Source organism: Pseudoalteromonas carrageenovora IAM 12662 (genome assembly GCF_900239935.1).
Lineage (GTDB): Bacteria > Pseudomonadota > Gammaproteobacteria > Enterobacterales > Alteromonadaceae > Pseudoalteromonas > Pseudoalteromonas carrageenovora.
The window spans coordinates 115,344-173,014 of the sequence record NZ_LT965929.1 but is presented as its reverse complement, the minus strand read 5'-3'; the positions used below and the strand labels follow the sequence as shown (position 1 = coordinate 173,014).

Annotated in this window: 50 protein-coding genes (1 of these 50 only partly in view); 24 read left to right on the top strand and 26 right to left on the bottom strand. The window is 39.8% G+C overall.

What is annotated here, in order from left to right; translation table 11 throughout:
* The 4 genes from ALFOR1_RS17135 to ALFOR1_RS17120 all read left to right on the top strand — a co-directional run.
* Window positions 1–123: the 3' portion of a CotH kinase family protein gene (locus tag ALFOR1_RS17135; RefSeq protein WP_104643801.1), read on the top strand. Its footprint begins 2,436 nt before the window's first position; the window shows 123 of its 2,559 coding nt (coding positions 2,437–2,559); its start codon lies off the left edge, out of view; the stop codon is at window positions 121–123.
* A 77-nt stretch (window positions 124–200) separates the two neighbouring features.
* Window positions 201–1,115 (top strand): polyphosphate polymerase domain-containing protein, encoded by a 915-nt coding sequence (locus ALFOR1_RS17130; RefSeq protein WP_104643800.1) that lies wholly within the window; start codon window positions 201–203, stop codon window positions 1,113–1,115.
* Between the two features lies 1 nt (window position 1,116).
* Window positions 1,117–1,704 carry a DUF4956 domain-containing protein gene (locus ALFOR1_RS17125; protein WP_039037236.1) on the top strand — a complete coding sequence of 196 codons (588 nt, stop codon included), beginning with the start codon at window positions 1,117–1,119 and terminating at the stop codon, window positions 1,702–1,704.
* Between the two features lies 1 nt (window position 1,705).
* Window positions 1,706–2,797 (top strand): OprO/OprP family phosphate-selective porin, encoded by a 1,092-nt coding sequence (locus ALFOR1_RS17120; protein ID WP_058550499.1) that lies wholly within the window; start codon window positions 1,706–1,708, stop codon window positions 2,795–2,797.
* Window positions 2,798–3,180: 383 nt separating this feature from the next.
* Here ALFOR1_RS17120 and ALFOR1_RS17115 read toward each other — a convergent pair whose 3' ends face one another.
* The 4 genes from ALFOR1_RS17115 to ALFOR1_RS17100 form a co-directional block, all read right to left on the bottom strand.
* Window positions 3,181–4,062 (bottom strand): NAD-dependent epimerase/dehydratase family protein, encoded by an 882-nt coding sequence (locus tag ALFOR1_RS17115; protein WP_104643799.1) that lies wholly within the window; start codon window positions 4,060–4,062, stop codon window positions 3,181–3,183.
* A 126-nt stretch (window positions 4,063–4,188) separates the two neighbouring features.
* Window positions 4,189–4,506: an antibiotic biosynthesis monooxygenase family protein gene (locus ALFOR1_RS17110; protein ID WP_104643798.1), complete on the bottom strand. Its 318-nt coding sequence runs from the start codon at window positions 4,504–4,506 to the stop codon at window positions 4,189–4,191.
* Between the two features lie 1,622 nt (window positions 4,507–6,128).
* Window positions 6,129–6,506, bottom strand: a complete 378-nt coding sequence (locus tag ALFOR1_RS17105) for a hypothetical protein (protein WP_104643795.1) — start codon at window positions 6,504–6,506, stop codon at window positions 6,129–6,131.
* Between the two features lie 142 nt (window positions 6,507–6,648).
* Entirely contained in the window at window positions 6,649–6,924 is a 276-nt protein-coding gene (locus ALFOR1_RS17100; protein ID WP_104643794.1) for a hypothetical protein, read from the bottom strand.
* Between the two features lie 144 nt (window positions 6,925–7,068).
* Here ALFOR1_RS17100 and ALFOR1_RS17095 point away from each other — a divergent pair, with 144 nt between their 5' ends.
* Window positions 7,069–8,223 carry an IS110 family RNA-guided transposase gene (locus tag ALFOR1_RS17095; RefSeq protein ID WP_104642378.1) on the top strand — a complete coding sequence of 385 codons (1,155 nt, stop codon included), beginning with the start codon at window positions 7,069–7,071 and terminating at the stop codon, window positions 8,221–8,223.
* Window positions 8,224–8,655: 432 nt separating this feature from the next.
* On the opposite strand, the gene ALFOR1_RS17090 is transcribed toward ALFOR1_RS17095, so the two are convergent.
* Window positions 8,656–9,021 carry a hypothetical protein gene (locus tag ALFOR1_RS17090; RefSeq protein WP_104643793.1) on the bottom strand — a complete coding sequence of 122 codons (366 nt, stop codon included), beginning with the start codon at window positions 9,019–9,021 and terminating at the stop codon, window positions 8,656–8,658.
* An 81-nt stretch (window positions 9,022–9,102) separates the two neighbouring features.
* On the bottom strand, window positions 9,103–9,456 hold the full coding sequence (locus ALFOR1_RS17085) for a hypothetical protein (RefSeq protein WP_104643792.1): 354 nt from the start codon (window positions 9,454–9,456) through the stop codon (window positions 9,103–9,105).
* A gap of 680 nt (window positions 9,457–10,136) precedes the next feature.
* Here ALFOR1_RS17085 and ALFOR1_RS17080 point away from each other — a divergent pair.
* Window positions 10,137–10,622, top strand: coding sequence for a hypothetical protein (locus tag ALFOR1_RS17080; RefSeq protein ID WP_173827079.1), 486 nt, complete (start codon window positions 10,137–10,139; stop codon window positions 10,620–10,622).
* 27 nt (window positions 10,623–10,649) lie between these two features.
* Here ALFOR1_RS17080 and ALFOR1_RS17075 read toward each other — a convergent pair whose 3' ends face one another.
* On the bottom strand, window positions 10,650–11,855 hold the full coding sequence (locus tag ALFOR1_RS17075; protein WP_104643790.1) for an anhydro-N-acetylmuramic acid kinase: 1,206 nt from the start codon (window positions 11,853–11,855) through the stop codon (window positions 10,650–10,652).
* 147 nt (window positions 11,856–12,002) lie between these two features.
* On the opposite strand from ALFOR1_RS17075, the gene ALFOR1_RS17070 reads away from it, so the two are divergent.
* The 3 genes from ALFOR1_RS17070 to ALFOR1_RS17060 all read left to right on the top strand — a co-directional run bounded on the left by ALFOR1_RS17070 (window position 12,003) and on the right by ALFOR1_RS17060 (window position 14,362).
* The gene (locus ALFOR1_RS17070) at window positions 12,003–12,491 is read left to right on the top strand and encodes a GNAT family N-acetyltransferase (protein WP_104643789.1); all 489 of its coding nucleotides are present in this window, start codon (window positions 12,003–12,005) and stop codon (window positions 12,489–12,491) included.
* Window positions 12,492–12,666: 175 nt separating this feature from the next.
* The gene (locus ALFOR1_RS17065; RefSeq protein WP_104643788.1) at window positions 12,667–13,695 is read left to right on the top strand and encodes an NADP-dependent oxidoreductase; all 1,029 of its coding nucleotides are present in this window, start codon (window positions 12,667–12,669) and stop codon (window positions 13,693–13,695) included.
* A gap of 49 nt (window positions 13,696–13,744) precedes the next feature.
* Window positions 13,745–14,362, top strand: a complete 618-nt coding sequence (locus ALFOR1_RS17060; protein WP_104643787.1) for a glutathione S-transferase family protein — start codon at window positions 13,745–13,747, stop codon at window positions 14,360–14,362.
* A gap of 154 nt (window positions 14,363–14,516) precedes the next feature.
* On the opposite strand, the gene ALFOR1_RS17055 is transcribed toward ALFOR1_RS17060, so the two are convergent.
* Together ALFOR1_RS17055 and ALFOR1_RS17050 are read right to left on the bottom strand one after the other, a co-directional pair.
* Window positions 14,517–15,185, bottom strand: a complete 669-nt coding sequence (locus tag ALFOR1_RS17055) for a response regulator (protein WP_008130878.1) — start codon at window positions 15,183–15,185, stop codon at window positions 14,517–14,519.
* Complete coding sequence (locus ALFOR1_RS17050; RefSeq protein WP_104643786.1) at window positions 15,178–16,503, bottom strand: DUF4118 domain-containing protein; 1,326 nt, start codon at window positions 16,501–16,503, stop codon at window positions 15,178–15,180. The genes ALFOR1_RS17055 and ALFOR1_RS17050 overlap by 8 nt, the downstream gene beginning before the upstream one ends.
* Before the next feature lie 281 nt (window positions 16,504–16,784).
* Between ALFOR1_RS17050 and ALFOR1_RS17045 the strand changes: the two genes are divergently transcribed.
* The gene (locus ALFOR1_RS17045; RefSeq protein WP_104643785.1) at window positions 16,785–17,438 is read left to right on the top strand and encodes a potassium channel family protein; all 654 of its coding nucleotides are present in this window, start codon (window positions 16,785–16,787) and stop codon (window positions 17,436–17,438) included.
* Window positions 17,439–17,440: 2 nt separating this feature from the next.
* Window positions 17,441–18,805: a TrkH family potassium uptake protein gene (locus ALFOR1_RS17040; protein WP_104643784.1), complete on the top strand. Its 1,365-nt coding sequence runs from the start codon at window positions 17,441–17,443 to the stop codon at window positions 18,803–18,805.
* A gap of 36 nt (window positions 18,806–18,841) precedes the next feature.
* Here ALFOR1_RS17040 and ALFOR1_RS17035 read toward each other — a convergent pair whose 3' ends face one another.
* Together ALFOR1_RS17035 and ALFOR1_RS17030 are read right to left on the bottom strand one after the other, a co-directional pair.
* On the bottom strand, window positions 18,842–19,150 hold the full coding sequence (locus ALFOR1_RS17035; RefSeq protein WP_004586962.1) for a YkgJ family cysteine cluster protein: 309 nt from the start codon (window positions 19,148–19,150) through the stop codon (window positions 18,842–18,844).
* Window positions 19,151–19,195: 45 nt separating this feature from the next.
* Window positions 19,196–21,124 carry a RecQ family ATP-dependent DNA helicase gene (locus tag ALFOR1_RS17030; RefSeq protein WP_104643783.1) on the bottom strand — a complete coding sequence of 643 codons (1,929 nt, stop codon included), beginning with the start codon at window positions 21,122–21,124 and terminating at the stop codon, window positions 19,196–19,198.
* Between the two features lie 244 nt (window positions 21,125–21,368).
* Between ALFOR1_RS17030 and ALFOR1_RS17025 the strand changes: the two genes are divergently transcribed.
* Window positions 21,369–22,673: an NAD(P)/FAD-dependent oxidoreductase gene (locus ALFOR1_RS17025; RefSeq protein ID WP_058550489.1), complete on the top strand. Its 1,305-nt coding sequence runs from the start codon at window positions 21,369–21,371 to the stop codon at window positions 22,671–22,673.
* A 99-nt stretch (window positions 22,674–22,772) separates the two neighbouring features.
* Window positions 22,773–24,272 carry a phospholipase effector Tle1 domain-containing protein gene (locus tag ALFOR1_RS17020; protein ID WP_104643782.1) on the top strand — a complete coding sequence of 500 codons (1,500 nt, stop codon included), beginning with the start codon at window positions 22,773–22,775 and terminating at the stop codon, window positions 24,270–24,272.
* Window positions 24,273–24,449: 177 nt separating this feature from the next.
* Here the strand turns inward: ALFOR1_RS17020 and eat are convergent, their stop codons facing one another.
* The 3 genes from eat to ALFOR1_RS17005 are packed head-to-tail and all read right to left on the bottom strand — an operon-like array spanning window position 24,450 to window position 28,149.
* Window positions 24,450–25,853: an ethanolamine permease gene (eat, locus tag ALFOR1_RS17015; RefSeq protein ID WP_104643781.1), complete on the bottom strand. Its 1,404-nt coding sequence runs from the start codon at window positions 25,851–25,853 to the stop codon at window positions 24,450–24,452.
* Window positions 25,854–25,873: 20 nt separating this feature from the next.
* Window positions 25,874–26,746, bottom strand: coding sequence for an ethanolamine ammonia-lyase subunit EutC (eutC, locus tag ALFOR1_RS17010; RefSeq protein ID WP_104643780.1), 873 nt, complete (start codon window positions 26,744–26,746; stop codon window positions 25,874–25,876).
* Entirely contained in the window at window positions 26,746–28,149 is a 1,404-nt protein-coding gene (locus ALFOR1_RS17005) for an ethanolamine ammonia-lyase subunit EutB (protein ID WP_104643779.1), read from the bottom strand. Before ALFOR1_RS17005 ends, eutC begins: the two co-directional genes overlap by 1 nt.
* 219 nt (window positions 28,150–28,368) lie before the next feature.
* On the opposite strand from ALFOR1_RS17005, the gene ALFOR1_RS17000 reads away from it, so the two are divergent.
* Both ALFOR1_RS17000 and ALFOR1_RS16995 read left to right on the top strand, forming a co-directional pair.
* Complete coding sequence (locus ALFOR1_RS17000) at window positions 28,369–29,337, top strand: helix-turn-helix domain-containing protein (RefSeq protein ID WP_104643778.1); 969 nt, start codon at window positions 28,369–28,371, stop codon at window positions 29,335–29,337.
* A gap of 202 nt (window positions 29,338–29,539) precedes the next feature.
* Complete coding sequence (locus ALFOR1_RS16995; protein WP_104643777.1) at window positions 29,540–30,103, top strand: cytochrome b; 564 nt, start codon at window positions 29,540–29,542, stop codon at window positions 30,101–30,103.
* A gap of 31 nt (window positions 30,104–30,134) precedes the next feature.
* On the opposite strand, the gene arfA is transcribed toward ALFOR1_RS16995, so the two are convergent.
* The 3 genes from arfA to ALFOR1_RS16980 all read right to left on the bottom strand — a co-directional run bounded on the left by arfA (window position 30,135) and on the right by ALFOR1_RS16980 (window position 34,305).
* Window positions 30,135–30,335, bottom strand: coding sequence for a ribosome alternative rescue factor ArfA (gene arfA, locus ALFOR1_RS16990; protein ID WP_104643776.1), 201 nt, complete (start codon window positions 30,333–30,335; stop codon window positions 30,135–30,137).
* A 221-nt stretch (window positions 30,336–30,556) separates the two neighbouring features.
* On the bottom strand, window positions 30,557–33,097 hold the full coding sequence (locus ALFOR1_RS16985; RefSeq protein WP_104643775.1) for a TonB-dependent receptor plug domain-containing protein: 2,541 nt from the start codon (window positions 33,095–33,097) through the stop codon (window positions 30,557–30,559).
* A 245-nt stretch (window positions 33,098–33,342) separates the two neighbouring features.
* On the bottom strand, window positions 33,343–34,305 hold the full coding sequence (locus tag ALFOR1_RS16980) for a sensor histidine kinase (protein ID WP_058550480.1): 963 nt from the start codon (window positions 34,303–34,305) through the stop codon (window positions 33,343–33,345).
* 199 nt (window positions 34,306–34,504) lie between these two features.
* On the opposite strand from ALFOR1_RS16980, the gene ALFOR1_RS16975 reads away from it, so the two are divergent.
* On the top strand, window positions 34,505–35,833 hold the full coding sequence (locus ALFOR1_RS16975) for an HD domain-containing phosphohydrolase (protein ID WP_104643774.1): 1,329 nt from the start codon (window positions 34,505–34,507) through the stop codon (window positions 35,831–35,833).
* 101 nt (window positions 35,834–35,934) lie between these two features.
* The gene (gene hemH / locus ALFOR1_RS16970; RefSeq protein ID WP_104643773.1) at window positions 35,935–36,954 is read left to right on the top strand and encodes a ferrochelatase; all 1,020 of its coding nucleotides are present in this window, start codon (window positions 35,935–35,937) and stop codon (window positions 36,952–36,954) included.
* 445 nt (window positions 36,955–37,399) lie between these two features.
* On the opposite strand, the gene ALFOR1_RS16965 is transcribed toward hemH, so the two are convergent.
* Window positions 37,400–38,557, bottom strand: a complete 1,158-nt coding sequence (locus ALFOR1_RS16965) for a benzoate/H(+) symporter BenE family transporter (RefSeq protein ID WP_104644167.1) — start codon at window positions 38,555–38,557, stop codon at window positions 37,400–37,402.
* A gap of 377 nt (window positions 38,558–38,934) precedes the next feature.
* On the opposite strand from ALFOR1_RS16965, the gene ALFOR1_RS16960 reads away from it, so the two are divergent.
* Window positions 38,935–39,648, top strand: coding sequence for a hypothetical protein (locus ALFOR1_RS16960; protein WP_058550477.1), 714 nt, complete (start codon window positions 38,935–38,937; stop codon window positions 39,646–39,648).
* Between the two features lie 29 nt (window positions 39,649–39,677).
* Entirely contained in the window at window positions 39,678–40,421 is a 744-nt protein-coding gene (locus ALFOR1_RS16955; RefSeq protein WP_058550476.1) for a zinc-dependent metalloprotease family protein, read from the top strand.
* Between the two features lie 193 nt (window positions 40,422–40,614).
* Here the strand turns inward: ALFOR1_RS16955 and ALFOR1_RS16950 are convergent, their stop codons facing one another.
* Window positions 40,615–41,838: an alkaline phosphatase family protein gene (locus ALFOR1_RS16950; protein ID WP_104643772.1), complete on the bottom strand. Its 1,224-nt coding sequence runs from the start codon at window positions 41,836–41,838 to the stop codon at window positions 40,615–40,617.
* A gap of 191 nt (window positions 41,839–42,029) precedes the next feature.
* On the opposite strand from ALFOR1_RS16950, the gene dgt reads away from it, so the two are divergent.
* Both dgt and ALFOR1_RS16940 read left to right on the top strand, forming a co-directional pair.
* The gene (gene dgt / locus ALFOR1_RS16945; protein WP_104643771.1) at window positions 42,030–43,496 is read left to right on the top strand and encodes a dGTPase; all 1,467 of its coding nucleotides are present in this window, start codon (window positions 42,030–42,032) and stop codon (window positions 43,494–43,496) included.
* A gap of 73 nt (window positions 43,497–43,569) precedes the next feature.
* Entirely contained in the window at window positions 43,570–45,318 is a 1,749-nt protein-coding gene (locus tag ALFOR1_RS16940) for a cell surface protein (protein ID WP_104643770.1), read from the top strand.
* A 154-nt stretch (window positions 45,319–45,472) separates the two neighbouring features.
* Here the strand turns inward: ALFOR1_RS16940 and ALFOR1_RS16935 are convergent, their stop codons facing one another.
* From ALFOR1_RS16935 to ALFOR1_RS16905, 7 genes are all read right to left on the bottom strand, one after another.
* Window positions 45,473–46,606: a DUF1570 domain-containing protein gene (locus tag ALFOR1_RS16935; RefSeq protein ID WP_104643769.1), complete on the bottom strand. Its 1,134-nt coding sequence runs from the start codon at window positions 46,604–46,606 to the stop codon at window positions 45,473–45,475.
* Between the two features lie 2 nt (window positions 46,607–46,608).
* Entirely contained in the window at window positions 46,609–47,085 is a 477-nt protein-coding gene (locus ALFOR1_RS16930) for a hypothetical protein (RefSeq protein ID WP_104643768.1), read from the bottom strand.
* 280 nt (window positions 47,086–47,365) lie between these two features.
* Window positions 47,366–48,364 (bottom strand): glycosyltransferase family 2 protein, encoded by a 999-nt coding sequence (locus ALFOR1_RS16925; RefSeq protein ID WP_058550471.1) that lies wholly within the window; start codon window positions 48,362–48,364, stop codon window positions 47,366–47,368.
* Between the two features lie 1,072 nt (window positions 48,365–49,436).
* Window positions 49,437–50,534 (bottom strand): Fic family protein, encoded by a 1,098-nt coding sequence (locus ALFOR1_RS16920; protein WP_104643767.1) that lies wholly within the window; start codon window positions 50,532–50,534, stop codon window positions 49,437–49,439.
* Window positions 50,535–50,865: 331 nt separating this feature from the next.
* Window positions 50,866–51,741, bottom strand: coding sequence for a nuclease-related domain-containing protein (locus tag ALFOR1_RS16915; RefSeq protein WP_104643765.1), 876 nt, complete (start codon window positions 51,739–51,741; stop codon window positions 50,866–50,868).
* Window positions 51,742–52,581: 840 nt separating this feature from the next.
* The gene (locus ALFOR1_RS16910) at window positions 52,582–53,787 is read right to left on the bottom strand and encodes a type II toxin-antitoxin system HipA family toxin (protein ID WP_104643764.1); all 1,206 of its coding nucleotides are present in this window, start codon (window positions 53,785–53,787) and stop codon (window positions 52,582–52,584) included.
* Window positions 53,777–54,076, bottom strand: a complete 300-nt coding sequence (locus tag ALFOR1_RS16905; protein ID WP_004589614.1) for a helix-turn-helix domain-containing protein — start codon at window positions 54,074–54,076, stop codon at window positions 53,777–53,779. Before ALFOR1_RS16905 ends, ALFOR1_RS16910 begins: the two co-directional genes overlap by 11 nt.
* Before the next feature lie 419 nt (window positions 54,077–54,495).
* Here ALFOR1_RS16905 and ALFOR1_RS16900 point away from each other — a divergent pair, with 419 nt between their 5' ends.
* The 3 genes from ALFOR1_RS16900 to ALFOR1_RS16890 all read left to right on the top strand — a co-directional run bounded on the left by ALFOR1_RS16900 (window position 54,496) and on the right by ALFOR1_RS16890 (window position 57,073).
* The gene (locus ALFOR1_RS16900) at window positions 54,496–55,500 is read left to right on the top strand and encodes a nuclease-related domain-containing protein (protein ID WP_104643763.1); all 1,005 of its coding nucleotides are present in this window, start codon (window positions 54,496–54,498) and stop codon (window positions 55,498–55,500) included.
* A gap of 211 nt (window positions 55,501–55,711) precedes the next feature.
* Complete coding sequence (locus tag ALFOR1_RS16895; protein ID WP_104643762.1) at window positions 55,712–56,731, top strand: hypothetical protein; 1,020 nt, start codon at window positions 55,712–55,714, stop codon at window positions 56,729–56,731.
* Complete coding sequence (locus ALFOR1_RS16890) at window positions 56,732–57,073, top strand: hypothetical protein (protein WP_104643761.1); 342 nt, start codon at window positions 56,732–56,734, stop codon at window positions 57,071–57,073.
* Window positions 57,074–57,671: the final 598 nt, after the last annotated feature.

Below are 57,671 nucleotides of genomic sequence, written 5' to 3'. Positions count from 1 at the left end.
TCTACAACGGGGCAGTTTTACGGCTTAACGTCTTTTATGCAGTACCGCGTAGCAAATATGGTCGCGCAGATTGATGGCACATTGCCCTCAGCGGGTGATGGCAGCGGATTTTGCGCTAGATAAACAGCCCATCCTTTGCGCAGTGCCAGCACGCTGGCACTGCACTCTGTAACTTTGCAATTTAATAATCTGAGAAAATTATGACAATTCAAGCACGTTTTAAGGATGAACTTTTTGAAAAGGATACTTCAATCTCACCAGTAGCAATTACTGCAATAAACTCTAAAAATAAGCAGGCTCAACCTGAAAAGCCAAATGCTGATGGCTCATTATCAACATTAATTAACGAGTTACTCACCCCATTTGAAGGCTACGGGTTAAACGATCTTAATAACGCTAATTTAATGAACCGTGTAGACAGTAAGTTTATGCTACCACTGTCGTTTTTACCTGAGCTACTTACTCATATACAAGGCCAGTACCGTGTACTTGATATACAAGGTAAGCGTTTATTTTCTTACTATAATCAGTACTTTGATACGCCCGAACTTGATTTATATAAAGCCCACCATAACGGTAAGCTTAATCGCTACAAAGTGCGCCAAAGGCGCTACGTAGATACAGCCACCGAATACCTAGAAGTAAAACTAAAAAACAACCAAAGCCGTACGGTTAAAACACGCATCAAGCTCGAAAAAAACAACGAGCAAGCCCATTGTACTGCGTTTATGAAAGAGCAAATGAAAAACAGCTTTGCACATCTAAACGTAACCCAGCAAAGCGGCTATAACCGCATAGCACTAGCCAACGAAGAAAAAGCCGAGCGCTTAACGCTTGATTTTAACCTGTGGTACAACACCCCAAAAGGCGATAACAAAATAACACTACCGGGCTTTTTTATTGCCGAACTTAAGCAACGTAAAAAAACAAAACACTCGCCATTTTATAAGCTTATGAGCAAACACCACATATTCCCTGCCTCGTTTAGTAAATACTGCATTGGCTGTGCTTTGCTTTACCCCGAGCGCTTAAAAGTAAACCGCTTTAAACCTGTTTTAGCCCGCTTAAAACACCTTAACCGCACTAACCCACTATTACCTTTAGAGAATAATTAAAATGACCAAATTAGATCTTATTTTTCTTTCCCGCTTTTTAGTTAACATCCTATCGCTGGCTGTACTTTGCTATGGCTGTTACTTTCGCATAAGTAAAAATGCAGTGGTGGCAGGCTCGTTTATTTTATTTGGCGTAGGCGTTTTTATTATTACCTTTTTGCTGCACGGCGTTGATATGTCGATGGAATTTGCATTTGGCCTATTTGCCGTATTTACCATGCTAAGGTACCGCACTGAGTCTATTTCGATTAAAGAAATGACTTACTTATTTCTCGTTACTGCCATTGCTTTACTGACCTCTGTAGGGCAAATGAGCTTAATTGAGCTAAGCATTCTTAACGGCATAATTTGCTTAATTGCCTTTTTGATTGACTCTAGCGTATTTGTAAAACGCTACGAAGTACAAAGCGTTTGCTACGAGCGCATAGAAAACATAACCCCGCAAAACCAAGCCACACTCATCCATGATTTAAAACAGCGCACAGGGCTAAACGTAGTTGCTGTAGATATAGAACACATCGACTTTTTAAGAGACGTAGCGCAACTAAAAGTAAGTTACTTAGCCGAAAAACAAACAAAGGCAGCCTAACATGACCTCTAAACAAACGATTACTTATGCGGCACTTTCAGCACTTTGCTTTGTAAGTAACGCAAGCTTTGCCAAAATTAACGACGATATAGACCTAAGCGGCTATATCATGCTCGACTACAACAAGTTTGATACCTCATTATTAGAGGGGCAATACGAAAGCAACGACTCAGAAAGTACCTCTGAAATACGCCGCGCACGCCTAAGTTTTAAATCAGACATCAGCAAAGACTGGAAAAGTAAATTTCAACTTGGCTTTGCCGATGGCGAAACCGAAATAAAAGACGCCTACTTAGAATACTCTGGCTGGAAATATGCCGATTTAACCATAGGCCAACAAAAAGAAGGCTTTGGCCTAGAAAAACTAACCAGCTCTCGTAATTTATTAATGCTCGAACGAAGCATGATAAGCGAAGCGTTTTCGCCAGGCCGTAGCTTAGGTATTAGCCTATCGGGAGACATAGCCTCAGTAAATTGGCAACTAGGTTATTACGAGCCCGATGAAGACGAAGCAACGTCTGCTATTACAGGGCGCGTAGCTTGGGTGCCATGGCAGCAAAACACCAACCTTTTACACCTAGGCGTCGCATTTAGTGAGAGGCAGTACGACGGTAACGAATTTAGAGTGAATGAACCTCTTGAAGTTTATACCGCCGACTCATTAATAGAAGGCGATAAAATTAATGCCGATAGCCTCTCGCAACAAGGCGTAGAGCTACTATGGCTTAAAGATAGATTTACCATGATGGCCGAGTGGCAACAAGCACAAGTAACCAGTATTGAAAATACAACCAATGATTACGAAGGCGGCTATTTGCAATTTGGTTATCAGCTATCGGGCGGATACCGTAAGTATAAAAACGCAAAACTAGGCGCAAGCTCAGAGCCAGGCTGGGAAATTACAGGCCGCTACAGCCTACTTAAGCTCAAGCAAGAAAACCAAGACGCAAAAACCTACGCCCTCGGCGTTAACTACACCGTAAACAAGAATATAAAGTTTATGGCCGACTACATTAAAGCCGATTACTACGAGGCAGGCGGTACTATCACATCGGGCAATGCAATCTCATTAAGGCTGCAGTATTCGTTTTAATACGTTTGGTGTTTCGTAGGTTAGCCTAAACCTGTGTTAAACGTAACGTTTAACACAGGGCTTATTTTAATAGAGCTGTTATAAACTCTCTAAAGGTTACTTATCAGGCTTGTACTTATTCCACTAATTACAGTGAGGGATTTAAGTTTACCTGTTCACTAATTAATATCGTTCAATAAAAATGAACACCAGCATTTAGTGAACAAAAGATGGACAAGGGCTAATACAGGCAGCTATCGAAAAACTAAACTTGCAAACGAGTTTAGGCACAAAGTATGAAACTTTTAAAAAAGAGTGTACTGAGGGCGAACTCGCTTTGCCTGATGTTAAAAGCAATGCATAGTAAAAACGCTGCCCATGCCGAATCACTCTTAATTGCTTTGTTAGCTGCGTTTCAAAATTGGCAATACTTCAGGTATTTCAGTATCTAGCATTTTCAAAACGCTTTTAAAACCATGTATAGGTAACCACCCTAATTTGTCACATGCAGATGATGAATCATATACGCGATCTAAGCTTTGAGGTAGTTGCCAATCTCTTTGTTTAAATGCTAGCGCGATGTCAGGACATTGACGCTCGATGACAGATGCAGCATCAGTATATAGAGCTTCACAATCAGAAAGTTGAAAAGGTGTAGCGCCTGAGATTATAAAACGATTAAAACCACTTAAGCGTTTTTCCACAGAACATAAATGAGCGTTTGCTACATCACGAGCATCTATGCCACGAGTAAGGCGAAATACTGCCATTAAATCCGCAGGTTCAGGAAAACATCTCGACATTTGCAGCACAGTAACTGGAAGCTGAAACAACTTTGAAATTTCTTCTAGCTTAGCTTCAGCCGCAATTTTACTTTTATGATAAATCGACTTGGGTTGAGGTGTGACGTCTTCATTTATCCAACCTGCAATACCTTTAGGTGTTGAAGCATAGCCGTACAATGCAGTAGTGCTGGTAAAAATAAAGTGCTTAATACCTGCTTTTAATCCAGCCAGAGCGAGTTTCTCGGTCGCGTCTACGTTGATAGACTGAAACTCTGAATCAGGTACTAAACCAACATGTGGAGCGTGAAGAGCCGCTGTATGAATGATGACATCAACATTTTTAAGAGCCCGATCAATCAGATCACTATCAAGAATATCACCAATGTAATCGGCTGTTGAGCAAGGCGTTTTATCAATGCCGACCACGTCATGGGTGCGCATTAATTTAATATAGATTGCACGCCCGACTCTACCGGCAGAGCCTGTTACTAAAATTCTCACTATGACACCTTACTAATGATTGACCTCAAAGCAGCTAACGCCCTATTAAGGGGAAATTTATTGTTGGCTAAAATATTGAACGGAGTGAAAATAGCCGACTGTAAATTTTCCATCTTAAACGGCTTGTTATATACCGTAATCACGTTCCACTTTAGATATACGAACCTTAAATGTATCGTACCAAGACTTACGACCAATTTTTTGGGCTTCCAAGTGCTCAGAGTTATCTTTCCAATTTTTAATTGAATCTAAGTCTGCCCAATAAGAAACCGTTATACCTACATCTTCTCTTGCTGATTCCATGCCCAAGAATCCAGACTGCTGCTCTGCAAGCTCAATCATCCTATTTGCCATTTCACCATAACCATTATCACCTTCTGTTCGTATGGAAGTGAAAATAACAGCAAAATATGGAGGTTTCGGTGTATTAGCGATAACTGACATTGATGCTCCTAGGTATATAACGCTTACAATAAGCGGTTTGACGGCGCTTTTCCGGCAAATCCGTCTTGATTGTTTTGTTAGGTAACGCTGTCATGACATCCAATGTAACTCTTTAATTTTGCGCCAAATATATAAGCTAATGACAAGCTAACTATTTGGAAGGGAATTAGTAAAAATCCACCTACTAAGAAAGCTTGTAATAAGTATCCATCCAAAGCACCACTTACTAAAAAGTAACCCAGAAAAAGTGAATTTACGATTAAGACTATTATTGCTTTTGCATTTGGAAATTTCGTTTTAAACAGTAGACCTATTGATACCAGAAATATCAGCGATGTAACCAAGTATGATAAAACGAAAATTTCTGTGCCCATCTCTAGTTACCTAACAATTTAATAGTGCGCTCATCGCGCATATTTCTGCCGACTTAACGCTCACTTATCTACTTTATATAGTTTTAACAAATTACCTAAGGTATTACTATCACTAAGTTTTCTAAAGTTTTTAGGTAAAGTTAAATAATCCAATTTGCGCGCAGCGCTCATTTTCATGAATATATGCACAAAGCGCATTTAACCAATCAATTAACGACGATATTTAGCCAATCTCAATGAGCGGTTATCACTGATAAACGCCTTACTACATTTTTAACATCAGATAGCTTAGCTTTCAGAACATTCTTTTAATACGAGTTTAAACAATAAACGCTATCCATACCGTATTAAATCAAGAAAAATACAGTATGGAATATTAATTTAGGATCTTTATTTGGTGTTTTAATCAGTTTAAGCCTAAAACTAAATTCCAAACCTTATGAGAAAAACCCAAATAAGGAACAGCAATACCATTACTACAAGCTTTGCCACATAGGGCTCTTTATTCCAGACGTGTGACAAACCATTCAAGCTTGGAACAAGGCTTTATATAAGGCGAGGCTTTGATAAGTAAATTTCCAATAGGAATTTGGAATTATTTCCCATTCAATGCTGGAATTAAGCTTATTTCTCAATTAACGTTGGAAGGGATCACCCGTACGTTGCTAGCCACTCAAGTACAGTAAAGGTTTAAGGATATAGTTAACTTGATAGGCGTACTCTGGCAAACTTCGCTAGTGCGACATCAGCAGGCACTGGTAAACCTCTAAGTATAAAGTCAAAATTTGACTCCTTTGACCCAAAAATTGTTGGCTAAAATAGGCGACGTAGGAGCAAAAGCCCACTGTTTTTAGTCCTTGTTGATTTTCTTGTTAGTATTCTTTGCTTTAATAATGAATTTCATAGCGCCTAAATGAAAAAAGGGGAACATAACATATGCGAGCAAAAGAGAATCAAAAAACAGTATCCAATGAAAAACTACAGCCTTCTCTTCGGAATTACAGAGATCGCGAGATAATATCTCAAAGCAAACTCCATCAGGTGAACCTAGAATATAAACTCCGATTACAAAAAGTACTAAAGCGATCAAAACTCTTTTGAACATTTCAGCTTTTAACTTTTTGCTAGCCTTGACTCTCAGCTGAAACCTCCTTGAATACAACACCCTGTTAACAGGCAAAAAATGGTTGGTTAAAATAAGCGACGAGGGAGCAAAACCAACTATTTTTGTCCTTGTTTAATTGTTTGTTAGGTAACATTTACCACGTTAGCCTTACTTTTTGACTGCCATAACCAAATAGAAGAACCAATACAGAAACCTAGAAACAATGTTTGAAGTTGTAAAGCAGAACTATCCGAAAGAACGTTTAATGAATAAAAAGCAACAGAATTAATTGCTACGTCGCTAAGCATTATAACCAGTGTTAACACCAAACCAGCGTTACGCCATTTAACTAACAAGTAAACAGCCACAATATCTATAACAGCCAACGCTGTCCAATAAATATTAACCCATTCAGGAGCAAATTTATAAGGCAAGAATCCATAATATAAATTATCAAATATGTGAGTTGCACCACCTATAAATAGGCTGAAACACAAAACGAAAATTACTACTCTATCCATGAGTCTATACACCTGATTTGTTACCTAACGCCGCATTAAACGGACTAAAATAGTGGGTTAGAATGTGTAGCGAAGTGAAACGTAACCCACTGTTTTAGTTTCGTTTAAATGCCTTTTTATGTATTTCCTGGGCAAAATATAGTTATCGATTTTTAATACTTTCCCATATCTCGGTAGAAGCCTCTTTATGAGTATACCTTTCGTTTGAACGAGCTGAATAATTGCCAACATTCCGGAAGAAATTTATCGTTTCTGATAAAGACTCAGCTCCTTGAGATAGATAATCATTTACTTCTTGCTTCGTTAACTTATAAGTAGCAGTCGTTTCAGAATGCATACTTCCACTCAATTGTTGTATAAAATAATCACTATCGTTTTTACACAAACTCCAAAGACTCCCACCATCAATATAAATCATTAGTTAAACCTTTCTACTTAGAAACAACAGATACATAGACATAATGACTCCCACACGGTGTTAGCCTCCGCTTTTCGTGGGTTAGCTTAATTCAAAGCCAGAGCCATAATTAGTTTGTCAATTAACTAAACAGCAGAGGCTAACATGAACAAACATAGCATACTTTTTATCGGACTTGATACACATAAAGAATTCAATGAAGTCGCCTATATTGAAGAACATAGAGGCTCTCAACCTGTTCACCTTGGTCGATTTTCTTCTTCCAAAGTGGCCGTTCAAAAGCTTGTTCGTCAGTTTGAATCTAAATACCCTGGCGCAACGCTACACTTTGTTTATGAAGCAGGCCCTTGTGGTTATTGGATTTACAGATTAATCACAAGCCTTGGCCATTGCTGTTATGTGGTTGCCCCGTCTCTTATTCCTAAAAAACCAGGCGAGAAGATTAAAACCGATAAACGTGATGCCCTTAAGCTCGCTAAATTACTTAAATCTGAAGATTTAACACCTATCTATGTTCCCGAGCCTGAAGATGAAGCCGTACGCGATTTATCTCGCGCACGCGAAATAGCCATGGAAGATTTAAAAGATGCTAAATATCAATTAAAAGCGTTGATGCTTCGCAATAATATTAATTACAAAGGCACCGCAAATTGGTCACAAAAACATTTACGTTGGCTCACTGAGCTTGTGCTGCCACATCCCGCGCAGCACATTGTCTTACAGGAGTTTTTACAAACAATTACCGAGCGAATAAGCCGACTTGAAAGACTAGACAATGAACTAACACATCACGTCCATCAATGGCGTTATTATCCCGTTGTTAAAGCAATACAAGCAATGCGAGGTGTTCGCTTGTTGGTCGCCACCGGCGTTGTAGCTGAGCTTGGTGATTTATCGCGCTTCGACCATCCCCGTAAATTAATGAGTTATCTCGGTCTTGTACCCAGTGAACACTCGAGTGGTGGCAAACGCCATATTGGCGCTATCACAAAATGCGGAAACGGCCGAGCAAGACGCCTTCTCGTTGAAGGTGCACACACTTATCGGTATGCGGCAAATATATCGACAGATATGCAAAAACGACAAGAAGGTTTACCAAAGGACATTATTGATATTGCGTGGAAAGCACAACTTAGGCTCTGCAAGCGCTATAAAAAAATGATAGCCAAAGGGAAACACTACAACCTTGTTGTCACCGCAATTGCCCGAGAAATGATTGCGTACATATGGGCCATTGCAAAAGAAGTGGTACTTACGCCAGTGAACGCAAAACTTAGATTGGCAAGAGTACCCGCATGATAAACGAATTAGAGTTAATGCATGGGATCAAGCATCGGGTGTGGCACAACCACCGACGGCGTTAGGATGGCAATGCAGCTAACGCTGCATTGAACCACGAACATAGACTGAAGACAGGTGCCACGACGGAATAAGTAAGGTCTGCTCTGTTGCTAGAAATAGTAATAACCAACGAATATCAGCAAGATAACCGACGAAATTACTTGCTTCATCTTATGTATTAACTCGCTCTAATTCGAGCTAAAGTAATTATGACTTAAAAAAGTTAGGCAGGGATCAGTGCGTTTAACTTGACAGTGGGAGTCATACCAACGCCCACAGCAGGCGCATTTATGTAGGTGTTTTTTTATGCCAGCGTAGCGGCCGGCATAAAAAAAGCGCCGGAATAAATGTCGCACTGACTGTGTTTGTTAGGCAATTATTGCGCACGTACTATACCGCTCGAATAAACGGTGTTATTGGAAACCACTCTTCCGGAACTTCAGTTTCTAAACAGCTATAGTATTCTATATGATCCTCGTGCAATTTTGACTCTGTCGAAAGTATATATCTAATCTTTTCCCACACCTCTGGTTTTGGAGTCTCCAGCCCATGATACTCTTCAAAGCTACCCAAAATTAGAGCCATCAATGTGAAGCGTTCATCATCCGTGCTAGCAGAAGTTCTATAACAATTTATAAACTCTTCAATACGCAAGGCATCCGCACATTCAACTTCCCAATCCTGCATGAGCGGATCTTCATGTAGATTCAAAAGCTTATTGAATTTATTAATGGCTTCTCTAGCGGGATGTCTCATAAGTGCCTAACGCCCCAAGCAGGGGATTTTATGAGCGTTGTGCAGCGAGTAAAATTCCCGCTGACTTGGCTTGTTAGGTTGCTATTTACGGTGAAATTTAACAATTTCATCTCTTTTGCCATCATAGTACATAACCCCATTTTTATACGATTCATCAAACACTGCTTTGCTTCTTCGATATGTTGAAATGTGTTTGATATGAAAACGATACAATCCGGTTTTTATATCCAATTTATTCTCAGCTAGATAGTAATTATTCAAATCCTCGTTTTTGCTTTTAAGGTATTCCTTAGCCGCATCAAATGCCTTTTTTTCAAATTCAGCATTGGCATCAAATAATCCAAAATGAGTCAAGCCATCTGGGGGAGGAGTTATTATAGTTTTTGACTCTACTAATCCCGCCCATAAAATTAACAAGAAGACGATATATTTCATTTGCAACCTAACAATTTAATAGTACGCTCGTCGCGCATATTTCTAGCGACTTAGCGCTCATTTATCTACTTTATATAGTTTTAACAAATTACCTAAGGTATTACTAACACTAAGTTTTCTAAAGTTTTTAGGTAGAGTTAAATAATCCAATTTGCGCGTAGCGCTTATTTTCATGAATATATGCGCAAAGAGCAGTTTAACTAATCATATTTAGCCAATATCAATGACCTGTTATTGCTCATAAACGCCTTACTACATTTTTAACCTAAGATAGCTTAGCTTGTGGGGAACTCTTTTAATATGTGCTACAACATTCAACCGCAATGCATACCGTATTAAATCAAAAAAAATAAAGTATGGAATATTAATTTAGGATCTTTATTTAATGCTTTGATTAGTTTAAGCCAAAAACCAAATTCTATTCCCTATGAAGAAAACCCTATGAGAAAACCCAAATAAGGAACAGCAATACCATCGCTACAAGCCTTGCCACATATGGCTCTTTATTCCAGATGTGTGACAAACTATTCCAAAGTTGAATGAGAAAGAACATATAGCGATCTTTTTTGATCAAAATACAGCGATTATCCGATTAAGTGCAATTTGTCATAAAACTGCAATCAAAATAGGTGATAATTTAAACTCGAACTGTATTTTTTATAATCTAGAAGTTGAAGTAAATGAGCACACCAATGACGCAACTCACATTTGCGTTACAGTCTTTTGAAGATCCTCTCTCTGCGGCGATGGGTCATACAATGGAATACGAGCAATTAACCTTGCAAGCCAGTGCTATGCATGAAATTACGCTGCAATGCGTATTGCCCGACGACGCCCACGAAAACGATATTATTTCGCTGAGCGCAACGTATCCCAATGCGCGTGATGCGCAATACTTTAGTGAAAAAACACTCACTAACGCCGATTTAGAGCGTGGTTATGTGTATTTAACATTAAGTAAAATTACCCAAAGCCACTGCTTAGTAATGCAATTGATGCTGCATGGCTTAAATGCCACTTTAAAAAATAGTTTACAGTTTGATATGCAAGTAAATGCGTTTGAGGCTGGTTATAAAAATCAGCAAGCCCTTAAAAGCCAAGCTAAGCCCCATGGCGTTAAAAAATACTTTCGTAATATGAGCTCAAGTTTATTTTCGTTTTTTTAATGTGTTGGTATACAAACTCATAAAACCTTAATCAGCAAAGCTCACTTTACCCATAGTGACCCCAGCAATACCCTGCGCAGTATTATTTAGGTGCTGCTGCTCACCTGCTAGGCATTCGTTGGCTAAAATGGCAAATAGTACGGCTTCTTTGGCATCGGGGTTTATGCCTAAATCATCAGTATTTTCAAACGCTTTAATTGTCGGGCACAGCGCATTAAGGTGCGCCATTAATAATGGGTTATGAATACCGCCACCACTTGCGTACACCACACACTCTTTAGCACTTTGCGCGCATTCGTTTAACGCATTTGCAATTACCCTTGCGCTAAACATATTTAAAGTTGCCATTACATCTTCATGGCTTAAGTGCTGTGTATTTGTTTGCAGCTGAGCAGCATGCAAATACGCTAAATTAAATACTTCAGGCCCCGTTGTTTTAGGCAGCGCAAGCTCAAAAAAAGTGTTGCTACACATTGCATTTAATAAGGCTGTATTTACCTTGCCCGCTTTTGCTATTTTAGCGCCATCATCAAAGTGCATGCCTTCAAAATGCTGCTGTATGTACGCATCCATAATGGTGTTACCTGGGCCTATGTCGCTACTAAATACGCTATTTGCATCACCGCTTTTAGGTAAAAACGTTAAATTAGCAATACCACCCATGTTTAATAAAATGCGGTTCTCATTGTGGTTTGCAAAAAATAAGTAATCGCCATATACCGCAAGCGGTGCACCTTCCCCTCCTGCGGCTATGTGTTTTTGCCTAAAGTCACCAATCGTTGTAATGCCGGTAGTAACGGCTATTTGGTCGCTGTCGCCAATTTGTAATGTGCCATTAGTAAAGCTTTTATGATTATGCTGCGACTGTGGGCAGTGGTAAATTGTTTGCCCGTGACTGGCTATTACATCAATACTTGCTGGATTCACCTGCCAAGTATGTAAGCACTGATTAACCATATCGCCATGGAGTTTACCCACCCATGGATGCAGTAAGGTAATAAGTTCTAAATCACACTCTCGTTTGGCAAATACCTGCTTTATTTTACTTTTATACTCGTTGTTATAGTCAACGGTGGTAAAGTTCAGCACTTCAATTTGCGTATTTATACCTGCGCCCGTTACCTTACACAGTGCTACATCGAGCCCATCTAACGAGGTACCACTCATTAAACCTATAATTAAACGGCTTGGTTTTTGGGCACTATTATAAAGGGCGGCTATGTGTGGGTGCATAAAGGTATCTTAAACAGGTATCATATTTTGCTTATATTAGAGTACTTTAAAACAAAGTTATAGGCGTAAGCGGTTAATCTTTGTGATTGTGCAATCTATAATTGCTTGCTAAGTTGACCCGTATGCAACAGACACTTAATTAAAACAATGATCACCCTAAGAGACTTTAAACCAACAGACGCGCCACACATTATTAATACCTTAAACGATGAACAGGTTACGCGCTTTTTATCGTCTAAAATTCCATTTCCGTATACTCAAGCCGACGCCGACTGGTGGATAAACCAAGGCTCTAAAAGTGGGATTATTAAAGCAATTATTGTAAATGAGCAATTTGCAGGGTGTATAGGTATAACGCCCGGAGAATTTGAATATAGCCGCAGTGGCGAAATAGGCTATTGGCTTAATAGCCACTTTTGGGGGCAAGGTATAATGACACACGCTATTACAAAAATTTGCGATGACGCATTTAAAAGCTCAAACCTAAACCGTATTTTTGGCGCTGTATTTGCTGGTAATACTGGCTCTATAAAGGCACTCACTAAATGCGGCTTTAAAGCTGAAGCCGTTCTCAAACAGGCCATTTATAAAAATGGTGTGTTTTACGATAGCCATATTTTTAGCAAGCTAAAATAAACCGTTTAGAATAAATACTTTGCAAAGCTTGAATTACCAGCCTCGCGCCCAAAGCTCGTGTATTAAGGTACAAATATATATTCACACTACTTAGCGCGCATTATTGTTTAGGCTCAACCTGGTTTTAAACGCGTAAACATTCGCTAAGTAAATTCACTCTTAAGAGGAGATTTTTATGTCTGCAACTAGTCGTCAACTTACTTTAGCATCACGCCCGCACGGAGCCCCTACCGATGAAAACTTTGACCTTAAAACAGTAGATTTACCAGCGCTTAAAGATGGCGAGGTGCTGCTGCGCACCATATACCTATCACTTGACCCATACATGCGTGGCCGCATGAGCGATGCAAAGTCGTACGCCGATCCGGTTAATGTGGGCGATGTAATGGTAGGCGCTACCGTATGCCAAGTAGAAGAGTCTAAAAACGATAAATTCAGCGAAGGCGAATGGGTACTTGCCTACACCGGTTGGCAAAGTTACGCCATTAGTAATGGCGAAGGCTTAATGCAATTAGGTAAAGAGCCAGAAAACCCATCGTACGCACTGGGTATTTTAGGTATGCCTGGCTTTACAGCCTACATGGGCTTACTAGATATTGGCGCACCTAAAGAAGGCGAAACCGTTGTAGTAGCTGCAGCAACAGGGCCGGTTGGCGCAACCGTTGGCCAAATAGCTAAACTCAAAGGCTGTAAAGTAGTGGGGGTTGCTGGTGGCAGCGAAAAATGTACACATGCTGTTGAAAAGCTGGGCTTTGATGCCTGTATTGATCACAAAGCCGATGACTTTGCAGAGCAGCTAGAAAAAGCCTGTGATAACGGCATAGATGTTTATTACGAAAATGTGGGCGGTAAAGTGTTTGATGCCGTATTGCCTCTACTTAATACCGCTGCCCGTGTGCCACTGTGTGGTTTAGTATCGCAATACAATTCTACAAGCTTACCTGAAGGCCCTGATCGTATGGGTATGCTAATGGGGCAGTTGCTTACTAAACGTATTAAAATGCAAGGCTTTATAATTTTTGACGACTACGGCCACCGCTACGACGAATTTGCACAAGACATGCAAAAATGGCTTAAAGAAGGCAAAGTTCAATACCGCGAGCACATGGTTGAAGGTATTGAAAACACTGTAAGCGCATTTAACGATATGATTTGCGGCAAAAACTTTGGTAAAACAGTGGTTAAAATTAACGAACCACTTTAATAAATATTAAGGCGTTACAGCCTATGCTGTAACGCCAACAAGGACTGACATGATTAAACTACACCATTTAAATAAATCGCGCTCAAAACGTATTCTTTGGCTTTTAGAAGAGCTAGATGTTGATTACGAAATTGTTGCCTACCAACGCAATACAGAAACTTTTTTAGCGCCTGACGAACTTAAAAAAGTACACCAATTAGGTAAGTCACCAGTGATTGAAGACGATGGCTTAATTGTTACCGAATCTGGCGCTATTACCGACTACCTAATTACTAAATACGGTAACGGAAAATTTGCGCCAAAAGCAGGCACCGCTGAATATGTTGAATATCAACAATGGCTACACTTTGCTGAAAGCTCAGCTATTTTACCACTATTACTTAAAATGTTTGTTTTAAAAGATGGCGCTAAAACAGAGTTTTTAGAAAATTATGCCGACGCAGAAACCGTTAAAGTAATTAGCTATTTTAATGACCGACTACAAGGTAAGCGCTATTTAGTAGGCGACACCCTTACTGGTGCCGACATTATGATGTCGTTTATTGTAGAAATAGTTAAAAACTCAGGCCAACTTGCGCACTTTAAACACCTTGTAAAGTACGATGAGCAATTACAAAGCCACGAGAAGTTTCATACGGCTAATGAGCTAGAAGCTAAATACGACTAATTTTATACGCCTATGACTGTGGAAACACAGTCATAGCAAACATTTTTGCTGCTCTGTTTTATTTACACTAATTTGCTCAAGCGTATTAAAATTCAATTAAAAATAATTTATCTGGATCATTGTGCTGTAGAGTAAAACTCTAAAGTTCTCATTTTTAGTCAACCAATCGATAACCCACGGCCGGTTCAGTTAAAATATATTTTGGACTCGCAGGGTTAGCCTCTAGTTTTTGTCTGAGCTGTGCCACATGGACTCTCACGTATTCAGGACGCTCTACATACTGCGCCCCCCAGATATGGCTTAAGATTGCATTATGGGTGAGTACTTTATTTTTATTTTGAAACAGCAATAAGAGTATTGCGTACTCTTTTTTAGTGAGTTTTACCTCACCTCCAGAAGCAGTAACACTGTGCTTTTGCGGATCTATTTTTATATTCCCGCAGGTAAATGCCACACTCGGTTGGCTTTGGGTGCGTAATAAAACCCGAATTCGGGCTAGCAACTCATTCGCGCTAAACGGTTTAGTAATATAGTCATTTGCCCCATTATCAAGCGCTGTGACTTTTTCAACTTCGCCATCTCGAGCTGAGAGTACTAAAACAGGTAAGGCACTCCATTGTCTAAACTCAATTAACCAGTCTTGACCATCCATGTCTAAAAGGCCCAAGTCTAACAATACAAGATCGTAACTTTGCTCACTTAAACGTGCAAAGCCATCTAACCCTTTATCACAAATACTTAGCTCGTAGCCACTGGCTTGCAACAAAGTTTTTAAAAAGCTTTGAAGGGGGGGAGAATCTTCTAATATCAAGATTTTAGTCATTACTTTTTTCCCAGATTAACTTTGCGTACGCCATATTTGTTTCGTTATTAATTGTTAATGTAAATGTGCCCTGATGAAATTTAGCAACCACATCACAAATAATGCTGCCTAACCCAACGCCTTCATTGCTACTTGTTTGCGCTTTAGTGATCACGTTATTAGTGAGAATTAGCTGATAACATATCTTTTGCTGATTGCTACTTCGAGTAAATTCAACGCTCACCTTTTTATCACCATAACGCCATGCATTTTCGAGCATATTAGCCAGCGCAATTTCTAACAAAGCCACATCCCCTTCGCATGTTGTTTGAGCGTCTATATTGGTATTTATGACAAAATCAGTGAGTTGCTGCTGCCTTCTAGCTTTAGCTTCACTAAGTAGTGCTTGTAAGTTTATTGTTTGCCAACTTAGGTTTTCACCCATTTTATTAACTCGGCTTAACTCCATTACTTTATCAAAGTGCTCATTTAGTATTTTACTTTGCTCATAAATATTACTCGCTTGTTCTTTTATCACGATGTCACTGAGGGTAATCTCATCATCTGCAAGCATGCTCGATGCGCCCATAATAGTCGCCAGTGGTGTGCGTAAATCGTGAGACAAACTGCGTAAAAGTGCATTTTTAGCGCGCTCTAATTCCGCTTGCACCGAAATAGCAGCCGACTGTTGGCGTAATAACGTTTTTTCATGTACCTGATAAAGAAGCGAAATAGCGGTGTCAGCAAAGGATTTTTGCCCTTGCGTTAACCGTTTAGTAAAATTAAACCCGCCCCAGCTAGGGTTAACTTCACTAAGCAATATAAACTCACTATTGCCCTGCGATGTTGCAGGTATAAATGTACAAGATGCGTTTAAATGCTTACTGATGCGCTCTACAAAGTACTTTTTTTGTTCATCCAGCGTATCTAGACTGTTTAAGTCTTTGGCCAGTTCGTACAAGGTGCGACTATTACTCGCATGTAATTGCACATCCCTAACTTTAGTACTGAGCTCCCCTGCCAATTGGCTGATCACAAAGCCAACAATCAGCATAACCATAAAGGTTACTAAATATTCTATGTTTTCAATATGAAAAGTAAAATTAGGGGCAACAAAAAACCAATCTGTACACGCCACACTCACCAAGGTGGTTAGTATGGCAAGACGGCGATTACTGCGCACAGCAACCCAAGTCACCCATAATAACTGAAGCATCACGATATCGGTGGTAGTAAACCAGTTACGTACAGGGTAAATGGCAAAAACCACAATTAATGGCATTATTACCGACAAAAACAATGCTTTATACCAACGTGGTTTAGCCTCAGCCTGATTCATTAATTTTTCCTCTAACATTTGAGCACCTAGACTACTGCCTTTTCGAGATTGCCTCTATAAAGTTTTTATAAAGTTTTTTATCTAATTCGTTAAATCTTTATAAAGCTTTTAACGCCTACCTACATTGTTACTTTAATAACTCATATTCTAACTTCAGCAGAAGGAGTAATACGTATGTTGGGTTGGATAAAAATAGTGATGCTTACAGCCTATGTATTAACTGTTTATTGACCAAATGAACTTTACCACTTCTCTCTTTTAACTTTAATTTAGGTATCAACATGGCACATTTTACAGTGATCGGATTGGGTCGATTTGGCATTGCAGCAAGCCTTGAGTTAATTCATTTAGGGCATACAGTCACTGGGGTTGATAGTAACCCTAAACTAGCTGAAAAATATGTTGAGCATTTATCAGAAACCGTTGTTTGCGACTCCACTGATGAAGCCGCACTTAAAGAGCTTGATTTAGCGAGCAGTCAGGCAGTTTTAGTGGCGATTGGAGAAGACATGCAATCGAGCATTCTGTGCACCCTTGCATTAAAAAACCTAGCTGTTAAGCAAATATGGGTAAAAGCGAGCACCAAAGCCCATCACACAATTATTTCTAAGCTAGGTGTAACACGCATTATTCATCCTGAAGAAGAAATGGGCGTGCGCGTTGCACAAGCGCTTAATTACCCTGTAGTAAACGACTATATTTCCTTAGGCAATGGCTTATACGTTGTTGAAGTAAGTATAAAAGCGCACTTACATAAAACAAAACTAGGGCATTTACTTAAAGAAATAAAAGGTACTGTAAACCCATTATTGGTCAAGCGCGCAAAGCAAACGTTTGTCAAACTTGATGACGACTTTGAGTTACTTACCTACGACACTTTACTGTTATCAGGTAGCCGAGTCGAACTAAACTATCTTGCACCAAGGCTTTTATAATTATGGTTTTATGGCACCCTCTCAAAACACCTATAGATCGAAAAGCCAATGGGCATAAAAAACTCAATGCGGCTCCACCGCTTGTTCTCTGCTGTAGTTTTTTAATATTAATAACGCTAGGGGCCCTGGCGTTAAAACTACCTTTTGCAACCTATGCGCCTATTTCATGGATACAAAGTGCGTTTACAGCAACCTCCGCGGTGACTGTAACCGGATTAGTTGTAGTTGATACTGGTTCAGTATTTACTCCTTTTGGACAAGGCGTTATTGCGCTATTAATTCAACTAGGTGGTCTGGGTTTAATGACCTTTGCGGTTGTAACTTTAATGGCGCTGGGTAATAAAGTTGGCTTTATTCAAAAAACAGTGACCAAAGCAGCCTTTAATCAAACAGATACATCGACTTTGGTAAATACCGCTAAGTCTGTTTTGCTATTTGCGCTAATCGTTGAATCTGTAGGCATTATTATTTTAACGCTGTATTGGCTACCCGAAATGGGTTTACAAAAAAGCTTTTTCCATGCACTTTTTTATACTATTAGCGCTTTTAACAACGCAGGGTTTGCATTGAGCCCCAATAGCTTAATGCAATATGTAGAAGACCCCGTTGTAAATTTAACAATTACCTATTTGTTTATTATTGGCGGCCTAGGCTTTACCGTATTAACCGATTTATATAAATCAAAGCGTTGGGCTAAGCTCAGTCCCTACAGTAAATTAATGCTGATCAGCACTGTTATTATTAACGTTATTGCATTGTTGCTTATTTACGTAATTGAATACGATAACCCAAAAACACTGCAGCCGTTATCTGAAATAGGTAAATGGCTAGCAGCTTGGTTTCAAGCCGTTACCCCTCGTACTGCGGGGTTTAATACCATTGCTATTGAAGAGTTAAAAAATGCCAGTACCGCTTTAACTATGATGCTTATGTTTATCGGTGGCGGGTCTTTGAGTACTGCAAGTGGCATAAAGGTCGTTACGTTTATCGTTTTAATATTAGCAACCTATAGCTACTTAAGGCGTGACAAGGGCGTCACCGTGTTACGCCGAGAAATAGACAAATATTCAGTGTATAAAGCATTAGCCTTAACCGTTATTTCAGCGGGAGTCACTTGGTTGGCTATTTTTACATTACTGGTCGTTGAAGATGCACCTTTTTTAGATATTGCTTTTGAAGCGGTATCGGCACTGGGTACGGTAGGACTTTCACGCGGTTTAACGTCATCGTTATCACCGCTGGGGGAGTTTATCATTATGTTTTTAATGTTTATGGGCAGAATAGGCCCGCTCACTCTCGCCTACTTTTTAGCAAGTCCACGAAGTAAAAAACTAAGATACCCAAGCGCACAACTCTCTATTGGTTAAAAACACAAATGCGGGTTTATTAGTTAGTCCGTATTTTTAAATACCCGCTATTTCGCGCTCTGTAATACACTCGTTTGAGGCCATTTCAAACTCGCGGCACGTAAGTGGGCGGTTTTCGTAAATGGTACACATTAGGGTATTGCGGTCGAGTGCTTGACACCAGCCGTCGTCTGCGCGTTTCATTACTTCGCTGCCCCATTTGTCGTAATCAATGTACTGAAAAGGCACGCCGGTGTCGGTCACTATACGCACTTCTAATTGGCAGCAACATGCCTGGCAATTAGCGCAGGTTACGGGCTCAGGTGTAGAGGAAATAGTTTTACTTGGAATAACAGTATTAGGCATAGTGACTTACTTTTTTGAATAAGCCACTAGGATACAGTAACTAATTTAACGCGCTAGTAGTTTTGCTTTTATATCGCTATAACGCATCTGCTCGCAAAGCGCAAAGCCGCTGAGTTGGCGCACTTTATTACGTGCAAATAACGGTACACTCATGCCCGCTAAAAAGCGGCACTGAGTTTCAATACCTACACTGTGAATACCTTTTGTTGCCATGTGCGCTAAAAACTCATCCACTTTTTGATAAACAACGTCATCGGCAATGTGAGCAGGCTCTATTGAATATTCAAGCTTAACAGCATTACCACGGCATACACTACAATGCCCGCATTGCGCTGGCGCGTTTTGGTCGTCAAAGTAGCGCGCTAAGTTATAGCTTAAGCAGCTTTGTAATTCAAAAAAGCGCACCAATGCAGCTATACGTTTAATCTCGGCTTGTTCTTTTTCGATAAAATAACTGTGTAATTGCTTTGCAAGTTCAGGGTTATTTATAACCTCACTATGCACTTTGTAAACTTGGGTAATACGTTTGGTTTCAAGGGTTATTAGGTTTTTTTCGGCTAGGTAGTCAAGCGCGGCCACTACGCGTTTACGGTCAACTTGCGCGGCTTGGGTAAGGGTGTCGAAATTAAGCGTGCCCCATATTTTTTTAAAATCGGTGTGGCTAAATATTTGTGTTAAAAAGGCTTGGCGCTGCTCGTCAAACTGGCTAAGTAGCTCGTTTTTATCTACCAAAAACTTGTATTTAAAATCGGCGTAATAGGCGTACTGCGGCGTTATTGCGCCTTGCATTTCGAGTTGTACCAGCAAGGTTTTAAGCGCTAATTGGCGAATATTACTTTCGCTTGAAAGGCTGTACTCTTGCATTTCCCATTGCTGCGGCTGGGCTTTAATATCGTTAATTACGTATTCAATGCCGCTAAGCTCGGGAGTATCGCCGTACACAAAGTTTTCTACTGTGTTTAGGCCATCTAAATTAGCCAAGGTGTAGCAGTTTGATGGGTTGCCATCGCGCCCTGCGCGGCCAATTTCTTGGCTGTAGTTTTCAATTGATTTTGGTAAATCGTAATGAATAACAAAGCGAATATCTGATTTATCAACGCCCATACCAAAGGCTATAGTTGCCACAACAACGTTAATTTTACACGCCATAAAATCATCTTGAATTTGCCACCTAAGTGTATCTTCAAGCCCCGCATGATACGCAACCGCCTGAATACCTTGCGCACTTAGCGTATTAGCCACTTGCTCAGCACTTTGCTGAAGGGTTACATACACAATACCTGGGCCATTTTGCGCACGCACTATGTTTGTAAGCTCAGTGTTTTTATCAGCCGTTTTTACACTTAGCACGCTTAAATCGAGGTTAGCGCGGTAAAAGCCGGTTTGTACAATACACTCTGGGGCAATATTAAAACGCTCGCTCATGTCGCGTTTTACTTTTTTAGTGGCTGTGGCGGTGAGTAATAGTACCAGTGGAATATTTAGCTCTTCGCGGTATCGCGGTAATTTAAGGTAATCGGGTCTAAAGTTATGACCCCATTCAGATATACAATGCGCTTCGTCTACCACCAGCATAGACAGCGCAACTTGGCTTATAAACTCTCTAAAACGCTCGTTTTTAAAACGCTCAACCGACACCATTAACACTTTAATTTTACCATTTCGCACATCGTTCATTACGGTGCTGCTTTGCATTTGGTCTTGGCTCGAATCAAGGCTTGCCGCGTAAATACCTTTGCTATTTAAAAAGCTAATTTGATCTTTCATCAATGCAAGTAAAGGCGATACCACCAAGGTTAAGTTTGGTAAATGCATAGCCGTTAGCTGATAACACAACGACTTACCCGACCCCGTAGGGAATATAGCCAGTGACGATTGCCCATTTAAAAGCTGCTCAATGGTTTGCTGTTGCCCTGTTCTAAATTGGCTAAAACCAAAATGTTGCTCAAGTGATTGAATTAATGGCGTGGTCATAAATGTCCTTTTCGGTGTTTTTAACAGCAATTTAACTGCACAGCTAAACGATAAGAAAGTGAGTATAACTTATATGCCTTTATTCAGCATTTTTTGCTGACATATCCTTTATTTAGGCGCAAACTAATAGCGCAAAAATAAATAGTCGCGTTTGCCAAAAATAACTTTTTCTATACCCAAGTGACCTCAAAATACTAAAAATAATACAGATTATTTGGGTATATTATTTTTTGAGGGCAACGTTATGAGTATTACTAAACCTAAAATCGTCGTTATTGGCGGTGGCGCTGGTGGATTAGAGCTAGCAACACAATTAGGGCATAAACTAGGAAAGAAAAAACAAGCAGAAATTCTACTAATAGACAAAAACCGTACTCACATATGGAAGCCGTTACTTCACGAAGTAGCGACAGGCTCTATTGACCCCGATTTAGATGGCGTTGTGTATTCAGCCCACGCTGCAAAACACCATTATAATTTTCAGCTTGGTACGTTTTGTAATATTGATCAAAGCAATAAAACTATCACCCTTGCGCCGCACCTCGATGAGCTAGGCCACACCATTTTACCAAAGCGCACCGTACGCTACGATCACCTTGTTATTGCCATAGGCAGTGTAAGTAACGACTTTAATACGCCAGGCATAAAAGATCATTGCTACTTTTTAGACTCAAACCAGCAAGCAGAGCGTTTTCAGCATTCACTGCTCGACAGCTTTACCCGCCTACACCAAGACGATAACCAACAGCAATCGTTAAATATTGCCATTGTAGGCGGCGGCGCAACCGGCGTTGAGCTTTCAGCTGAGCTGTACCATGTATCTGAATTACTTAAACTTTACGGCCTTACAAACATGTCGTCTAAGCGTTTACATATACACCTAATTGAAGCGGGCCCTCGTATTTTACCCGCCCTGCCCGAGCGAATTGCCGTAAGCGCTAAACGTGAGCTGTTAAAATTGGGTGTAAACGTGCGAGAGCAAACACAGGTAAAAGAAGCCACCGAGCAAGGTTTTATAACAAAAGATGAAGAACACATAGATGCCGATATAATGGTATGGGCCGCAGGCGTAAAAGCGCCAGATTTTATTAAAGACTTAGGTGTTTTTGATCTTACCCGTAGCAACCAAATTAAGGTTAACGAGTTTTTACAAAGCACCGTAGATGAGAGCATTTTTGTACTTGGCGATTGTTGCGCCTTCACCCAAGAAGACGGAAAACTTGTACCGCCACGCGCACAATCGGCTCATCAAATGGCACTATGCGTAGAAAAAAACCTCATTGCCACTTTAAAACAACAGCCACTATGCGGCTTTAAATATAGCGACCATGGCTCACTCGTTAACTTATCGCGCTACAGCACAGTAGGTAATTTAATGGGTAACTTAACCAGCAACACCTTTTTTATAGAAGGTAAAATTGCTCGCTTTATGTATATATCACTGTATCGCATGCACCAGCGCGCCATACACGGCAGCGCAAAAACCTTTGCATTATGGATAAGCGAAAAAGTACTACGCGTAGTACGCCCTAAAATGAAATTGCATTAAAAATAGAGTAAGCAGCGATAATAATTATTTATCGCTGCTGTCTTTAATATTTAACATTGGATGTGTATTTTTACCAAAATCTACTGAAGGAATGACGCTATGACGGGTAAAACGCTGATTTTTAATTTTGATGGTACAGGGGGCGAGCCCCGCGACGCAGAGCAATTTAGCTCAGACCATTTTAAAGAAGACAGTAGTATTTCTAATATTCTTAAGCTGCACTTGTTATTAGGCGGCAAGCTTGATGACTCCCCCACTACTCCATTTACAAATCAGCTTAGTTTTTATTACCAAGGTATTGGCACTAAAGGCAGCCGCTTAAAACGTATTTTAAACCAAACCTTAGCACCGCGCGGTGACGATGTTGCCAGTATTTTAAATCAGGCTATGAGTGATTTTAAAACACATTACCAAATGGGCGATACCCTACTCCTTAGTGGTTTTAGCCGAGGCGGCGCACTTGCCAGGCGTTTTGCAAAAATTCTAGAGCCTTTAATTAGTAATAACGTTTATATATGTGTGTTTGATACCGTGGCCTCTATTGGTTTATCAAAAGTAAGTAAAGCAACTCGCGGCGCTGAACACGTTATTTTTGAAAACCACACTATTGCTAATAATATTTCACAGGCGCTGCACTGCGTTGCCCTTGATGAAAAACGCCGTGCGTTTGAACCCACCTTAATGAACCATCAAAATAATATTACCGAACTTTGGTTTGCAGGTGCACACTCCGACATTGGTGGTGGTTATTATCGCGATGGCCTTGCTGATATTTGCTTGCGTTACGCACTAGAGTGGTTAATTGAGCAGCCACTTAATATATCGCTATTAACGAGTCACGACATTGACTACAACGCCTTACTGCCAGAGAGTAATTTAGTAGATCAAGATGATGTAACAGTCATACCCGACCCACTTGCTTTAAGCCATCAACAAAATTACTTTTGGTTTAACCCCTTTTTTAAATTGGTTGATAGGGAGTGCTATGTACTTATTGATAATGAAGCAAGCAAACTTGAGCCATTAGTTCACCAAAGTGTGGCTGCGCGTATAAATAAGCTCACCAGTTATCGCCCTGAGTCTCTTAAAAAACGTCATTACAAAATTAGTTATAACGATGGCACAACATTAAGCTTTGTAGGGCTAAGCCCACATATTGCACTCGCAAACCAAAATATGAGCGTGCTTAGTATTAACCAAAGCCAAGATGTAATGGTATTTGCCTCAGAGCAATACAACACCACAGGCTTAATGCTCGAACAAGGAGCTACGTATCGATTTACACCCTACCCAGACCAGTTTTGGTACGATGATGGCATAAAGTGCACTTCTTTAGGTTGGCATCGAGATAATGTGCAGTTAGGTGTAAAAGAAATACCCATGGCATTACTTGAGCCATTTAGGCGGCTTCCTCACGCACAATGGTTTTCTTTAATAGGTGCAATAAATCAAGACGATGAACACCTGTTTGAAATTGCTGGTGGCGGTGATATAAAAATAGCTAAGTCGGGCGAGTTTTGCCCATTTGCCAACGACTTAAGCCGCTTTTATGGCGCTAATGCAGGTAAAATAAAAGTAAAAGTAACACGTTTAGGGTAAGTGATAGTGCTACTTTTAAGTTATATAATTAAGTAATTAGATGCTTTGTATCTCACACCAGTAAACTCTGCGCCTATCGCCAAAATTAACACAACGGTTAAATTACCTGTAGACGCGCAGCTTGCTGGCGTGACGAGCGATAGCTCGTATTGCCTATAAATATCGTCGTTAACCCACTTAGTTTGAAGCTGCTAAATCCGCTTCAGCGTCGGCAAGCATTGCAAACTCTTCATCTGCACTTTTAGCAACTAAATGCTTTGCGCTATAGCCAAAGTAATAAGCTGCGCCAATAAAAAATAGCACTACGGTGTATAAAAATGCACGAGGGTCGAACGCATATACACCCGTTAATGCTATTAGCGATAACACCAATGCAACGCCAGATGTAATCATACCGCCCGGTGTTTTATAAGGGCGTACTAAATCGGGTTGCTTTATACGTAACATAATATGGCTAAGCGCCATTAATGCATACGATACCGTTGCACCTACTACCGCCATGGCCAGTATTAAATCACCCTCACCGCTAAGTGATACAACAAAACCAAATATGGCAGGTACAATTAGCGCACGCGCTGGTACTTTACGCTCTGTGGTAATTGATAACGAACGCGGCAAATAGCCTGCACGCGAAAGTGCAAATACTAAGCGACTATAGCCATAAATAATTGAGAAAAACGATGCAACCAAACCTGCTAATCCTAAAATATTTACGGCTGTTGCTAAACTTGTATTACCCGTTACATTAAGCGCATCTACTAGCGGCACAGCGCTTGAACCCATAGCTTGTGCACCACCAGCACCAGGCACCAACACAACAACCAGTAATGCCGTAAACAGTAAAAATAACATAGCCCCAATAATGCCTTTAGGTACATCTTTGGCAGGGTCTTTAGCTTCTTCGGCTGCCAACGGCACACCTTCAACAGCTAAAAATAGCCACATAGCAAATGGTAATGCAGCCCACACGCCATACCAACCAAGCGGTAAAAAGTCGCTTGCACCTGCGGCGTCGGTTACTGCTACATCAAATAAGTTTGAGGCGTCAAAGTTAGCAACAAGCACAACAGCCGTTGCAATAATAGCCAATACTGCTAAGCCACTGATCACCATCATCACTTTTAAGGCTTCGCCAACACCCGCTAAGTGAATACCCACAAACGCTAAATAAAACAGTGCATATACCCACGGGCCATTAAAACCCGTTAAAGCTTCAACTGCTGAGCCAATAAATATAACAATAGCGGCGGGTGCTAGTGCGTATTCAATTAATACCGCAAGACCCGTTAAATATCCCCCAGCAGGCCCCATTGCTTGACGCGCAAAACTATAACCACCACCGGCTGCAGGAATAGCAGCCGACATTTCAGCAAGCGATAACACAAGCGTTAAATACATTATTGCCATTAACACGGCAGCAATTGCAAAGCCGCCCCATCCGGCTTCTGCTATACCAAAGTTCCAACCAGCAAAATCTCCCGATATTACATACGACACACCTAAACCAGCAAGTAATAGCCAGCCAGCGGTGCCGCCTTTTAACTGCCTTTGTGCAAGATACTCTTTATTGTTATTAGACATTTTGACCTCTTTTTATAGTTTTATTGTGCAATTAAAAAATTAGTTGTTTGAACCTGGTGCTCAATTACATCGTCTTGTGTTCTGTCTTTTAAATTAACCCCTGTAAGCCCGAGCTTTTTAGCCTCTTGCAGCAAATACACAGCTCTTCGAGCGGCTTCAGAGTAACTAAGCCCTGCAGGGCGAATATTAGAAATACAATTACGACACGCATCGTTAAGCCCCGTTTTTGGCTCCCACGTTAAATAAAGGCCTAGGCTGTCGGGCGAACTAAGCCCGGGGCGCTCACCAATGAGTACCATTACAACTTGTGCGTTTAACAGCTCGCCAATATCATCACCAATCGCTACGCGACCTTGCTCTACAAGCGTTATAGGCGCTAATTTATAAGGCATTGAATTGCTATGTAATTGGCTAAGCAGCTCGCTAATAAACGGCGCAGCATTTTTTTGTACCGCTAAAGACGAAAGCCCGTCGACCACTACAATGGCTAAATCGTACTGCGCCTGAGTACTGCTTTGCCTACTTTGCATGGTGTTTAAAAGCGTTGTACGCCCTGCTTGGTTTAGCTTTCGGCCTAAATCGGGGCGTTGTAAATAAGTAACACGGTCCACAGCTTCGCTTTGCACTCTCAAAGGTTTATCTGCACCGCTAAGCGCATCAATAGCACTGAGTGTTTTTGTCATTTCGTTAATATCTAACGGAAAGTTAACCGCATCGCGCGCCTGAGCATGCGATAACTGAAACGCTAGCATTTCAGCTGTAGGTAAACTTATACCCGCTCGGCCAAGGCCTATTCGGGCATCGGTAAAGCGGCGTAAATCGCTCCATGGGTTTTCAACCACTTTACCGTTATTTATATGATGGCTTGTTTTTATAGGCTCAACAGCTTTCATCACATCCCCCCTTGCACAGCTTTTAAAGGCTTAGCAAATGCGCTTGGTAAGGTACTTGATAAAATAGACTCGGCGGTATTTTCCATAATTTTCATCTTACTTAGCCATGCTTCAAACTCGGGAGCTGGGCGAGAGCCTAAAACTCGGCGCACATAGAGCGCATCATGAAATGAGGTCGTTTGGTAGTTAAGCATTATGTCGTCCGAACCTGGAATTCCCATAACAAACGAGCAACCCGCCACACCTAGTAACGTAAGTAAGTTATCCATATCGTTTTGGTCGGCTTCGGCGTGGTTGGTGTAACACACATCGCACCCCATAGGTATGCCCAAAAGCTTGGCGCAAAAGTGATCTTCAAGGCCTGCGCGGGTAATTTCTTTGCCATCAAATAAGTACTCAGGGCCAATAAACCCTACAACGGTATTAACTAATAAAGGGTTAAACTTACGCGCCAAAGCATAAGCACGCGCCTCACAAGTTTGTTGATCAAGCCCATGGTGTGCATTTGCCGAAAGCGAGCTGCCTTGCCCGGTTTCAAAATACATTACATTATTGCCAACCGTGCCTCGCTTTAAGCTAAGCGCAGCATCTTGCGCCTCTGCTAACGTATTTAAATTAAAACCAAAGCTTGAATTTGTAGCCTCTGTACCGCCTATAGACTGAAAAACTAAATCAACCGGCGCGCCTGCTTCTATGCACTCTATGGTGTTAGTTACATGGGTAAGCACGCAGCTTTGTGTCGGAATTTCGTATTTTTGAATAACATCATCCATCAGCGTCATAAGCTTAATGGCTTGCGCTACGTTATCGGTTGCGGGATTAATGCCAATTACCGCATCGCCATTGCCGTATAAAAGCCCATCGAGCATACATGCGGCTATACCATTTATGTCATCAGTTGGGTGGTTTGGTTGCAAACGCGTAGATAAATGCCCTGGCAAACCTATGGTATTTCTAAATGCGCTTTTTACGTGGCATTTTTTAGCAACTAAAATAAGATCCTGATTACGCATTATTTTACTCACCGCAGCGGCCATTTCTGGTGTAATAGCTTGCCTTACACTTGCAAGAACCGCAGGGGTGGCATAATCACTTAATAGCCAGTTTCTAAAATCTCCCACGGTTAAGTGCGATATAAGCGAAAATGCGTTTGCATCGTGCTCATCAATTATTAAGCGTGTAATTTCGTCTTGTTCGTAGGGAATAAGTACATCGTTTAAAAATGTTTTAAGCGGTACTTCGGCCAAGGTCATTTGTGCTACGGCACGTTCTTGCGCCGATTGTGCAATAACTCCCGCTAACCTATCACCCGAGCGCTGAGGCGTAGCTTTAGCCATTAACTGCGCTAAACTCTTGAATTGATAAGTATGTGTTCCTAACGTATAACTGTACGCATGCCCCATGATTTACTCCGCATAACTAATATTACAAACCTTGGTATAGGTCTTGCCTTATATAAGCTATAAATCAATTTTTAATTGTCACAAGGGAGCTTAATTTGTACCAAGTGACTATCGAATTTTGGCAAATCACGTTTTATTATTTTATTTCAGTAAGTTGCTGCCTTTATTTGGCACTAACTTAAAATAAAAATATGTTTACTTTAAAAGAGCATCACCTATATGGCGCAGCAAGGCAGCAACAACGCACCACAAAAGAGCAAGGTATACACGCACGATATTGACGAGCAAGCGCATAACCTCACTCAGTGGCAACAAAAGTACGACCAAGTAAGCGATGGCAGCTTTTTTGGCTGTATAGAAGGTGTTAACTACAGCGATATTCATGCTTTTAAAGAATACACCGAGCGCTCACTTCGCCAACAATGCAGCATAGCGCCTAACTCTATTTGGCTTGGAATACCGAGCCAATCACAACAAAGTAAAATTAATGGCCTTGATGTAGCGAGTAATCAATTTATGTGCCGTACAAGTAACAGCGACTTTGAGCTAATTACGCCTGAACAATTTGATATTTACGGTTTGGTTATTGATTGGCATTCAATTGAGTACATGGCACAGTTACAAGGCGTAACAATAAAAAACCTATCATCTGCACAATCTGCTCGTTTGTCGGTAAGTGACTCATCGCTGCAAACTGCAAAGCAAATTATTAACAGTATGGTTGTAAGTAAAGGCTTTGGGCTTAAACCAGAGTCTCAGCAAGATATGCTAAGTATGCTAGCACTACACTTATTGCAAGCCGATAACCCCCAGCAAAACATAGCCCCAAGTTACAAACACCGTAAAGCAGTGGTCGATAAAGTAAAAGAGTACGTAGCAGCCAACCCACAAAAAACAATTACTATAACTGAGCTTTGCGAGCTTACTTTTGTTAGTAGACGTACTTTGCAGTACAGTTTCGAAAGTATATTAGGAATTAATCCGCTTAGGTTTTTGCGTTTAACCCGCCTTAATAATGTAAGGCGCGAGCTTAAATTGGTTGGTCAATCCAAGCCTATTTCAGTCATAGCAGCCAATTGGGGATTTTGGCATGCCGGGCAATTTACTAAAGACTACACTCAGTTATTTGGCGAAAACCCATCACAAACCATAGCAAATAATTTAAAAGAAAGCGGCCTAGATTTTTAGATGCTGCGCATCGCGCGCGAGCAAGCTTCGCGCCTACAACTTTCACTTCACGTTGCGGGTTTATCCTTTTAAATTTAAAAAATAATTTTCGTTAACCCTACTTTAACCCTCTATAAATTAAGCTAACTGCATTGATGTAGTTTGTTCAATTGTATAACTACATATTAAAAATTTTTAAGTATTAAAGTTAGGAATAGACTGTATGAAACTTATAAAAGATACACCTCTCACGCTGAGCAAAACCACAATCAGCCTACATTGGATTGTAGCGGTACTTATTATTGGGTTATTAGGCTCAGGGCTGTACATGGAAAACTTTGAAGCGTTTTTTCTTATGAGCTGGCATAAATCATTTGGAGTATTACTCTTTGCTTTTGCTTTATTAAGGGTAACGTGGCGCATTATAAATGGCTGGCCAAAACACACTAATACTCATCCAGAGTATGAAATGATACTCGCTAAAGTTATTCACTACGTATTGATAATTAGCATGTTATTAATGCCAATTTCAGGATTAATAACCTCAGGTATGGGTGGGCATGGCGTAGACTTGTTTGGGCTAGAAATTATTCCGCATAATCCTAACCCAGAAAACCCGCAAAGAAACATGCCATTTAGCGAAAGCTGGTCAAATTTAGGTAAAACCGTTCACGGCTTAACAGCTAATGCGCTATTAGTTGCGCTAGGCTTACATATAGTGGGCGCTATAAAACATCACGTTATAGATAAAGACAACACGCTTACCCGCATGCTTGGCAAAAAGTAGGCAGTTAAAAGTCTTATTTGATCGGTGCTATTTAAGCCGCGATTAAATAAGACTCTCGTCCTACATGCTTACTGCTGCGTTTAAACGAACCTTTACCTTTTTTAGCTTTTACCACTTGTGGTTTAAACACTTTAGAGGTTACTAAAGCCGCAAGCGCATTATGATTAATAACACCTCGGCCGGTGTCTACCGCGCTTTTATTTACCGATTTGTTTTTCGATTTTTTAGCCATTTTATTTCCTATTTTGACTATGAGTTTCTATTTTAAGAAGTGGCGATTGTATGCCTAATTTTCAACCTTGCAAGTATTTTTATCATTGCATAACGCTATTTTGTCATAATAAATATGCATAAAAAAAGCGCAGTAAATAACTGCGCTTAATAAACAACCTAAACCCTGGATAATAAATCTATCTCTAGCCAGAGTTCAGGTTAAATAGTTTTTAGCTTTAATTAAAATTCAAAGCTTACTTTTGCATAGTAAGTACGCCCGTCAAAGCCATAAGGCAATGCACGTACAGGGTATTTAAACGCACCATTGGTGATAAAATTAAGTACTTCGTCGTCACCTAATTCATCTGGGGTTTCATCAAATACGTTGTCGGCGCCCACTGATAAATTAAATATTTCGTTAATTTGGTAGCTAACGTTTAAATCCACTAATACTGCTGATTCAACCGTGCTTGTTGGTTTAAACGAACCAGTCGGCGAAAGCTCTCCTGGTAAAGAGATATGGTCGTTACCAAAGTACTTAACGTCTGTTTCGCCAAAGTAGTTAAAACGAAGTGTTGATGTGTAAACATCACGCTCGTAATCAAACGTTAGTGTGGCACGTTCACTTGGCTGCCCATCAGTAAAAAAGCTACGTTGTAAATCATCAAACGCAACCGACTCAGGAATACCTTCTTCTGCGTTCACGTTATCAATTTTAGTGTCGTTTAAGTTGCCAGCAAAGGTTACACCAAAGTTTCCGCCTTCAACCTCTGTACGGTAAGATGCAATAATATCAACACCTTGCGTAGTTGAGTCTACAGAGTTTGAAAAGTAGTTAGCTTGCACGGCGCCTGTTGCTTGTAAAGCAGCTACGGCTTCATCACTAAAGGCAACATCATCCGCAGAAAGTAAACTACCAAGGGTAATACGGTCTTTAATTTCTACGCGGTAAAAATCAACCGTTAACGAAAGCTCACTTGTTACATCGTAAACAAAACCTGCGCTGTAGTTAGTTGATGTCTCAAGCTCTAGGCTATCTACACCTAACGCACTTGGAAAAGCAGTCCCCGTATTTGCAGTGAACGACTGCGTAAGTGTTCCGTCAGAACCTAGGTTAGTCGTAAATGCTGTATAACCACTTTGTTGAAGCGAAGGTGCTCTAAAGCCAGTAGATACCGCACCACGCACAGCAAAGTCATCGTTAAATTCATAACGTGTGGCTAACTTACCAATTAAATCATCACCCGCATCCGAAAAGTCCTCGTAGCGCAGCGCACCACTTACGTTCCATGCGTCAGTGATCATAGTTTCTACGTCTACATAAAACGCGTAACTGTTGCGATCGCTTTCATTAGTTGCCTCTGGGCGCAGGCCGTTATACGCCTGAAAACCACACTCTGCAAACTGATCAGAATCGTTTACTGATGGATACGAAGCATCCGTATTTGCCAAGCCACATGCGTAAGATGCTTCATCGCCAGGTACTATTTCGTAGTTTTCTTTACGGTATTCTGCACCAATAGTTACATATAAAGGTTCATTGCGGCCAATATCTACAATACCGTTTACATCTAAATTAACCGTAGTTTGATCAAACCTAAAGCCACCAGAGTAACCGCCGCTTGGGCCTGCATTTGCTGCTATATCGGCATCGCTTGCATCTGGGTTGTTAAATACGTACTCCGCCGCATAAGAGGCATTTATAGTATTACGTGAGGTAAAGTCGTATTGGTTTTCACCATACACTGCCGATACATCGTAATTCCAATCTGGGTTTATATCGCCTCTAAAACCAACCGCTACTGAAATATCTTCAGCTTCGTTATAAATACGAGGTAAAAAACCATCACTGTACACTTGAGTTACGTTTTTAGAGGCTTCGTTAAAGTTGCGGTAAAAGCCATTACCTAGTGCAGTTCGCTCAGAGTAACCACCAAACGAGTAAAGCTCGCCGTCGCCCATAGGCAATGCCATATTGTAAAACAACGAGGTAAATTCACTTTCAGAATTACCTTGGCTCCAACGTACATCTTCACTAAGCGTACCGGGTTCAACATTTAACGAGCCGCCCGTATCGCGCTCAGCTCTGTTTGTACCATCGGCATCGCGGTATTCAAGCGATAAGTTAATAAAGCCGCCTTCGTTGCCTAAGTCAAAACCACGATTTAAACCTGCAGAAAGCGTATCGCCGTCACCTTCACTGGTGCCACCGTACTGAACGTAACCAGTGGTTACACCCGTTGAATTATTAAGTGATAAGTTAATTACGCCCGCAATTGCATCTGAACCGTACTGCGCTGCTGCGCCATCACGTAATACCTCTACACCTTTAAGTGCAGTAAGCGGAATAGCGTTCATATCGGTGCCGGCAGCGCCCGCACCTACAGTACCGTTAAGGCCAAAAATTGATTGATTATGGCGGCGCTTACCGTTAACCAAAACTAACGTTTGATCAGGCTGTAAACCACGAAGCGTTGCAGGTCTAAATAAATCAGAGCCATCAGATACCTGTGTACGCGAAAAGTTAAACGAAGGCGCTGTTGCTTGCAGGCTTTGCCCTAACTCTGTAAACCCACCTTTATTTAAATCATCTGCGTCTATTAAATCTATAGGTGACGAAGACTCAGTTGAGGTACGGTTAGAAACGCGCGATCCTAATACAGATATTTGTTCTATGTTTTGCTGTGCCTGAACAGGCGCTTCTTGTGCGTTTACAATGCTCGGTGCGCTAAAAGCAAACGCAACGGCTGCAGCTAATGTGTTTAAACGGTATGTTGACATGGTGACGACCCTGTTTTTGTGTGTTCTGTTTAATTTGTTAAAGCGGTGTTATGTGCCGCTTGTTGCAAACATCCTAGCAACATATGCAAACAAAAAGAAATGAAAAAATCTAATTTTTTGGTGTAAGTATGCAAATAACCTTAAAGATGGGATAAAACCACGTTTAATTGATTAATATACACCCTAATAAGGCATTATATTTCAATAAATAGAATTGTTAACGAATTATTTACAATGTAGTTTTATTAGTTGATTGGTGTTTTTAAAGGGAATAGACAATGAATGGTCGAACCTGTCTCTAATATGCTGTTAATTTCTATTTTTCCACCATGATCGCGCACCATAGCATATACAAGTGTCATTCCCATGCCAGTCCCTCTACCCACCTCTTTGGTTGTGTAAAAAGGGTCAAAAATATGCTCTATTGTGTGCTCAGTCATGCCGCAACCGTTATCTTTTATTTCAATACAAATATTTTCCTCTATTTCAAAAAGATTAACTTCAATTATGCAGCCTTTTTCTAAATCGTATTCGCAAGCATGCCACGCGTTCATTAGTAAATTGACAAAAATTTGATTAATTGACGATAAATTACACCAAATAAGTGGTAAAGGCTCAAAACGTGTTTTAATTTCACATAACTTAAGTTTACTGCTGAGCAATTTTAAAGCATTTTTTGCAGCCACAGTTATATCTGTTAACTGTTTGTCTTGTTGTGTGCTTGGGTGAGCAAAGTCTAATAAATTATGTACTATTTGTTTAATGCGCTTCAGGCCCTCAACGCTGTCGTTTACTTGCCCAGGTAAATTGTTATACAGCCATGCATAAGGATATTGTAAATTGAGTATATCGAGCTCGTGCTTAAAGTGAGTTTCTTTAATTTCGTTATTAAGATATTGCTCATTAAGCTTCAAAAGAGTGACGAGTAAAGGGGTTGCATGCTGAATACTTTCTATATTGCTCATAACATATGCTAGCGGATTATTTATTTCATGAGCAATGCCAGCACTAAGGGTGCCAAGCGTAGCCATTTTTTCTGTTTGTACAAACAATGCTTGCTGGTGCTCTAAATCGGCCACCTTTTTTTGCAACTCATTATTTATTGCAACTAAAACATCGCTTTTATCTTTAAGTAGTTGCTCTGCCGCTAAGCGAAGTTTTTGCTCGTTTAAAAAAGCCTGCTCAAAATCGCGACCTGATCCTTTCATTCCTTTAGTCCATATATATAGCGTTAATACCTAACGTTTAGTCGTCAACATACAAATTTGCAACTAGCCTCAATTATTTATAGGTAATAGCCCATTACTTTAGTGTATATTTTGAACAAAATAGTAAATTGCTTTAACGATAAATACGCCGTAGCAGTTTTAAGCTATTATTTAAGCAGTAGTAATTTCAAGGTGAACCATGACACAAACAACATCCAGCACACCTATTAATCAAGTTGATGTACTTTGCATAGACGATGACGAAATTGTACTGCGTTCGTTAACACGTTTACTTAAAGTGAATGAGCTTTCAGTAATAGTGTGTGACAACCCACAAAGCGCACTAACGCTTTTTAAAAATCACGAGTTTGGCTTAATTATTAGTGATATGCGAATGCCTGGAATGAACGGCGCTGAGTTTTTAGAAAAAGCACGCGCTATTGCCCCCGACACCCAGCGTATACTTTTAACTGGCTATGCTGACATTGAAACCACGCTTGCAGCAGTAAACCAAGGGCAAATAAATGGGTATATTCAAAAGCCATGGCAAAACGACTTACTGCTTCGTAGTATTAAAGACAGCCTTGAAAAGTTTGCATTAAAAAAACAAAATAAAAAGCTAGAGCAGCAAGTTAAAGCACAAAACCAAGAGTTACTAGAGCTAAATAACACATTAGAGCAAAGCGTAGAAAAGCGAACGCTACAAATTAAAAAAGTGCTAAAACAACTAGAGTCGGCTAACGAGCGAGAAAAACACGAGCACAAAGCAACCGTAGAGCTACTTTATAATTTTATTAATGCAAACCCATACTTAGATGGAAATAAAGCACAAAATATTGCCAATACCTGCACGCAAATAGCGCTTTATTTAAACCTATCGCAAAAAAGTATCGACCTTGCCCCTATGGCAGGTTACTTAGCGCAAATAGGCTTACTCGCAATGGACCCCGAGCTCTATAAAAAACCAGTAAACTCTTTAACTGAGCAACAACGTAAAACATTTTACACTCACCCAAGTACAGCACAGCTAATGCTTATGCCTGCCATACATTTACACGATGTATCGGATGCTATTTACCATCAGTTTGAGCGTTATAATGGAAATGGGTTACCTAAAGGCCTTGCCGGAAACGATATTCCAATAGGTGCTATGGTATTAGGTGTGGCGCGCGATTATTGGGATGCGTTTGAGCAATGCAATATAACTGACGATAAACAGCGCCACGAACACGCTCTTGAAAGCGTAAAACTTTACAGTGGCTCATTTTATCACCCAAAAATTGTACGCGCGCTTGAAGCTAGCCACGCAAAATTAAACGAAAAATTAAGTAGCGCTGGTACTATACAAATTTGTAAAGCAAGTGAGCTTAAAGAGAACATGGTGCTAAGCCATGCACTGCATAACCACACTGGCATAATGTTACTACCTAAAGGACATGTATTTAGCCCAAAATCAATCGAAAAATTACAACAGCTTGAAGCTAAAAAACCAGCACCATTTAGAATAATGGTTAAAAGCGCTAAATGATTGATCTAAACCGCAGTTTTTTTCGTTACAATGTGGCTAAATCTACCTTGCATAACCTAAAATTTTGCTTATTTAACTAACTTTGCTTGAAGGAGCACACCGTGTCGCGATTTTCTGCTGTTACTGACAATCCCCACGACGGGCGTTTTAATCAAAAAACGGGGATGTTACTTACTAACTTAGGCAGCCCCGATGCGCCAACGCCCGCAGCACTACGTACATATTTACGTGAGTTTTTATCTGACCCTCGTATTGTAGAAATTCCTCGCCTAGTATGGATGGTAATTTTACATGGCATAATTTTGCGCGTACGCCCTAAACGTTCTGCAAAATTATACGAAAGCATATGGACCGAAAACGGCTCGCCGCTTACTCACATAACTCGCCAGCAAAGTCTTAAATTAAACACCTTATTAAAAGAGCAAGGTTATGCAAACACCGAAGTTGTTATGGCTATGCGCTACGGTAATCCTTCTATAGAGGCAGGTCTTGAAGCGCTACGCGATAAAGGCTTAACGCGTATTATTATTTTGCCAATGTATCCTCAGTATTCAAGCCCAACGACGGGTTCAACATTTGACGCGGTCTCTAATGTACTGCGCAAATGGCGCTGGGTGCCAGAGCTGCACTTTGTAAATGGTTATCACAAAAATACCCGTTATATAGAGTCGCTTGCTAATAGTATAAGTGAAGATTTAGAAAAAAACGGTATGCCACAAAAACTGGTTTTTTCGTATCACGGCATGCCTAAACTGTTTTTAGACAGAGGTGACCCTTATCACTGCCTATGTCTGCAAACCACACGTTTAGTTGTTGAAAAGCTAGGCCTAGATAAAGACAAAGTTATAAGTACTTTTCAAAGTCGCTTTGGTAAAGCTGAATGGTTAAAACCCTACACAGATGCAACTCTTGCAGCCTTACCAGATGAAAACATCACCGATGTAGCTATTATAAGCCCAGCTTTTAGTGCCGACTGCCTAGAAACGCTTGAAGAGCTAGAAGAAGAAAACCGTGAAATATTCGAAAATGCCGGCGGCGAAAAATACCGCTACATAGCCGCTTTAAACGACAGAGACGATCATATTGATGCCATATTTGATGTGATCAAACCTATGCTCTAAAGCATGAATAATACATAGTTCGCAAAAAAAGCGGTGTTACATTTAACACCGCTTTTTAATTTTAAAGATAAACATTTATTAAATATCATAGCTAATATTTTGCGCGATCAAACTCCACGTCTACAGGACAAATGAACCACAGAGAAGTGAAGGAGAAGAACAGGAGAAGCCATGAACCTATACCTGTATTTTCTCTGTGTAGCGCGAAGCGCCTCTGTGTCCTCTGTGGTGTAATTCATGAGTAGCAGAGTATTTATGCCGCGATAGAATGTAATACAAGCACGAGTTAAACTCGCTGCTACACGATTAGCTCATGCTTTTGGGCACGTAGCTTGCTAGCGTGACGAGCGCAGCTCGTAATTTTTCATAACATGAATACAAGCTACTCAAACTATTTCAAAGAATAAATACGCCCAAGAAATACATAGCACAAAAACTAAATCATCTAATCTTTTCGGGTGATCATTACCGTGCAAACACCTGCAATTATTCCCCAAAAGGCGGAGCCAACCGACAGCATAGTTAAATCAGATGCAGTAACTAAAAACGTAACTATGGCGGCTTCTGTATATTCACTGCCATTAAGTGCTTGTTGTAAACTATTGGCAATGGTGCCAAATAATGCAATACCCGCTAAAGCTAAAATTAGAGCTTGAGGTAAACTGGCTACCAGCCCAACAAGCGTAGCGGCACTCAGCGCCATTAAAATATAAAATACACCGGCTGCAATACTTGCCCAGTAACGTTTATCGTGGTTTTTATCGGCTTCATCACTCATGCAAATTGCTGCAGTTATCGCGGCTAAATTAATTGAATAAGCACCAAATGGGGCGGTTAGTAAATTTACAAAACCTGTAACGTTTAAAGATGCCGAAATTGGCGCTTTATATTTATGTGCTTTTAATACCGCTATACCAGGTAAATTTTGCGACGTCATGGTTACTATATAAAGCGGTAAGCCAATACTAATACAAGCTTGAAGATCAAAAACGGGTTCAATATAAGCAAACTCGCTTATTTTCCATTGCAGTGCGCTGGTATCTATATGCCCCATTTGCCAAGCAAGCATCACACCTACAATAAGTACGCTTAACATAGCAAAACGTGCAAAAAAACGTTTGCCAATAAAGTACGTGAGCACCATTAAACCAATTACTAACGGCATATCGTTCATAAAATTAAACACATCAATACCAAAAGTAACCAGTACGCCTGCCAGCATCGCACAGGCCAGTTCGCTAGGTATACGGTTCATTATTTTTTCAAACCAACCAGTAATACCCGACAAAAAAACCAGCAATGCACTGAGCATAAACGCGCCAATTGCCTCACCTAAATTATATCCCTGCGCACTAGATATAAGCAGTGCAGCCCCTGTAGTAGACCACGCAATTAAAACCGGCACTTTGTAATAATACGATAACCCAATTGAGGTTATACCCATTACTAAACCCAGCATTAAAATCCAACTGGCAACTAACTCCGGCGTGCCCCCTAAAGTAATTACTACCTGATAAATCAGTGCAATTGAACTCGAAAAACCAATAATTACAGCTACAAGCCCTGCTGTAATTCGGTTAAGCAACTGATCAGATACCTTCATAAATCCCTCATACTTCATTTTTACAGCAAACAACATACTTTGCATGTTAGTGCTTTGCAATTGGCTATTACGCTATGGCCAATGAAAAATTTTCACGCATAGTTAAACTTTTTTTAACGCTTAAAAAGCATACTCATAATTGTAATTATAAAAACAAAACAAGTACCTAAAAACAGCCCTGCAGGGTGCATGAACATTGTAAAAAACCAATACATAAATTTACATTTAGCAGTCCTAAAATAGGTAAAGATCCTTTTTACAATGAGTTACAAAGACACCTCTTACCACTTTATGATTACATTTATAAACTTGATCTAAACTATTTTATACTATAAAACATAACACCTAGTTAACTTTAAACCCCATAAGAGAAACAAATGAAACGTTATGTTGCCTTAATTATTGCCATTCCTTTATCGGCATATGCTATTTATTCATTTTTAAATACTCCCAAAAAAGCAGCAAAACCTATCGCCCCAATTGCTATTGACGTAGTGCCTGTGAACTCTAAATTTGCGACGAATCAAAAAGCACCTCAACCAATTGATATGAGCAAAGATCCAATAACAGTTAAAAATATTGAGCCTGCAAAAACCTCAATACCCGAGCACTTTGATGCCATAAATAAGCTTTCGGATGATGCAAAAGCAATACTTAAAAATGCCAAAGTTCTACCAACCGATTTAAACAACGAAGCCTATATAGAGTTTGATTTACCAACACTAAAAGCACTAAATATGGGTGATAACTTCGATTTAGCGATTCCGCAATCTGCAGAAACCTACACAGCAGAAATTACAAGCGTGAGTGAGGCTAGCAATGGCGATAAAAGTATTTTTGGCCAAGTAACAGGTATAGATGGGAACATGCACAATACCGTTTTAACCGTAGGTAAAGACGCTGTATACGGGCAATTTACGACCCCTAATGGTAATTACGTTTTTGAAAGTAAAGGTAAATATGGCTGGATAGCCGCTAAGCGTGATTTATACAAAAGCCATATTGAACACGACACAAGTTCGCTTTCGCCAAATACACAAAAAGGAGTTGATGTATTTGCACCTAAAAAAGATGAAAACTTAACAAATTAAAACCACTACAAAAGTAAGGAAATACAACAATGAAAAAAGTAATCTCAACAAGCGTAATAGCAGCATCGTTATGTGCAGCAAGTGTTGCTCAAGCAGAAACGATTAATATTGGTATTTTATATACTGATCAATCGGCGGCTGCTACAAGTAACATTACAACAAAAATTAACCAGCTAATTGCTTTTAGCAACCAAGTTTATAGCCAAAATGGTGTAGACATTACACTTAACTTAGCAGGCACACAAAACCTAGGCGATTACGCAGTAACACCGTCTGAGGAGTGGCTCGACGCTGTTACCGACAGCAGTTACGTTGATGGTTTACGCACAGATTGGAAAGCCGACATGATTGCTGTACTAGGTACAGGCCAAAGTGCTGGTAACGGTTTAATTTCGTGCGGCTTAGCCTGGGTTGGCCAAGGCACTAACGGTAATTTATACAGCTCAATGAGCGATCGTATGTACTCTATTACTGCTATTGATTGTGGCGCAACTACGTTTGTACATGAACTTGGTCATAACCAAGGTTTAGCGCATTCACGTAAGCAAGGCGATACATCGGGTGGCGTGTATGTTGATGGTATGGGCCACGGCGTTCAAAACGAATTTGCAAGTATAATGGCTTACCCGCACGTTTACGGTAGCGCAACACAATACGATTACTTCTCTAACCCTAATTGGACAGTAAACGGTTTAGCGTTTGGTGTAACTAACCAAGCATATGCAATTCGTACTGTTACCGATACAAAAACAAGTATTGCTAACTTTAAGTAAGTGATTTAAAGCAGGCTGTATATAGCCTGCTTAGTTTGTTATTCCCTTTAGGGCGCATTTGCGCTCTTTTTTATTTTAAATCATTAACAAAATTTAATGTTGCGTCCACATTTACAATATTTGGTAATAGGTACACTTACACCATAGTAATAACTAAAAAGTAGTAACTAAAAGCCTAAAAGTGTGCAGCTAATTAATGCACTACTATTTTTTGTTTTACAGCAGGCATTAACGTTTTACCGTCACCATCTACTTTATCTAAAAGCTTAAGCCCCATTACTTTTGCAAGTACCGGGTAAATATCAAGGTTACTTACTTTTTCAAGCTTTACACCTTGCTTAAAGGCTGGGCCAACCGCTACAAGTGATGCCGCCATGTCATCAGTATAGGCATAGCCATGAGTACCTAAATACATTGCTTTATCTGAATTGGTAAATACCGCCGGCGCTGTAGTTTGCACTACAATATCGCCCACCCGAGTGCCCTTATTATAATGATACCCAGCTAACTGCTCGTCATTTAACACTGTATAACGCCCATTAGCAGCCTTTTTTAAACGTGCTTTGTAGCCTTCAATATCTGCACTTTTAGCATCTGGCTGCGTATAAATTAATAAACGAGGGCCTGTGTTTTTAACTAAAAAGTTATCGTCTTGTGGCAGTGTTGAAATATCAATACTTTGCTCAGGGTCTACATGCGCCATACCGTGATCGGATACAATAACTAAGTTAACGTCTTGCTCTAACTTGCTTAATCGGGTTTGTAATTGGCCCATTAAATCGTCTAATTGCTTTACCGCATCGCGAGTTTGCGGTGCGTCTGGCCCAAACTCATGCCCCATGCTATCTACTAACGAAAAATAACTCGCTACAAAGCGTGGACGCTGTGCTTTAGGTAAGCTTAACCACTGTATAATTTGATCTACACGGCCTTGGTACTCACTGTATTTAGAGTAGTGAAAGTAATAGTCGGGCGTCATGCCATTAAAGCGCGCATCCGACTCTGGCCAAAAATAAGTAGCCGATTTTAGCCCCTGCATTTTTGCTAAATTCCAAAGTGGAATACCGCTTACCCACGTGCTATCGCCCATGCCTTTACCCATACTGTAACACTCGTTTTTACGGGCTTTATCACAAAAGTTATTATCTACAATGCCATGGTTTACAGGCAGTAAACCCGTAATTATAGAAATATGATTAGGAAACGTTTTAGTTGGGTAAACCGGAATAAGCTTTTGAGCCCTTACACCGCGATCCCCCATTGCTTTTAAATTAGGCGCGCCGTGTTTTTCTATGTAATCCCAACGTAGGCCATCTATTGATACCAGCACCACTGTTTGCTCTTTTGCCGCATATGCCGCTTGGCTGGTTAACATTAAAAGAGCCAACATCATTGCCTTTAAAAATACATACTTCATTACAAATACTCGCCTACATTAAAATGCGTTAAATACTGAAAAATATAGCTTTATAATACAATTGCCGGGCCTTAAATGATACAAGCACCTGTACCTAACTCGTCTAGATGTATATATTAACAAGTAAGTATTAAAAACGAATGACAACGCGCATTTACTTTGCCAGTCGTCACCACTAAGCAAGGACTCCGATGACTATCGACTTTAGTAAAAAAATAACCCCCGCGCGCATGTATCGCACGACTGCAAATTTACAAATGGCGATGGAAAGCGATCGCGGTCGCATAATTAACAGTGCAGCTATTCGTCGCCTGCAGCAAAAAACCCAGGTTTTTCCGCTAGAGCGAAACGCAGCAGTGCGCTCGCGGTTAACTCACTCACTCGAAGTTCAACAAGTGGGCCGTTTTATAGTACAGCGCATTTTTGCTAATTTAAGCTTTGAGCAACAAACCGAGTTTGGCTTAAAAGGGCTAGAACGCCCGCTCGAAAGCTTAGTAGAAATGGCCTGCCTAATGCACGATATAGGCAACCCACCGTTTGGACATTTTGGCGAAGCTGCAATAAACCACTGGTTTAATAATAATTTAGCAAGTGTTACACCAAAGCGCTGCAAAGAGCCAAACACCGGCATAGGCGTTATTTTTAAACACCTCGCGCTCGATATTTGTAATTTTGAAGGTAACGCACAAGGCATACGCATTATTCATTCGCTGCAAACACTTAATTTAACCTATAGTCAAAGTGCGGGGATTTTAAAATACACTCGCCCAGCAGGGCTTGATGTAAAAGACATACCGCAAAACAAAAACTACTTAATGAAAAAAGTAGGTTACTACTACAGCGAAAAAGCGTTTGTAGAAGCGCTTCAAAACGAGCTAACCATTGAGCCGTATTGCCGCCACCCCGCAAGTTACATAATGGAAGCCGCCGACGATATTTCGTATTGCCTAGCCGACATAGAAGACGCAGTAGAAAAAGACATAATAAGCACCGAGCTGTTGTGCCAAGCACTTAAAAGCCAATATAAAAAAGCGCTTATAAACCTAACCATAGACGATGCTGAGCATCTGTCTTTTGTAGATAAAGCGGTAGATTACGCTCTCGATCGTGCACAGGCTCAGCCATATAACTTTAATAGCGAATTTTTTATATACCTGCGCGTAGCACTGCTCCACCCGCTGGTGAATCATGCGGCAAAACGCTTTATTAAGCACATAGAGCCTATTTACCATGGCGACTTTAACCAAGCCCTTTTAGAAGACAGAAGCCATTTACACGCCGTAACTAAAACGCTTAAAAAAGTAGCGCTTGAGCATGTTTTTTCTAATAAAGAGGTAGAAAAACTAGAGCTACAAGGCTATAGAATAATTAACGGCCTGCTTGATTGTTATAAACCTTTGCTGCAATTAACCAGCGACGATTTTAGGCGAGCACTTAATGGCGACTCACGCTTATTAATAGAGTCGCGTTTAGTTAAAAAGCTCTCTAAAAAACACCTAAACAGTTACCAACATGCAATAGATGCCATGCAAGAAGAGCCTGACCACTTTGCAGCGTACGAGTTTTATTATCGCTGTAGGTTAATTCAAGATTACATAAGCGGCATGACCGATCAATTTGCATATGATGAATACCGCAGCCTGATGGTGATCGACTAAGTCGCGCGCCCCCTAGATAATTTTTAATTTTGCGCTTAAAATCAAACTATTAATATTTAAGCGCTGTTACTTTATGATCATAAAATTAGTTAGACTTACTCTGTGTTTTGCCCTTTTTTATAGCGCACAAAGCGCTGCTTACAACGAAGCCATGTGCATTTTAATAAAACAAGAAATGCAGCAAAACAGCAATAATAAAGCCAGCCGACAATACCGAAAAGCCGCGCGCGACTACAAAAATAATTGTAATAAGCCAAAACAAGTTCAAACCCAGCCTAAGCCGCAAATAAGTGAGCCAGAGCCAACACCTATAGTTACTCAGCCTCAGCCTCTAATTGTAGAGCCCGCACCTGTTGTTGAGCCCATTGTCGCACCTGCTAATAACATAAACGAAGAAACACTTAATTTAACAGACGAGCAAAAGCAGCAAATAAATGAGCAGCTAAACACAAACGATGTAATAACCATTGATGTAAATACAGCTAATGATCAGCCACAAACACAAACCGAAAATGAGCAAAGCGCAGCGCAAAACACAATTAATAACAATACAGATGAAAGCCACCCCCCAGCCGTACCGCCAGTTAAACAACCAAAAGTAGAGCCGGTAAACACAGCACCTGAAAACACGGCGCCTATAAAAGTACTAAGCAAACCAGCACCAATAGTTACACCACTACCGGCAAACCAAAACTCAAGCTCGCTGTTATTACCGACCTTAATTATTGTTATTGTGGTGCTAATTGGCGCAATGGTATTAGTGCGTATACGCCGCGCTAAGCAACAAAAAACCGAGCCAGTTATGGGCGCAGACGCTTTAGTTAAAAATGCTAAAAATGAGCAAAGCGCAGCTAAAAAGACTAAACAACCAGAGCCTACCGCTGAGCAAGTAAATACCGAAAGTACGACTGCAGCTGCGCCTATTAAAAAACAACATAAAGCACCTTCAACTCAAAGCACAGAGCTAAATAAACCAATACCTGTAGAAGTAAAAGCTGAGCAGGCTAATTTACCAAATACAAAAAGCGAAACTCAGGAAGTGGCTCAGCAGCCAAATGAGCAACTAATCAGCAATGAAGCAATTAATACCACTGAACAACCCGTTGCTATCGCGCCTCAAAGCGCTCAGCCAACTGATGAACCTAGCGCTACTTTTAGCGATGCTAAACAAAAAACCGAGCCTAATACCGCCGAGTTTGAAGCCGCAGCCAAAACCACGTTAGAGCGCATAAAAAGCGCCGATGAATTTAGCGAACCACAAGTACGTGAATTTGATCCTGATGCAAAACCAGTAAAAAGAAAGCGTAATCACGGCGCTCAAATTACAGAGCCTACCCACACAGAAACTGAGCGCAATACAGTAGAGCAAACACAAAACACACCTGAGCCAATAACGCCCAGCGAGCCTGTTGCTGACTTACATACACCCAATGAAACAGCAAACAATGAGGTTACATCATTCGCCACCGAGCACGACTTTAAAGAGCCAGAAGTACGTACATTTGACCCAAGCGCACCACTTCCAGGTAAAAAGCCAGCACCTAAAAAAGCAGAAGTTAAAGTTGAACCTGTACCTGAAAATAAACCTGAAAACATTGCGACACCAATTGATGAGCAAGAGCAAGCTCCTTCAAAACCAGAGCCAGCACCAGAGCCTAAAAAGGCAGATAGCAGCAATCCATTTGCAAACCTATCACTTGATGAAAGCTGGGATCCAAACTCTGCAGAAAAGCCCAAAATAGAAGAGAAAAAACGTACCCCTAAATCACAAGCACTTATAGACGCAGAAGAACGCGCTAAAAATATGAAAACCAAAGAGTAGTACTTACTCTTTGGTTTGCTGCGCTTACAAATATTCTCGGGGTTTTAACGAGAGCAAGCTCGAGGTCTGTAATTAAATACCTGAGCTTGCTACAACCATCTTAGGCGTAAAACCTACTCGCGCGAAAAGCGAAGCTTTTAAATTGCCATTCACGCTAAAAGTTATGTGTTTTAAAAGAGGTTTTTAACCACTTTGAATATTGACTATCAATATCAGGATACTGCTCATTCAGCGAAGTACTCAATTGTTTTTTAGATAGCTTATTACAAGGTAACTCTTGCTCAGCAAGCATTATGTTTTTAAGTAAAACTTTGCCTGAATGCGAGTCCATCAAAAAATAAATAGCAGCCCAACTGCTTGCATATAACTTGCTAGTATCACTTTTACTCCAAGATTTATCCAAAGTAATTAGCGAGTTAAATGTGAATACACTTTTTGTAATTTTGCTATTTTTTACCCATGAACTATTAGGTTCAACAATACCTGTTTGCATATGGTTTTTTGTTAGTTCAAAGTATTCAGCTAATCCTTCATTAAGCCACCTAGGCGTATAACCTAATACCGCTTTATTAATAGCATGCACAGCCTCATGTATTGCAGTTCGCATTGCAGCATGTTCATTATCATAATTAATAAAGGCAGAATTACTTGCATGAAAGTACATACCTGCTGTATTGCTAGGGTTAGCGCCTCGTTGCTTTATTGCCGCTTCGTAAGCACGGCGCGTAGGTAATACAGTTAAATTGAGTTTTACCTTTTTAAGCGCGTGCACACCAATAATCTGGCCATATACTTTAAACACCGTATTAAGTTTGATGTGTAATGCCTGGTTAAACGACGAGGGTAAATTAGGCGTATTCAATGTGAGATCAAAATAATCTAATGGCTCAATAAAACCAGTGTTATAAGTGGCTACTGCAAAGTCAGGTTTTTTATCACTAAAGTGCTGTACGCCGTCAGTGTCGGTCCAGGTAAATATATCGCCATTTTGTTTGTATTTAACTTTTCCTAACGATACATCCACGCAGCGCGTAATATCGCCTTGTGGCGAATGATTATCCATAGCTACTGGCGTATTTTGTAAAGTTACAGTGCTTTGATTATCTAAACGTTTTATAACTTGTGGTTTAGTAACAATCGTTTGCGTTAAACCGTTATAAATTCGTTTAACCTCACCCACAGGGTCGTGATAATTAAACACCCGCCCCGTAAAATGATTAGCAATAAGTGCCGATGCTATAAGCAACACAATAAACATAAATACTATGCGTAACTTTGTGTTAAACATCGTTATGGGCGCCCTTGCCACTGCGCTTCAAATAAATCTTTTTGTTTACCTCTGTATTCGCTACACCACACAAAATCGGCCGACTCCATCCCTTTTTTACGACAACGTTTAGGCAGTTTATAAAATTTAGACCAAGCATCTAGTTTAGCTGCATCTTTATAGCTATCGCTGTGTAAAGACATATTAGATACATTTTGGTTAAGTAACCAATTGCTGTTAGACGTTCGAGTTGAAGCAATAGAAGAAACGCCACTACTCTTTTTAGGCTTACTACAGTGATTAGCAAGTAAGGTAAATAACGCTTTATCGCGCGCAGTTAAGTGTTCGCCTTCTTTTGTGCTGTAACCACTTCTAAATTGCGAGCGGATAGCTTCGCGTTGCTTTTTAATACTGTCGCATTGAGATTGTGAGTAAGCTGTACCTGCTTGGGTTAATGTTGCAAACACGCTAAGCACTAATATTAAAATCCATTTAAGCATTTGGTAAGCCTGTATAAATTAGCAGAAATTAAAAAGAGGATTAATTAGAGGGTAAATATTAAATTTAAAAGATATAATTTTATTATAAATAAAAGCCTATTTACCGCCTTTATTTAGAGTTAAATACTTTTATTTATAAACAAAAATATTTAATATAAACAAATTAAAGTTAGCTTAATTACGTTTATAATTTATTTATAAACTAAAACATATATTAAAATTTAAATATTATTAACTTTAACATTTAGAATAAACTGCAACCAAATGAGGAACACTTAGTTTAATTATAAATTTTAGCCTCAACACATTCGTGCTTATTTAAACTAGAAAGGTCTTTAGTTAGTAAGTATTTCACTATCAGCATGGTGTTTTTGAAATCTATTTCACGAAATTTAAAAGCATGCTTTATCATCAGTTTAAAATAAACATAACAATGAGAGTTAAACGTTTTCTTTAAAATTTTTCGTTGTTTAGAATTTAACTCTATGTTTTCTAAAATCATCGCGGTTGCTAATGCTTTACTTCCCATAATATTGCAAGAGCCGACCAGTTCCCAACTAATATTAGAAAAGAACATATTAACCCCTTTACCGCATTTGGTAACATCACAAGGGTAATAAGCTACTTTGTCTGCGCCTGCGCATAGTAACAACCACATTAACTCATCTTCCCCTGCAAACCTTAATTGGTCACAAAATAAAATATCAGGGAACTTGTTTAATCTATACATAACAGTGGAGGTTTGCGATAAGTACTTATTGTACATAGACTCAATAACAACTGACGAATCAATAATAAACTGAGAGTCACCTATTGAAAAACGACTAAGGTCTTGTTCCATTTCAGGGATATCTGTATTCCAATTTGAATCATAAAAACCATCACGGTCCGTATTTCCAAAATAAAAATTAGCACCTAAATCAAATGCTTCTAAGGCTAAAGAAGAGTGCTTCTCGCCCCATTGATCATCAGAGTCCAAAAACGCAACGTAATCTACAACACTACTGAGCTTTTCTTGAATATGCCTTAAAGCTGTATTCCTAGCGATCGCTGGGCCAGAATTATTTTTATGATAAAGGCTAATAAGGTGTACGTTTTTAGGTAAGGTAGGTAGTTGAGATAATTCTTCAGACAATGCAAGTGGGGAGCAGTCATCAACAATAACAACATAATAATTTATTTCACTTGAGCATTTTTGTTCAAGTATAGACTTTAGAGACTTTAATAGTATCCCTTTATCTCTTTGATAAAATGGTATCACTACCCCAATATTGTGCATAAAAATTTCCTATGAATCATCTTAAAAACATCCGTGTACAGCAATTAAAAAATTGCGTGATTATTTGAACAAGGCCAAATAAAAATTATTAACAATAACTTTTAAAATTATAATTTTAAAAAACAATATAAACTGTTTTATATTTATAATATTTATTGACTAAAAATAATACTAACATTTAACTACCAAATCAATAAATATTGCCTAAATAGCCGCTATTTTAAAGGCCGGGCAGTGTTAAATACTAAAAATACAAACTGCTATTATTAAATTACAAATTATTTCATACACATAAGGTTTACTTGCATTTAAAAAATAGCCAACTATTATTACTGATAGTTAAATAGTACAAAATTTTAAAAACCAACCCTTTATCATTAATAGTTTTAATTACTAACCTAAATTAGAGCTTGTACCTATTTAACAATGTGAAACTAATGCCCAAGTATTTCCAGGCTATTAACTCATACTATTGATAAAAAATTTAGCTTAAAGTAAATCAATTCTAAAAATGACGAGCTGACTACTTATTGAACACCGTGTTTTTCATTATCTACGATTGCTTGCGTAAATTACCCATTATTTGTAAATCTACAAAACGCCTTACACAGTAATTTTTTTATATAGACCCACAATAATACCAAGATCGAATAGTCTATCAAGTAACTTATTAAGCAATTTCAATTTCACATAAGTAAAAGCTGCATATTTATTAAACCACACGCTAATAAATTACTTTATAGGTACAAATTAGTTACTATAAATATCGATATGCTTTATTTGTTTGCTTTTATATACCAGCAAAAAATTTTAGGTAGGAATTGATTCACATTAAGATACTGTTTTAAACCTAAGAGGGAGGAAACAGCGCGGCTTATCACACTCATAGCAACCTACTACATATAAAATACCATTTACACATTAGCCGCAAAGCCTGCTCGCGTGAAAAGCGAAGCTTTAAATTTTGGGCAAAAGTTTACCTTGCGCTTTAATTAAAGCATTCAACATTACTTGTTCAACTTAAACACAGCTATTCGCCTCATATAGTGAGTCAAATATTAATTTAATTGCCTCATTGAGCAGCTTTGTAACGTGTACTGCGCCCACCGGCAGCCATTTTTGTTATGAAACCAAGCGTTTGTAAATCAGCTAAATGGCGCGTTGCAGTCGCACGGCTAACTTTAGCCACCTTTTGATACTGACTGGCACTAATGCCGTGCTCAAATTGGCCATCGAGTAATTTATTAATTACTTTTACCTGTTGCTCACTTAGTTTTGCTTGCTCTTTACTTGCCCAGTAATTGGTCTTAAAAACTGTTTGCTCAATATTATTAAGCGTATGGTGTATTGCATTATTAAGCGTACATAAAAACCATTTAATCCACTGTGTTATACAAAGCCCACCACGCTGCGTGGTTTCTAGCACCTCGTAGTAGCTTTTCCTATCGTCTAAAATAGCCACCGACATAGCATAAAACCGAATAGACTCTGCATACTTTTGTGCTAAAGCCAAATCGGTTATAAGCCGTGTTATTCGCCCGTTACCATCTTCAAGCGGATGTATAGTTACAAACCATAAGTGTGCGATAGCAGCACGAATAAAAGGGTCTATTTGTGGATCGTTTTGCGTGTTGTTAAACCAATCAAAAAATAGCGACAGCTCTTTATTTACTACCTTTTTAGGGGGTGCTGTAAAATGTAATACTGGTTTGTCTAAACGCCCCGACACCACCTGCATTGGCTCGCCGCCACGCAACTGCCCGCCCTCAATGTTAGTAAACAAGCTTTGCTCACCTGCAAATAATAACCGATGCCAGCTAAGCACGCGTTCTAAATCAAGCGGTGAATTTGTGTTCGTTATTGCATCAAGCATAATTTCTGCAAGATTGTCGCTTTGCACTGTTGTGGGGTAAGGCTTCTCGTTAATGTTGAGCTTTTTAGCAAGCGAAGAGCGAACCGAAAATGCATTAAGCTTTTCGCCCTCAATTGCACTGGAGTGAATAATATTCGCTAGTAAGGTATCAAGAGCTTGCTGCTTTTGATGAGCACTTTGCACGCCCGTACGGCCCACTAACAAACCTTGGTTATATGAAAGCTCCCTTAGTAAAGGAGCAAGCGCCGCATCGTCCCACGTAAAGTTTGGCCAGTTTTGTTGTTGCCATATCCACATAGTCTTTAGCCCTTAAGTTAATTAGCTTCAGTCTATATGATTTAATTGCCTCATTCAATGAGGCAAATAGTGGAATTAATCGCCTCATTGCTTTGCAAGCACCACCGCTTTTAAATTATAGGAAACTGTAATTTAAACATCCGTAGACACTGTTTTACATCGCGCTTTGATTTTTAACCGTAGGCGCGTAGCTTGCTCGCGCAAAAAGCACAGGTTTTAGAATGTATTTACTTTTATCGCGTTGGCGACGGCAATCAAAAAGAGGCCCCCTTAGCAGCAGCCTTTAAATGTATCGTAGGCGCCCAGCTTGCTCGCGCGAAAAGTGAAGCTTTTAAATTGCCTTACTATCGTTCAAGGCTCGCTGTACTACTTGATAACAAATAGCACGCTGCTGCTCTTGCTCTAAGCTAACCTGTCGCATTGAAAGGATCATTTTAACTATTTGTTTATGAGAAACGATAGGGAAGGCAGGTCTCTGCTTTAGCTCTACAAACCAACCAGGAAAGCATAAAACAGGCAAAGCTTGGGTGTTAAAACCCGTCGCCTCTTGCAGCCATTTATTCACCCAATTAGCTTGATTTTGAGCTTGCTCTAGCGGCTTACTTTCAAACCAAGAGGGAAACACTAAACGATTTTTCTCAAATTTAACTTTGTAATTTGTATCGTCTTTTATCCGTTTATGCCTACCTTTGGTTTCAATGGCAAATATCCCATTTGGCCCAACAACCAAATGATCGATATTAAAACCATCAGCTTGTATATCATGAAATACCTGATAACCGTGTGACTGTAATTCTATAAGCTCTGAAGCAACTGCTAATTCTGCGTCGCGCCCGAGTTTTAGTTTTATTAAGTGATTTGACTCAACCCAAAGCTTTCGTGCCACGTAGACTAAACCCAATGCAATCATAATAATGAAGAAGTAATTAAACTTGCCGCTGGCAAACATTTCAGCAATGCCTTTAATAGCAAAAGGCATTGTAACTATTAAAGCAGACAAAGAAATCAGGCCAATTACATCAACAATCTTGTTATTTACTTGTTCGTTTAATGTTTGCGCTGCAACACGTTTAAGCTTTTTACGATCAACAGGTAGTTTTGCATTTTTTTGATGAAGCCATATTTTGACAAACAAAACACCCAGTAATGAATAAACACTACCAATAACAAATAAAAGACTTAAACCTTGGTTTAATAAATCATCCATGATGAGTTCCTATAATCATAATGTTTACTTTATACCTTAAAAACAGGTACATGTCGCATTATTCAAACTCACGCGACGAAGCCCACCTAAACACCTGTAGGCGCTCAGCTTGCTCGCGCGAAAAGCGAAGCTTTTAAAATAATTTACAAATATCGCGTTGGCGATGGCAACCAAAGAGAAGTAACCGCCGACTTCTCTTTGGAATCTTTCGGCGCCCCGAGTATTTTGCAATTTCCTCAAAGCCTAAATCGACATGAACGTAACTGCCGTGTATTCGCCGTCCATGGCGAAGTCACGGCTTTAATTGCATTGCCTAAAGGGATTTAGGTACTTGGAATTTGTCGGGAACAAAATTCCGCCATGCAATCAATTACTCACAATTAAGTCCTTTCGGGCAAAATGACGGGGAAATTGTCTTGGCATTAGCCTTTAAGTTTGTTGTTATTACCGTTATGTATATTAAAGTTAACTTTACCTTTTTACCTTGGCCAGTAAGTTACCTAACTTATCTAGCTCGATTAACCATCATCTCAAAGCTTTATGATGCTCGCCAAAAATAACGAACACAGTAAGCAGCGGCTTGAAATTTTTTAATCAGCAATTACTTAAATTTGAGCAAACCGTCCGCTATCAAGCTTACTTTTATGCGTTAGATAATGGCGTTTATCAGCCCACAAATAAAGCTCAGGCCGACTAACCTGGCGCTGGTTTAGAGCTACAAGCTAGGTTTTACCAAAAGCCCGCTGCCTTCTCATTTCTTCTTTATGGTTCATAAAAGCGCCAACCAATAAATGACCACTTAATCAGTCATTAACTATCTAATGAATGCTTAAATAATCTTTAACTTATATGAGGGATCACGCTTTCTAAGCGCTTTATGTCAACATCACTGATATTAGCAAAACGTTTAAAGTGCGTTGGCCACTGGCGAGTATAGCTTTCAACCTCTGCAATTATTTTTGTTGCTTGAGCCTTGTTGAGGCCAAAGCGTTTGGCTTGCGACAATAAATTATCGATACTAGCATATCGGCCATCATCACCAAGCCCTATGCCATGCTGCTTTGAGTTATTAATAGGGGTGATATCATAAGCGGGGCTCATACGCCACGTTTGCCCAGCAAAGTGATACAAAAATGCATGATTTCGGCTGTGATCATCGGTATTACCAATAAACACGTTAAATACCATTCGCTTGTAGAGCTCTGTAGCATCAGCAGCGAACTCACCTGTGTGGTGGCGAATAAATTCTGCCAGTTCACCGTAGCTATAGTATGTTGCTAAGTCGCTTATCGCGACTTTTGGTTTTTGTAATAAGCTATTGGCGCTTAAAAAGTGATGAGTTGGTAAGTCATCGCTTACATCAAAACGTTCAACTAACAGAACATCGCCATTTTCTGTTTCATGAATACGGGTATTTGCAGTGCGAATCCCCAATTCATTAGCCATACGCATAGCGCCATGCTCAGCCCTAGCTAAATTAAACAAATCGTCTTGACGATTAAATTTTGCTAAATAAAGCTTTTCATCAATTTTTACAGAGGTTTTAGGTCTTGCTCCCCCCATGCTTTGGCCAAATTCAAAGGCTTTTTTTGCTTCCTGTGAAATCGCTTTATTGGCGAGCAAATCGTCCTTTGCTTGATCTAACAAGGCTAAATCGGCTAATGTATTTTTATTCGCTTTATGTTTTGATGCGCTGCGCGACAAACTAAATACCAAGGCGCCAACACCATACCCAGACCCTGCGAGTAAAAATTCTAGCTCATTCTTTGGCTTGGTATTATGTAACGACAGTATAAGCTTACGCCCCCACGAATCAGCTCCCGCATCACTTAACACCCCAAACACACCTTTATTGGCAGAATAACTAACTATGCCAGGCTGTAATGGTAAATGCAGCGGATCGAGCGCAAACGCATCAGAGCGCGCAAGGTAACTTTTACCATAATTAAACTCACCTCGGCCAGTTTGTGTATTTAACTTAAAAAAACCACAAATTATGGGGCTGTCTTCTAAACCGTCAATAAATACATAAGCTTCAGAAGTCATCGTTAATCACCTGAGTTTTATTGCTTTTACGCTGTCTTGCATTATAACCGCCCACATCTGCGGCTAGCTCGTTAATTTCATCCAGCAATGAGCCTTGCAATTGAAGAACAACAAGGGCTTCAAACAATATATCGCTTTTTACTACCTCTCCTTGTTCAAGCTTTTGTACCGTGGAGCGAGATACACCAATCATCTTAGCGAACGTGCTCTGGGTATAAAGTAAAGTACGATGCTGACGAATTAAATCACCCAAGCGACGCGCCAGCTTTAATGCTTGTTCTGATCTCATAAATGACTACCAAATCGGTCATTAATACATTAATGATTAGTTTAGCGGTATTTATTATGATTGCAATATTATTTAAATAGAGACGTAATGAGCTTCGAGCAGCGGCATTCAAGTTTACCGTAGGCGCCAAGCTTGCTCACGTTAGAAGCGCAGCTTCTCATTACTCAATAAATTAACAACGTAAAAGCCCTGCTTTTAAAACGCCAACAAGTTGCGCGTCTACAAGGTGAATTTTACACTGGCGTGGATGTGGTGTTTAGGCGCGATTTTATATCGCGCTTGTAGACGATGAGCTTGCTCACGTTAGAAGCGCAGCTTCTCATAACTTAATAAATTAACAGCGTAAAAGCCCTTCAACAGTATTTTTATTAGGTACTTCAGTGATATGATTTAAACATATATGACAGAAAGGATGTCGCATGATTTTAAAAGATAAAGCTCTATCAACTTCCAATTACGCTAAGATCAAAGCGGGTCAAAAACAAGAACTTGACGTTGCCTTTTATTTACGTCGCGCCTTTAAAGATCATGGTCAGGTATTTGTGTTTAACGATGTAAAATTTAAACACAATGGCGAAACCGCACAAATAGACCACCTAATCGCGTACACCTATGGTTTTATTCTTATCGAATCTAAAAGTATTACAGGGGAAGTAACGATTAATGAGCATCAAGAATGGAGTCGCAGTTATCGCGGCAACTGGCAAGGTATGCCATCGCCAATAAAACAGGTTGAATTACAACTAGAACTATTAAAAAGCCTAATGCGCGACAATGCACCAAACCTACTCACTAAATTATTTGGCAAACTGCAACAGGGTTTTGGTGGCAGAGAGTGGCATAGTATTTGTGCCATATCGAGTAACGCCATTATCAACCGAAAAAACACACCAAAAACAATTGAAGAGAGGCTGGTTAAATCGGAATTTATAACTGATAAATTACTCGAAATAATGAAGCTTCCAGCATCTAAACCTAATGCACTTCACCTTTTTACAACAAACGTTCGGCCATGGTTCAGTGAAGAAACACTCGATAGGATTTGTCAGTTTATTTTAGATCAAAATATATCGCCTAACTTACAAGAGCCTTCATATGCACCTGCAGAAATAAGCGAATCAGAACCTGTTTACGATGAGGCTTTAATAGCGTCTGAGCAAACCAATACTGAACAAGTAAAACCTAAAAGTGATCTAATCAAAGAGATAACATTAGCTTGTAAGCAATGTAATAGCGCGACCAATTTGCAACCTCTTTCTGGGCGCTATGGCTACTTTGTAAAATGCGGTAATTGCACTGCAAACACACCAATGAAAATGCCGTGCCCTAACTGCTCTAGTAGTAATACGAAAACAAGTAAGCGTAGAGAAAGTTACTCTTTAGTATGCAAAGATTGTGAGATAAGTACGCCAATTAAGCTTTAACGTTTGTAGGTGCTATTCTACATCGCGCTTGCTCGTTAGTAACGGGCTTATAATCCTCAATCAGCGAAAAGGCCTATGTGCTGTATTGAGTTTCATACAATACTAGCAGCAAATTATTTTACACTTTTTAAGTGTAAAATAATTTTGTATTGACTACTTAGTTAAAAATCATTAGCCTTTTTTAAACAATTAAAAAGTAAGGATACTGATCATGGCTCTAGAAATTAGAATCTGCTTGGATGCAGTCACTGCAGAAGTAGTAAAATGTAAAACAGACAAGGAAGATACATTTTCTAAAGATAATAATCACATAAAAAGTGATGTGATTACCTCTGGTACACCATATATCTGGCGCAAAGAGTACTCTCAATTCTCAGATAACCCTACCTCAGAACAAAAAAATATACTCAGACAATTCTCGCTACTACCAGCTCAATCAAAAAGAAATATTGCAGGTATGTTACGTGATTTTGGGAGTGAAACCTTGCTTGCAATTTCTGATTTTCAAGCTCAAGTGATACCATTTTTAGAAAGTAACACACATGCTATTGTTGGTTCAGGTGCCACATCAATAGAAGCTCGCAGTTCAAAATTTGTTGATTTAGCGATTAAATATGAAGCATCTTTAAAAGACATTCGAGCCGCACATAAATCAGGTATGCCTAAATACCACATGGTTGCTTTAGAGCAAAAAGCACTTGCTATATTTAAAGACTTGCAAGTTAAATACCAAGCTGAATTACAGCGTTTTATGAATACTAACCGTGCAAGTCGAAGAGGTACTGTTTGGTCTAACCCTGACCGTGGTGTTCATATAGCTAAAAGTGCCAGACATTCATCTAAACTTGATATAAGTAGTACTGCTGAATTAAACAAAATAAAACGTCTCGAAAATAATGCTCGTTGGCTAGGTTATGGGATGATTGCTGTCGATGCTGTTGTGCGAGGAGTTTCTGTTTATAGTGATTATAAAAATGGCGGCAACCTACAAAGAAGTATATCAACCGAACTAGCTAGTTTTGGGGCGGCTACTGCAACTGGTATTTATGTCGGAACGGTTACAACAACAGCTTTAAGTTCTTTACTTATGTTAACTCCATATGGGTGGGTCATTGCGTTAGGTGTAGGACTATATGTCGGTTTTGCAGCGAGTAATGAAATGAGCAAATTTATGAAACAAACCTCTGAAAACATATACGACAGAAAACCTATATTTGAAGGGGTATTTTAGATGCCCGCAGCTCATTTAGCTGGGTATTCTCTGATCGTATTTATGATAGGTACCTTTGCCTCTGGCATATTGTTTTCAAGAATTTCTGTTAAACATATTAATAAAAATATGGAAAAGGATGGTGTACTTCCCCCAAATTGGGATAAAGGTATTGGCGCTAGTGTTTCATTTTATGTATTTGCGATGTTTTTTGAACGCTCTCGTATACCAACTCCAATGTTTGATGGTCGTTTTGTAGCCAAATATGCACGTCCCGTTGATAAAACAATAGGCATGATCCACTTAATTTCAGTTACAGGGATGATGCTGTGTCTGTGTATTGTTTCTTATTTTTCTGACTAGTTTCCTATTAATGCATACCCATAATGTAATAAACGCACCTCTTAAACGCCAACAAGTTTTGCGTCTACAAGATATAAACACAGCTATTTACTCAGGGTTGATGATTCGTTGTAGGCGCCCAGCTTGCTCGCGCGAAAAGCTAAGCTTTTGAAATAATACAAACAATTAATAAATATCGCGTTGGCGATGGCAACCAAGGGGCGCATAGCGCCGAACGCCCCTTGGAACCCTTCGACGCCCGCAACTTCACATATCTTCAAATACAAAATTAATATGAACGTAAACGCGATGAACGCATAACTTTCACATCCCTGTACGCTGCCCAGTTCGGGTATCCCTACCCTCTCGTTCAAAACTACGTTTTTCACCCATTTGCAAGCATCGCTTTACTCGCATTGCCTAAAGGGATTTAGGTACTTGGAATTTGTCCGGAACAAAATTCCGCCATGCGAGGTAATTACTCATTAATTATGTGTTTTCAGGTGAAATTGAAGAGGGAAATATTTGAGCTACAGCCTTTAAATTTAATGTAGGCGCTAAGCTTGCTCGCGCGAAAAGCGAAGCTTTTAAAATAATTAACTAATAACGCGTTGGCGAT

Excerpts from the sequence above, each read along its gene's own strand:
- ALFOR1_RS17125 (WP_039037236.1), top strand. The coding sequence starts at position 1,117 with ATGACCAAATTAGATCTTATTTTTCTTTCCCGCTTTTTAGTTAACATC.
- ALFOR1_RS17020 (WP_104643782.1), top strand. The coding sequence starts at position 22,773 with ATGACGGGTAAAACGCTGATTTTTAATTTTGATGGTACAGGGGGCGAG.
- eutC (WP_104643780.1), bottom strand. The coding sequence starts at position 26,746 with ATGAAAGCTGTTGAGCCTATAAAAACAAGCCATCATATAAATAACGGT.
- ALFOR1_RS17120 (WP_058550499.1), top strand. The coding sequence starts at position 1,706 with ATGACCTCTAAACAAACGATTACTTATGCGGCACTTTCAGCACTTTGC.
- ALFOR1_RS16995 (WP_104643777.1), top strand. The coding sequence starts at position 29,540 with ATGAAACTTATAAAAGATACACCTCTCACGCTGAGCAAAACCACAATC.
- ALFOR1_RS16915 (WP_104643765.1), bottom strand. The coding sequence starts at position 51,741 with ATGGATGATTTATTAAACCAAGGTTTAAGTCTTTTATTTGTTATTGGT.
- eat (WP_104643781.1), bottom strand. The coding sequence starts at position 25,853 with ATGTCTAATAACAATAAAGAGTATCTTGCACAAAGGCAGTTAAAAGGC.
- ALFOR1_RS16975 (WP_104643774.1), top strand. The coding sequence starts at position 34,505 with ATGACACAAACAACATCCAGCACACCTATTAATCAAGTTGATGTACTT.
- ALFOR1_RS17105 (WP_104643795.1), bottom strand. The coding sequence starts at position 6,506 with ATGGATAGAGTAGTAATTTTCGTTTTGTGTTTCAGCCTATTTATAGGT.
- ALFOR1_RS17065 (WP_104643788.1), top strand. The coding sequence starts at position 12,667 with ATGTCTGCAACTAGTCGTCAACTTACTTTAGCATCACGCCCGCACGGA.
- ALFOR1_RS17060 (WP_104643787.1), top strand. The coding sequence starts at position 13,745 with ATGATTAAACTACACCATTTAAATAAATCGCGCTCAAAACGTATTCTT.
- ALFOR1_RS16950 (WP_104643772.1), bottom strand. The coding sequence starts at position 41,838 with ATGAAGTATGTATTTTTAAAGGCAATGATGTTGGCTCTTTTAATGTTA.
- ALFOR1_RS17050 (WP_104643786.1), bottom strand. The coding sequence starts at position 16,503 with ATGAATCAGGCTGAGGCTAAACCACGTTGGTATAAAGCATTGTTTTTG.
- ALFOR1_RS17045 (WP_104643785.1), top strand. The coding sequence starts at position 16,785 with ATGGCACATTTTACAGTGATCGGATTGGGTCGATTTGGCATTGCAGCA.
- ALFOR1_RS16960 (WP_058550477.1), top strand. The coding sequence starts at position 38,935 with ATGAAACGTTATGTTGCCTTAATTATTGCCATTCCTTTATCGGCATAT.
- dgt (WP_104643771.1), top strand. The coding sequence starts at position 42,030 with ATGACTATCGACTTTAGTAAAAAAATAACCCCCGCGCGCATGTATCGC.
- ALFOR1_RS16905 (WP_004589614.1), bottom strand. The coding sequence starts at position 54,076 with ATGAGATCAGAACAAGCATTAAAGCTGGCGCGTCGCTTGGGTGATTTA.
- ALFOR1_RS16955 (WP_058550476.1), top strand. The coding sequence starts at position 39,678 with ATGAAAAAAGTAATCTCAACAAGCGTAATAGCAGCATCGTTATGTGCA.
- ALFOR1_RS16985 (WP_104643775.1), bottom strand. The coding sequence starts at position 33,097 with ATGTCAACATACCGTTTAAACACATTAGCTGCAGCCGTTGCGTTTGCT.
- ALFOR1_RS17000 (WP_104643778.1), top strand. The coding sequence starts at position 28,369 with ATGGCGCAGCAAGGCAGCAACAACGCACCACAAAAGAGCAAGGTATAC.
- ALFOR1_RS17100 (WP_104643794.1), bottom strand. The coding sequence starts at position 6,924 with ATGATTTATATTGATGGTGGGAGTCTTTGGAGTTTGTGTAAAAACGAT.
- ALFOR1_RS17070 (WP_104643789.1), top strand. The coding sequence starts at position 12,003 with ATGATCACCCTAAGAGACTTTAAACCAACAGACGCGCCACACATTATT.
- ALFOR1_RS17095 (WP_104642378.1), top strand. The coding sequence starts at position 7,069 with ATGAACAAACATAGCATACTTTTTATCGGACTTGATACACATAAAGAA.
- ALFOR1_RS16965 (WP_104644167.1), bottom strand. The coding sequence starts at position 38,557 with ATGAAGGTATCTGATCAGTTGCTTAACCGAATTACAGCAGGGCTTGTA.
- ALFOR1_RS17035 (WP_004586962.1), bottom strand. The coding sequence starts at position 19,150 with ATGCCTAATACTGTTATTCCAAGTAAAACTATTTCCTCTACACCTGAG.
- ALFOR1_RS16980 (WP_058550480.1), bottom strand. The coding sequence starts at position 34,305 with ATGAAAGGATCAGGTCGCGATTTTGAGCAGGCTTTTTTAAACGAGCAA.
- ALFOR1_RS17040 (WP_104643784.1), top strand. The coding sequence starts at position 17,441 with ATGGTTTTATGGCACCCTCTCAAAACACCTATAGATCGAAAAGCCAAT.
- ALFOR1_RS16935 (WP_104643769.1), bottom strand. The coding sequence starts at position 46,606 with ATGTTTAACACAAAGTTACGCATAGTATTTATGTTTATTGTGTTGCTT.
- ALFOR1_RS16930 (WP_104643768.1), bottom strand. The coding sequence starts at position 47,085 with ATGCTTAAATGGATTTTAATATTAGTGCTTAGCGTGTTTGCAACATTA.
- ALFOR1_RS16910 (WP_104643764.1), bottom strand. The coding sequence starts at position 53,787 with ATGACTTCTGAAGCTTATGTATTTATTGACGGTTTAGAAGACAGCCCC.
- ALFOR1_RS17030 (WP_104643783.1), bottom strand. The coding sequence starts at position 21,124 with ATGACCACGCCATTAATTCAATCACTTGAGCAACATTTTGGTTTTAGC.
- ALFOR1_RS17130 (WP_104643800.1), top strand. The coding sequence starts at position 201 with ATGACAATTCAAGCACGTTTTAAGGATGAACTTTTTGAAAAGGATACT.
- ALFOR1_RS17075 (WP_104643790.1), bottom strand. The coding sequence starts at position 11,855 with ATGCACCCACACATAGCCGCCCTTTATAATAGTGCCCAAAAACCAAGC.
- ALFOR1_RS17080 (WP_173827079.1), top strand. The coding sequence starts at position 10,137 with ATGAGCACACCAATGACGCAACTCACATTTGCGTTACAGTCTTTTGAA.
- ALFOR1_RS16920 (WP_104643767.1), bottom strand. The coding sequence starts at position 50,534 with ATGTGGATATGGCAACAACAAAACTGGCCAAACTTTACGTGGGACGAT.
- ALFOR1_RS17090 (WP_104643793.1), bottom strand. The coding sequence starts at position 9,021 with ATGAGACATCCCGCTAGAGAAGCCATTAATAAATTCAATAAGCTTTTG.
- ALFOR1_RS17055 (WP_008130878.1), bottom strand. The coding sequence starts at position 15,185 with ATGACTAAAATCTTGATATTAGAAGATTCTCCCCCCCTTCAAAGCTTT.
- ALFOR1_RS16895 (WP_104643762.1), top strand. The coding sequence starts at position 55,712 with ATGGCTCTAGAAATTAGAATCTGCTTGGATGCAGTCACTGCAGAAGTA.
- ALFOR1_RS17085 (WP_104643792.1), bottom strand. The coding sequence starts at position 9,456 with ATGAAATATATCGTCTTCTTGTTAATTTTATGGGCGGGATTAGTAGAG.
- ALFOR1_RS16890 (WP_104643761.1), top strand. The coding sequence starts at position 56,732 with ATGCCCGCAGCTCATTTAGCTGGGTATTCTCTGATCGTATTTATGATA.
- arfA (WP_104643776.1), bottom strand. The coding sequence starts at position 30,335 with ATGGCTAAAAAATCGAAAAACAAATCGGTAAATAAAAGCGCGGTAGAC.
- ALFOR1_RS17005 (WP_104643779.1), bottom strand. The coding sequence starts at position 28,149 with ATGGGGCATGCGTACAGTTATACGTTAGGAACACATACTTATCAATTC.
- ALFOR1_RS17110 (WP_104643798.1), bottom strand. The coding sequence starts at position 4,506 with ATGTCAGTTATCGCTAATACACCGAAACCTCCATATTTTGCTGTTATT.
- ALFOR1_RS16940 (WP_104643770.1), top strand. The coding sequence starts at position 43,570 with ATGATCATAAAATTAGTTAGACTTACTCTGTGTTTTGCCCTTTTTTAT.
- ALFOR1_RS17025 (WP_058550489.1), top strand. The coding sequence starts at position 21,369 with ATGAGTATTACTAAACCTAAAATCGTCGTTATTGGCGGTGGCGCTGGT.
- ALFOR1_RS16925 (WP_058550471.1), bottom strand. The coding sequence starts at position 48,364 with ATGCACAATATTGGGGTAGTGATACCATTTTATCAAAGAGATAAAGGG.
- ALFOR1_RS16900 (WP_104643763.1), top strand. The coding sequence starts at position 54,496 with ATGATTTTAAAAGATAAAGCTCTATCAACTTCCAATTACGCTAAGATC.